At 65.9% G+C, this 56733-nt stretch carries 51 protein-coding genes and 1 pseudogene; 25 read left to right on the top strand and 27 right to left on the bottom strand.

Annotated elements, in window-relative coordinates:
• Positions 1 to 828: 828 nt before the first annotated feature.
• On the bottom strand, positions 829 to 2040 hold the full coding sequence (locus EXE51_RS09755; protein WP_137692599.1) for an orc1/cdc6 family replication initiation protein: 1212 nt from the start codon (positions 2038 to 2040) through the stop codon (positions 829 to 831).
• Positions 2041 to 2397: 357 nt separating this feature from the next.
• Between EXE51_RS09755 and EXE51_RS17945 the strand changes: the two genes are divergently transcribed.
• Entirely contained in the window at positions 2398 to 2811 is a 414-nt protein-coding gene (locus EXE51_RS17945) for a hypothetical protein (RefSeq protein ID WP_241990616.1), read from the top strand.
• A gap of 46 nt (positions 2812 to 2857) precedes the next feature.
• On the opposite strand, the gene EXE51_RS09765 is transcribed toward EXE51_RS17945, so the two are convergent.
• From EXE51_RS09765 to EXE51_RS09780, 4 genes are read right to left on the bottom strand one after another with little or no spacing between them, the layout of a single operon-like run.
• Positions 2858 to 3577, bottom strand: a complete 720-nt coding sequence (locus EXE51_RS09765; protein WP_137692600.1) for a sugar phosphate nucleotidyltransferase — start codon at positions 3575 to 3577, stop codon at positions 2858 to 2860.
• Positions 3578 to 3620: 43 nt separating this feature from the next.
• The gene (locus EXE51_RS09770) at positions 3621 to 4067 is read right to left on the bottom strand and encodes a hypothetical protein (RefSeq protein WP_080508697.1); all 447 of its coding nucleotides are present in this window, start codon (positions 4065 to 4067) and stop codon (positions 3621 to 3623) included.
• Positions 4064 to 4633, bottom strand: coding sequence for a hypothetical protein (locus tag EXE51_RS09775; RefSeq protein ID WP_049933255.1), 570 nt, complete (start codon positions 4631 to 4633; stop codon positions 4064 to 4066). The genes EXE51_RS09770 and EXE51_RS09775 overlap by 4 nt, the downstream gene beginning before the upstream one ends.
• Positions 4634 to 4678: 45 nt before the next feature.
• Entirely contained in the window at positions 4679 to 4852 is a 174-nt protein-coding gene (locus tag EXE51_RS09780) for a 2-C-methyl-D-erythritol 4-phosphate cytidylyltransferase (protein WP_137692601.1), read from the bottom strand.
• Positions 4853 to 5021: 169 nt separating this feature from the next.
• Here EXE51_RS09780 and EXE51_RS09785 point away from each other — a divergent pair, with 169 nt between their 5' ends.
• Positions 5022 to 6428 (top strand): ATP-binding protein, encoded by a 1407-nt coding sequence (locus EXE51_RS09785; protein WP_137692602.1) that lies wholly within the window; start codon positions 5022 to 5024, stop codon positions 6426 to 6428.
• A 391-nt stretch (positions 6429 to 6819) separates the two neighbouring features.
• Positions 6820 to 7557, top strand: coding sequence for an MBL fold metallo-hydrolase (locus tag EXE51_RS09795; protein ID WP_137692603.1), 738 nt, complete (start codon positions 6820 to 6822; stop codon positions 7555 to 7557).
• Here EXE51_RS09795 and EXE51_RS18235 read toward each other — a convergent pair.
• Positions 7558 to 7895, bottom strand: a pseudogene (locus EXE51_RS18235) (UDP-glucose 4-epimerase); the annotation flags it as partial.
• 89 nt (positions 7896 to 7984) lie between these two features.
• Positions 7985 to 9364: an ATP-binding protein gene (locus tag EXE51_RS09805; protein ID WP_137692604.1), complete on the bottom strand. Its 1380-nt coding sequence runs from the start codon at positions 9362 to 9364 to the stop codon at positions 7985 to 7987.
• A gap of 308 nt (positions 9365 to 9672) precedes the next feature.
• On the opposite strand from EXE51_RS09805, the gene EXE51_RS09810 reads away from it, so the two are divergent.
• Entirely contained in the window at positions 9673 to 10197 is a 525-nt protein-coding gene (locus EXE51_RS09810; protein ID WP_137692605.1) for a hypothetical protein, read from the top strand.
• Positions 10198 to 10222: 25 nt separating this feature from the next.
• Here EXE51_RS09810 and EXE51_RS09815 read toward each other — a convergent pair whose 3' ends face one another.
• Entirely contained in the window at positions 10223 to 11209 is a 987-nt protein-coding gene (locus tag EXE51_RS09815; RefSeq protein WP_137692606.1) for a GDP-mannose 4,6-dehydratase, read from the bottom strand.
• Positions 11210 to 11503: 294 nt separating this feature from the next.
• Here EXE51_RS09815 and EXE51_RS09820 point away from each other — a divergent pair, with 294 nt between their 5' ends.
• The 4 genes from EXE51_RS09820 (at position 11504) to EXE51_RS09835 (ending at position 19432) form a co-directional block, all read left to right on the top strand.
• Complete coding sequence (locus EXE51_RS09820) at positions 11504 to 14653, top strand: tubulin-like doman-containing protein (protein ID WP_094494385.1); 3150 nt, start codon at positions 11504 to 11506, stop codon at positions 14651 to 14653.
• A gap of 5 nt (positions 14654 to 14658) precedes the next feature.
• On the top strand, positions 14659 to 16101 hold the full coding sequence (locus tag EXE51_RS09825; RefSeq protein ID WP_094494386.1) for a hypothetical protein: 1443 nt from the start codon (positions 14659 to 14661) through the stop codon (positions 16099 to 16101).
• 6 nt (positions 16102 to 16107) lie between these two features.
• Entirely contained in the window at positions 16108 to 17841 is a 1734-nt protein-coding gene (locus EXE51_RS09830; RefSeq protein ID WP_137692607.1) for a collagen binding domain-containing protein, read from the top strand.
• 331 nt (positions 17842 to 18172) lie between these two features.
• A complete protein-coding gene (locus tag EXE51_RS09835; RefSeq protein ID WP_137692608.1) occupies positions 18173 to 19432 on the top strand; it encodes an RNA-guided endonuclease TnpB family protein in 1260 nt (419 codons plus the stop codon).
• 255 nt (positions 19433 to 19687) lie between these two features.
• Here EXE51_RS09835 and EXE51_RS09840 read toward each other — a convergent pair whose 3' ends face one another.
• Positions 19688 to 21118 carry a sugar transferase gene (locus EXE51_RS09840; RefSeq protein WP_137692609.1) on the bottom strand — a complete coding sequence of 477 codons (1431 nt, stop codon included), beginning with the start codon at positions 21116 to 21118 and terminating at the stop codon, positions 19688 to 19690.
• 208 nt (positions 21119 to 21326) lie between these two features.
• On the opposite strand from EXE51_RS09840, the gene EXE51_RS09845 reads away from it, so the two are divergent.
• A complete protein-coding gene (locus EXE51_RS09845; protein WP_137692610.1) occupies positions 21327 to 23885 on the top strand; it encodes a hypothetical protein in 2559 nt (852 codons plus the stop codon).
• A 295-nt stretch (positions 23886 to 24180) separates the two neighbouring features.
• Positions 24181 to 27027, top strand: coding sequence for a BGTF surface domain-containing protein (locus EXE51_RS09850; protein WP_137692611.1), 2847 nt, complete (start codon positions 24181 to 24183; stop codon positions 27025 to 27027).
• A 450-nt stretch (positions 27028 to 27477) separates the two neighbouring features.
• On the opposite strand, the gene EXE51_RS09855 is transcribed toward EXE51_RS09850, so the two are convergent.
• From EXE51_RS09855 to EXE51_RS09860, 3 genes are all read right to left on the bottom strand, one after another.
• Positions 27478 to 27933 carry a pyridoxamine 5'-phosphate oxidase family protein gene (locus tag EXE51_RS09855; protein ID WP_137692612.1) on the bottom strand — a complete coding sequence of 152 codons (456 nt, stop codon included), beginning with the start codon at positions 27931 to 27933 and terminating at the stop codon, positions 27478 to 27480.
• Positions 27934 to 28058: 125 nt separating this feature from the next.
• Positions 28059 to 28217, bottom strand: coding sequence for a hypothetical protein (locus EXE51_RS17755; RefSeq protein WP_007345024.1), 159 nt, complete (start codon positions 28215 to 28217; stop codon positions 28059 to 28061).
• A gap of 74 nt (positions 28218 to 28291) precedes the next feature.
• Positions 28292 to 28927 carry a helix-turn-helix domain-containing protein gene (locus tag EXE51_RS09860; protein WP_094583579.1) on the bottom strand — a complete coding sequence of 212 codons (636 nt, stop codon included), beginning with the start codon at positions 28925 to 28927 and terminating at the stop codon, positions 28292 to 28294.
• A 114-nt stretch (positions 28928 to 29041) separates the two neighbouring features.
• Between EXE51_RS09860 and EXE51_RS09865 the strand changes: the two genes are divergently transcribed.
• From EXE51_RS09865 to EXE51_RS09880, 4 genes are all read left to right on the top strand, one after another.
• On the top strand, positions 29042 to 29428 hold the full coding sequence (locus EXE51_RS09865; protein ID WP_137692613.1) for a helix-turn-helix domain-containing protein: 387 nt from the start codon (positions 29042 to 29044) through the stop codon (positions 29426 to 29428).
• A 134-nt stretch (positions 29429 to 29562) separates the two neighbouring features.
• A complete protein-coding gene (locus EXE51_RS09870) occupies positions 29563 to 31344 on the top strand; it encodes a PAS domain-containing sensor histidine kinase (protein WP_094583578.1) in 1782 nt (593 codons plus the stop codon).
• A gap of 89 nt (positions 31345 to 31433) precedes the next feature.
• A complete protein-coding gene (locus tag EXE51_RS09875) occupies positions 31434 to 33596 on the top strand; it encodes an acetate--CoA ligase family protein (RefSeq protein WP_094520104.1) in 2163 nt (720 codons plus the stop codon).
• Positions 33589 to 34650 carry a phosphotransacetylase family protein gene (locus tag EXE51_RS09880; protein ID WP_089308071.1) on the top strand — a complete coding sequence of 354 codons (1062 nt, stop codon included), beginning with the start codon at positions 33589 to 33591 and terminating at the stop codon, positions 34648 to 34650. Before EXE51_RS09875 ends, EXE51_RS09880 begins: the two co-directional genes overlap by 8 nt.
• 108 nt (positions 34651 to 34758) lie before the next feature.
• On the opposite strand, the gene EXE51_RS09885 is transcribed toward EXE51_RS09880, so the two are convergent.
• Entirely contained in the window at positions 34759 to 36567 is a 1809-nt protein-coding gene (locus EXE51_RS09885; RefSeq protein ID WP_158413894.1) for a response regulator, read from the bottom strand.
• 256 nt (positions 36568 to 36823) lie between these two features.
• On the opposite strand from EXE51_RS09885, the gene EXE51_RS09890 reads away from it, so the two are divergent.
• On the top strand, positions 36824 to 37927 hold the full coding sequence (locus tag EXE51_RS09890; RefSeq protein ID WP_137692615.1) for a hypothetical protein: 1104 nt from the start codon (positions 36824 to 36826) through the stop codon (positions 37925 to 37927).
• A 101-nt stretch (positions 37928 to 38028) separates the two neighbouring features.
• The gene (locus EXE51_RS09895) at positions 38029 to 38211 is read left to right on the top strand and encodes a hypothetical protein (protein ID WP_094580392.1); all 183 of its coding nucleotides are present in this window, start codon (positions 38029 to 38031) and stop codon (positions 38209 to 38211) included.
• Positions 38212 to 38262: 51 nt separating this feature from the next.
• Here EXE51_RS09895 and EXE51_RS09900 read toward each other — a convergent pair whose 3' ends face one another.
• Positions 38263 to 39372 (bottom strand): DUF373 family protein, encoded by a 1110-nt coding sequence (locus EXE51_RS09900; protein ID WP_094494399.1) that lies wholly within the window; start codon positions 39370 to 39372, stop codon positions 38263 to 38265.
• Positions 39373 to 39463: 91 nt separating this feature from the next.
• Positions 39464 to 40186: a DUF6517 family protein gene (locus EXE51_RS09905; protein WP_094552646.1), complete on the bottom strand. Its 723-nt coding sequence runs from the start codon at positions 40184 to 40186 to the stop codon at positions 39464 to 39466.
• A gap of 125 nt (positions 40187 to 40311) precedes the next feature.
• Here EXE51_RS09905 and EXE51_RS09910 point away from each other — a divergent pair, with 125 nt between their 5' ends.
• Positions 40312 to 41310: a radical SAM protein gene (locus tag EXE51_RS09910; RefSeq protein WP_086220720.1), complete on the top strand. Its 999-nt coding sequence runs from the start codon at positions 40312 to 40314 to the stop codon at positions 41308 to 41310.
• A gap of 170 nt (positions 41311 to 41480) precedes the next feature.
• Entirely contained in the window at positions 41481 to 41777 is a 297-nt protein-coding gene (locus EXE51_RS09915; RefSeq protein ID WP_089308066.1) for a rubredoxin-like domain-containing protein, read from the top strand.
• 37 nt (positions 41778 to 41814) lie between these two features.
• Here EXE51_RS09915 and EXE51_RS18240 read toward each other — a convergent pair whose 3' ends face one another.
• The 7 genes from EXE51_RS18240 to EXE51_RS09945 all read right to left on the bottom strand — a co-directional run bounded on the left by EXE51_RS18240 (position 41815) and on the right by EXE51_RS09945 (position 46350).
• Positions 41815 to 41976 (bottom strand): hypothetical protein, encoded by a 162-nt coding sequence (locus tag EXE51_RS18240; protein WP_394348086.1) that lies wholly within the window; start codon positions 41974 to 41976, stop codon positions 41815 to 41817.
• A complete protein-coding gene (locus EXE51_RS18245) occupies positions 41951 to 42088 on the bottom strand; it encodes a hypothetical protein (protein ID WP_394348087.1) in 138 nt (45 codons plus the stop codon). Before EXE51_RS18245 ends, EXE51_RS18240 begins: the two co-directional genes overlap by 26 nt.
• Before the next feature lie 62 nt (positions 42089 to 42150).
• On the bottom strand, positions 42151 to 43476 hold the full coding sequence (gene nreA / locus EXE51_RS09925) for a DNA repair protein NreA (RefSeq protein WP_137692616.1): 1326 nt from the start codon (positions 43474 to 43476) through the stop codon (positions 42151 to 42153).
• A gap of 65 nt (positions 43477 to 43541) precedes the next feature.
• Positions 43542 to 44468, bottom strand: coding sequence for a hypothetical protein (locus tag EXE51_RS09930; RefSeq protein ID WP_137692617.1), 927 nt, complete (start codon positions 44466 to 44468; stop codon positions 43542 to 43544).
• A 51-nt stretch (positions 44469 to 44519) separates the two neighbouring features.
• Positions 44520 to 45515 carry a transcription initiation factor IIB family protein gene (locus tag EXE51_RS09935; RefSeq protein WP_137692618.1) on the bottom strand — a complete coding sequence of 332 codons (996 nt, stop codon included), beginning with the start codon at positions 45513 to 45515 and terminating at the stop codon, positions 44520 to 44522.
• A 30-nt stretch (positions 45516 to 45545) separates the two neighbouring features.
• Positions 45546 to 45884 carry a hypothetical protein gene (locus EXE51_RS09940; RefSeq protein WP_137692619.1) on the bottom strand — a complete coding sequence of 113 codons (339 nt, stop codon included), beginning with the start codon at positions 45882 to 45884 and terminating at the stop codon, positions 45546 to 45548.
• A gap of 40 nt (positions 45885 to 45924) precedes the next feature.
• Positions 45925 to 46350, bottom strand: coding sequence for a pterin operon protein (locus tag EXE51_RS09945; RefSeq protein WP_094494403.1), 426 nt, complete (start codon positions 46348 to 46350; stop codon positions 45925 to 45927).
• 112 nt (positions 46351 to 46462) lie between these two features.
• On the opposite strand from EXE51_RS09945, the gene rnhA reads away from it, so the two are divergent.
• Together rnhA and EXE51_RS09955 are read left to right on the top strand one after the other, a co-directional pair.
• Positions 46463 to 47059 carry a ribonuclease HI gene (gene rnhA, locus EXE51_RS09950; RefSeq protein ID WP_049931370.1) on the top strand — a complete coding sequence of 199 codons (597 nt, stop codon included), beginning with the start codon at positions 46463 to 46465 and terminating at the stop codon, positions 47057 to 47059.
• Positions 47046 to 47822 carry a hypothetical protein gene (locus EXE51_RS09955; protein WP_241990618.1) on the top strand — a complete coding sequence of 259 codons (777 nt, stop codon included), beginning with the start codon at positions 47046 to 47048 and terminating at the stop codon, positions 47820 to 47822. Before rnhA ends, EXE51_RS09955 begins: the two co-directional genes overlap by 14 nt.
• Before the next feature lie 105 nt (positions 47823 to 47927).
• Here EXE51_RS09955 and EXE51_RS09960 read toward each other — a convergent pair whose 3' ends face one another.
• Positions 47928 to 48278, bottom strand: coding sequence for a PadR family transcriptional regulator (locus EXE51_RS09960; protein ID WP_049931372.1), 351 nt, complete (start codon positions 48276 to 48278; stop codon positions 47928 to 47930).
• Positions 48279 to 48631: 353 nt separating this feature from the next.
• Between EXE51_RS09960 and EXE51_RS09965 the strand changes: the two genes are divergently transcribed.
• Positions 48632 to 49165 (top strand): inorganic diphosphatase, encoded by a 534-nt coding sequence (locus tag EXE51_RS09965; RefSeq protein ID WP_049931373.1) that lies wholly within the window; start codon positions 48632 to 48634, stop codon positions 49163 to 49165.
• A gap of 225 nt (positions 49166 to 49390) precedes the next feature.
• Here EXE51_RS09965 and EXE51_RS09970 read toward each other — a convergent pair whose 3' ends face one another.
• Entirely contained in the window at positions 49391 to 50188 is a 798-nt protein-coding gene (locus tag EXE51_RS09970) for a winged helix-turn-helix domain-containing protein (RefSeq protein WP_089308061.1), read from the bottom strand.
• Between the two features lie 107 nt (positions 50189 to 50295).
• Positions 50296 to 50544, bottom strand: a complete 249-nt coding sequence (locus EXE51_RS09975; protein WP_086216063.1) for a hypothetical protein — start codon at positions 50542 to 50544, stop codon at positions 50296 to 50298.
• Positions 50545 to 50761: 217 nt separating this feature from the next.
• On the opposite strand from EXE51_RS09975, the gene EXE51_RS18130 reads away from it, so the two are divergent.
• On the top strand, positions 50762 to 50893 hold the full coding sequence (locus tag EXE51_RS18130) for a hypothetical protein (protein WP_255376745.1): 132 nt from the start codon (positions 50762 to 50764) through the stop codon (positions 50891 to 50893).
• A 1-nt stretch (position 50894) separates the two neighbouring features.
• Here EXE51_RS18130 and EXE51_RS09980 read toward each other — a convergent pair whose 3' ends face one another.
• On the bottom strand, positions 50895 to 53087 hold the full coding sequence (locus EXE51_RS09980) for a caspase family protein (protein ID WP_137692620.1): 2193 nt from the start codon (positions 53085 to 53087) through the stop codon (positions 50895 to 50897).
• 152 nt (positions 53088 to 53239) lie between these two features.
• Between EXE51_RS09980 and EXE51_RS09985 the strand changes: the two genes are divergently transcribed.
• The 3 genes from EXE51_RS09985 to EXE51_RS09995 all read left to right on the top strand — a co-directional run bounded on the left by EXE51_RS09985 (position 53240) and on the right by EXE51_RS09995 (position 56359).
• On the top strand, positions 53240 to 54196 hold the full coding sequence (locus EXE51_RS09985; protein ID WP_049931377.1) for a succinylglutamate desuccinylase/aspartoacylase family protein: 957 nt from the start codon (positions 53240 to 53242) through the stop codon (positions 54194 to 54196).
• Positions 54196 to 55380 carry a pyridoxal-phosphate dependent enzyme gene (locus tag EXE51_RS09990; RefSeq protein WP_137692621.1) on the top strand — a complete coding sequence of 395 codons (1185 nt, stop codon included), beginning with the start codon at positions 54196 to 54198 and terminating at the stop codon, positions 55378 to 55380. The genes EXE51_RS09985 and EXE51_RS09990 overlap by 1 nt, the downstream gene beginning before the upstream one ends.
• A gap of 82 nt (positions 55381 to 55462) precedes the next feature.
• Positions 55463 to 56359, top strand: a complete 897-nt coding sequence (locus EXE51_RS09995) for a ketopantoate reductase family protein (RefSeq protein WP_137692622.1) — start codon at positions 55463 to 55465, stop codon at positions 56357 to 56359.
• A gap of 56 nt (positions 56360 to 56415) precedes the next feature.
• Here EXE51_RS09995 and EXE51_RS10000 read toward each other — a convergent pair whose 3' ends face one another.
• Positions 56416 to 56637, bottom strand: coding sequence for a hypothetical protein (locus EXE51_RS10000; protein ID WP_086216502.1), 222 nt, complete (start codon positions 56635 to 56637; stop codon positions 56416 to 56418).
• Positions 56638 to 56733 lie beyond the last annotated feature (96 nt).

Raw genomic sequence — 56733 nt, forward strand, 5'->3', positions numbered from 1 at the left:
GACTCATCGCCACCCCCACCCCACCATGTCAAGTGTTCTTCCCAAGACAGGGTGAGACGCTTTTCCTTGAGACCCCACCGTGTCGAGTGTTCGAGCAGAATCACCCGGGATCGTCCGAACGAACGCCAACCGAACTCACCGGGTCACGTGATCCGTGTCGCCACCCGTCGGGAGCGCGATGGAGTCGAAATCCCGAACCACGTCGCTGACGATACCGAGGTCGACGTCGAACTCGTACTGGCAGCGTCGGGCTCTTCAGGTGGGCAGTAGGAGGGACACACCGTACACCGAGTGAAACCGAGAGATGAAACCCCGATAAAATCGTCGTCACACACGTCGTGCCGAGTGACACCTGCCGAAACAGTAAAACGCAGTCAACATGACCCGCTCCGGTTAGAACCAGCCCCCAACCAGAATTCAGGCTCGCAGACACACCCCCTACCGAGTGAGTTCCCACGAAACTGAGCAGACCGCAGACGGCCATCGTCTCACCACCAAGGCCCAAATTACTCGGCTTATTTATTCTGCCAGCAGAACAACGGTTGCCAATTTCACTCGGTGCCTGCTGTGTGATAGTAGGCTGTGTAGTATTTATATTCTGTCCAAACCCGGTCTAGAAGAGATAGAATTCGTCTGTTGTGTACCTCACTCGGTACAGGGTCGGTGGCATTTCATGAGCTGAAGTATTTACCGCACCCCCCGCGTTCATCGCCACCCCCACCCCACCATGTCAAGTGTTCTTCCTGAGACGGAACGGAACCGCTGAGACCCTCACATCCAGTGTTCGTACGACTCCAGCCAGAGCCACCCGAACGAAACCGATCGAACTCACCCGATCCGCGTTGTCACGCCCTTTGGGAGCGCGATAGAGTCAAAATCCCGAACAACATCGCCGACAATATCGAGGTCGACATCGAACTCGTACTGGTAGTAGTGCCCACCTGCCCGCCCCTCGTTTTTCATTTGCCGGTCGAGGATGCCGAGCATCGCCAGATCCGCGAGGTGGTCGTGCATACGACGACGGACAAGCGGGTCGACGTTGGAGCCCTCCGCGATACGTCGATACAGCGGGTACACGTCGCGGATCCGCGCCGGAGTCTCCTGCTCGAACGCGAGCTGTAACATGGCCACGAGCGCGAGATGCCCGTGTTTCGTCAGCTCGCGCATCCCGTGTTCGACCTGACTCTGCTCGAGTTTCTCGCGAGCCTGATGGACATGCTCCTCTGTTAGTCGCTTCTCGCTGTTCGTCCGCGCAATCTCACCGGATTTATACAAGATATCCAACGCCTGCCGGGCACTTCCCGTGTCCTGCGCCGCGATAGCGGCACACAGCGCGATCACGGCGTCGTCTACCGCGTCGTCGTACATCGCACCGGCCACTCGCTCTTCGAGGATGGCGCGCAGTTCCGGGGCGTTGTACGGCGAGAAGTGAATCTCCTCCTCACAGAGGGTGTCTTTCACCTTCGGAGAGAGGTCGTCGCGGAAGCCGAAATCGTTGCTGATGCCGATCACGCCCGGTTTCGCCTCGGAGAGGTAGCCATTTGAGCGGGCTCGCGGGATCTCATACAGGATTTCGTCGTCGCTGCCGATGTGATCAATTTCGTCGAGGACGAGGAGGACTGTCTCGCCAATCTGATCGAGTTCCTCATACAGGATATCAAACACACGCTGTTGGGGATACCCGGTCGTACTGATCCGGTCGTCTGCGGGTCGCAGTTGGTTCACGAGATTAACTGCGACTTGGTAGGACGACGAGAGGTTCGTACAGTTGAGCCAGCAGACCGAGAGTTCGACGTCGTCGTACTGCTCTGTATCTCGTTGTAGCTGCTTCAATAGATAGCGGGACACCGCGGTCTTCCCGACGCCCGTTTTACCGTACAGGAAGATATTCCGGGGTTGTGCGCCGTTAACGATCGGCTGAAGCGCGGCCGTGTACGTCGAAATCTCGTCCTCGCGAGCGGTAATCGAATCCGGTTGGTAATCCTCGCGGAGCATGTCCTCGTTGCGGAAGATCTCTGTGTCCCGTGTGAACGTCGCCATCCTCTGTCACGTTTGACTCAGTCTGTACGAATAAATCCACCGTGTCAAGTGTGTCGTGTGTACGTACAGATAATCCAAGTCTATCGGTTTGCACTTGACGTAGTGGAGTGTCACTCGGTCAGCCCTCATAGATAACAACCGAACGGAACACTCGACACAGTGGGGTGGGACACGGAGATGCTCAGTTACCCACGTCGAACACTCGACGCAGTGGGGTGTGTTCTGAGACATACCCTCAATTCTCATCGAGAACACTCGACACGGTGGGGTGGGGGATCTGACTGGCTACTCCAACGAGGAAAGCACTCGACACGGTGGGATGTCGAGCGCTCGGCCCACCGACTCGCTGCTTGCTTCATGTTCAGAGTCGGCGGCGAGGTGGTGAAGGAGCGCAGCGACGACGGCGTTGACGACTCGAACATCGTCGAGGCCCAGGACCTCGTCCAGCACGGTCGGTTACGCAACCGGATTTGCGACCAGACCCAGCACGCCCAACTGCTGCTCGAAACGTTCGCGTACCTCGAAGAACGAGGCGCGACGCCGGCCCGTTCGAAGACGATCAAGACGCGGTACGAGCGCGTGACGGGCTCACACACCGTGGAACTCGGAAGCTTCCGGCATACCCCGATGCGGCGACTACGCTCGCAGATACGCGTCGTAACCTCCTGCTCGAACGCGAGCGCCACCCGTCTCGAACAGTTGACGCAGTGGGGTGTGATGAGAGACCTGTGGTTGGTCGTCTCCGAGAACACTCGACACGGTGGGGTGTAGGGGTCGACTACTGCCCAGTGAAAAAAGCACTCGACATGGTGGAGTATCAGGAACCCGTCCCGCTCTCCTCACGCACCAACTCACTCGCCCGCTCCACGTCCTCCGATGTGTTCACATTCACGCGCTCCCCTAGCCGCACGGTCTCGACCTCGTACCCAGCCCGCAACAACAACCCCACGGCCTCGCTCAACTGGTACTCACCCTCGGCTGACGGCCGAAGGAGCGCACACGCATGGAACACATCCTCCGGAAGCACGTAACACCCAGTCGTCACGAGCGTCGACGGCGGGTCGTCCGGCTTTTCGACGATCTCCGTCACGCGCCCCCGCTCGTCCGTCTCGATCACGCCGGTCGTCGCCGCGACCTCCGCCGACACCTCCTCGACCGCGAGCACCGCGTTAGCCTCCCCAACAGCCTCGACTGCGGGCTCGACGCTCCCCGCGAAGACGTTGTCGCCGTTCACGAGCAGGAACGTCCCGTCGACGTGTGGCTCGGCCTGAAGCACGGCGTGCCCGAGCCCCAGTCGCTCGCGCTGGTGGACGTAGGTGATCGGAACCCCCTCGAAGGTGTCACCGAACCGGTCGACGATCTGGGCCGCCTCGTAGCCGACGATCACGACCAACTCGTCGGCCCCAGCCTCGACTGCCGTCTCGAACACGTGTGCGAGCAGCGGTCGCCCCGCGACATCGACGAGGCCTTTCGGCTGGTCGTCGGTGAGCTTGCCGAGCCGACTGCCGCGCCCGGCAGCGGGGATGACTGCGTCCATACGCGAGACCCCACACGCCGGTCACCTAACCCCATCGACGGGACTACCGGGTCCAGAAGCCGCGCTGGCGGGCTTCGATCTCCGAAAGTGCCGTCGAGAGGACGTCACGCCAGTCATTCGGGTGTGTCGTATCGTCACCCGGTGTCGGTGCGTCCGGCCCCGGATGGATGTGATCACGAGTGTTGTGCCCAGACGGATGTCTATCCCATCGGTGATCGAACGCCCCCGTGTTGTGTGTTTCGTGATAATGGAGCGAGAAATCCCCGGTTTCGAACCAGACGATCTCCAGACGAGCGCTTCGAACGCGGTCAGGGTAGAGTTGCCGATCGTACTGACAGACCAGTCGTTCGGGCGCGAAGCTAGGCTGGTCACCGACCTCGCTGAACCGATCGTCCGTCGTGAGACGCTCGCGGATGACCGCCAGCCGGTCGAAATCGACCGGCCCGCCAGAAATTGAATCCCCCGTCTCGTCATCGGGGTCGGCAGTCATACTGCGGATTCGCGATCTGTAGCCTCGCCGGACGTGGGAGTGAGTGCTCGTTCGAGGAGAGACACACGACGCAGCGCGGTTTCCCACGCCGAGAGTTGCTCCCAGACCGCCTCGATAGACTGGTCGCTTGCTGCGGCATACCGTGTGATCGAGACGCTCGCCGGGGACTCGGCGGCAAATTCAGCTGCGAGTGCATCCGCCCGCTCTGATTCCGACTGGAGCAGGTCGAGCAACTCCTCAGTTGTGTATTGGCGTCGAAGCGTTTGGACGCGTCGCCAGTTCAGGTACTCTTGATTCCGTTCGTAGGTGGCTGGCGAATCCGTGACCTTCGTGACGATGCCCATTCGTTCGAACCAGTCCAGGTATTCACGTGCGGCGTCGACCCCGTGTCCCGCACGCTCGGCAACGTCACCTGCTGTCGCCGGGTCGGCGAGTCCGAGCACGGCATCGAAAAAGTCGTCCCGTGTTCGATCACCACGAACGACCTCCTCCGGCGGGGTCAGCGCGTCGAAGTTCGGCGCCCGTTCGTCGGTGTCGGCTTGAATATCCGAACCCGGATCCTCCATATCCCACGATGCGGCTCAACACGTTATAAAACTTTCTTAGACGGATTATCCCGATTTGAATGCGGGAAACGACGACCACTCGTCGCCCCCGGCGACCGCCGTCTCGAAGGCGTGCGCGAGGAGGGGCCACCCCGCCACATCGACGAGTCCTTTCGGTCGGCCGTTGGTGAGTTCGCCGAGCCGACTCCCCCGGCCAGCGGCGGGTATCACGGGGTCCATACCGACACTAGCACACACCAGCAATCTCAATCCGTTGGCGGACCCTAATCGTATACTTTCAGATATAGTAGTCCCGACTACAGTAGTCTAGACTACGATAGTCTAAGCTACGATAGTCCAAACTACGTTGACCGCGCGCTTTATCTACCGGGGAGCCGACGGTGAGCACATGCCCACGTTCGTCAACCGAGAACGGGAACTCGACAGGCTTCACGAGCTGTACGAAAGTGATTCCGCGGAGTTGAGCGTCGTCTATGGACGTCGGCGAATGGGGAAGACGGCACTCGTCGTCAAATCCATCGAGGATCGCGATGACGCGGTGTACCATCAAGCAGCACACGGGACGACGGAGCAGCAACTCGACGCCTTCATCGCTGATGCTGCGACGGTGTTTCCTGGGATCAACCGGATTCGGAAAGACTGGGAGAACGTTCTCACGCATCTTGCCGAACAGGATGCGATCGTGATCCTCGACGAGTTCCCGTATCTCGTCGACGAAAACGAAGCGCTCCCCTCTCTCATTCAGCGGCTCTGGGATCACAACGTCGCCGATACGGGAACGACCTTCGTGTTGACTGGCTCGGCGATCGGGATGATACACGAGATCGCGATCGACGGGAGCTCACCACTGTATGGCCGGATCTCGAAACGACCGAACGGGAAACTCGAGATCGGCCCGTTACCGTTCGACGCCGCGATGACGTTCTTCCCGAACTACGCGCCGGCTGAGCAAGTGATCGCGTACGGTGTCTTCGGAGGAACGCCGGAATACCTCCGGGCTGTAGACGACACGCAGTCACTCCAGGGAAACATTACGGACACCATGCTGCTCCGTGATGGCGGCCTCCACGAGGAGCCCGAGGATGTCCTGTACCGGGAACTGGACGAGGTGGATCGGTATTTCGCCGTTCTGAAAGCGATGGCGGAGGGGAATCACAAGCGAAACGAGATCATTCAGGCTGCCGGCATCAACGCTAACAGCGCGAGTTACTACCTCTCCCGCCTGCGAGAGCTCCAGATAATCGAGCAGGAGTACCCAGTCACCGTTGACCCCTCCCGGAGTCGGAACAGCCGATATCGGATCCGGGACCAACTGTTCGCGTTCTGGTTCCGGTTCGTCCACGGTCGTTCGTCCCGGTACGAAGTGTTCGGGGCGGATGCGTACGACGAACTCGTCGAACCACACCTCCCGGACTTCGTCAGTTCGTCGTTCGAACGTCTCTGTCAGCGGGCAGTCCTGTACGAGTACGGGGATGTATACACGTTCACGGAATCTCCGGGTCACTGGTGGGACACCGACGGACGCGAGATCGATATCGTGGCCCCGACGAACGGCGATACGTTACTGGTCGGGGAAGCGAAGTTCCAACAGCAACCGATGGGGTACGATGTTCTCGCACAGCTCGAACAGGAGGCACCCGAGATTGAGTGGTCGCCGACCGACGGCGACGTGAACTACGAGTACGTACTGTTTAGCCGAAGCGGGTTCGCGTCGTCACTGGAGGAAGCGGCCAAAGAGCGGGACGACCTCGGTTTGTTTACTGTTGATGACGTCGTTGAGACACTGTCCGAATAGACGTTCCCAGCCGTAAGAACCCCCTCGAAGGCGTCGTCGAACCGGTCGATTGTCTGGGCCGCCTCGTACCCGGCGATCACGACCAGCGCGTTGGCCCCGGCCTCCACCGCCGTCTCAAAGACGTGCGCGAGGAGGGGTCGTCCTGTCACGTCGACGAGCCCCCTTCGGTCGGTCCGCCGTCAGCTCACCGAACCGACTGCTCTGCCCGGTAGCGGGGAGACCGTATCCATAGGAGGATTGGTACCCACGAGCCACCTCAAGCCGTCGGTCTCCGAACCTTCAGCTGTCGAGCGCCCCACCGCCTCAAGTCGAGATCGTTTCTTAACAACACCCTCTCGAACCGGCCTAACTGCCCCACACTCTCTTGCCGGTCGATCAAATACGAACGCCTATGCGCCTGACTCTGCTTGGAACCCGAAGCGCCCTCCCGTCACCGACGCGGCTCCAGACGGGCGCTGTCTTGCAACACGCCGAGTCAACTCTCCTTGTCGACTGCGGCAGCGGCATCACCCACCGGCTCGCACAGTCGGCTATCGACTACCGCACTGTCGACACCGTCCTCCTCACGCACACACATCTCGATCACGTTGCGGACCTTCCGACCCTCGCGAAGGCCCGGCTGCTCGACGGCCATGACACGTTCACAGTCGTCGGGCCACCAGGAACACAAGACGTCTGCGACGCGTTGTTCGCCATCGACGATCTCGCAGGGCGACTCTCCCTCTCTGTTCGTGAACTCACGGCTGGGACGGACCCGTTCACGATTGACGACTTGGATATCGAACGCGCGTCGACCGACCATTCGAAGCCCGGGTACGCGCATCGGTTCAACGAACGCCTGACGATCGCCGGCGACACGGCACCAACCGAACCGGTCTGTTCGCTCGCCGACGGATCAGAGGTGCTTGTCCACGAGTGTGCGTATCCGGACGGGACGGAGTCACCAGGACATTCAACACCCACGGCACTCGGGAAGTTGCTCGCGGATATCGACGTCAACCACATCCTGCTCACACATCTGTTTCCAGAGACGGAACCGCACGCCGATGAACTTGCCAACACCGTCAGCGAGTACACGGACGCGACCGTCAGCATGGCGACAGACCACACGAGTGTGACGCTCGACTGATTACGAGGACCGTACTAACGGCTCGTACCACTCGCGGTTCGTCTGGTACCACTCGATGAACTCGCAGACGCCCTCCGTGATCGTCCGCGAGGGCTCGTAGCCGATCGCCTCACCAGCTTTCGTAACGGACGCGTGCGTATGCTCGGCGTCGGCCTCCCGCGCGGACTCGTACTCAATCCCCAACTCAGGCGCTAATTGATCCCGCACCGTCTCAGCTAACTCTTGAATCGAGATGTTGTCCGACTTCCGATGTTCACCATGTCGCCGTCAGCAGCATCCGACTCCAACAGCGTCCGATTCACCCCCACCACGCCAGCCACGTACGTGAAGTCGCGCGTCTACTAGCAGTCCCCGTAGATCACCGGTAGATCGTCGACACAGCCACGCTCGGTCCTCGATGTGACCCCGTGGTAGCACCGCTCGCTCACTACTCGGAGTCGAACAGCGTCGCAAGCTCTGAGATTCCGTACAGCGACGCGTCGGACCGCTCATCGACGATAGCCCGTAACTCGTCCGTGAAGCCGGCCCGTGAAAAGACCACGTACTGTACCTCCCGGTCGGTTCCCTGCCACCGAACCTCCGATTCGAGCGCCTCCAGATCGTCGAACACCGCTCGCCCGACGGGTTCCGTGGTCCACTTACACTCGCCGAGCAGTAGGGTCCCAGTCTCCCGATTGACTCCGGCGACGTCGATCTCCTCGCCACCGTACCACCAGCGGCCGACCCGCGAGCAGGAGACGGGAAACGCCGGCCTCCGGACCGCCTGCTGGCACACCGTTTCGAAGGTCCGACTCGTGTGCGTTGGGAGCGTCTCGGCGATCGCCGATCGAACCGGTGCCGTCCGCCCCTGTTCGAGCGTTCCCCGATTAGGTGCCACGTACCGAAACCAGAACCGGAGAAAATCGTCCGTCAGCCGATACAGTCCCCGGCCGTCAGGGTCCGTCACCGGATGCTCCTGCTCGAGGATCGCCAACTGCGTGAGGTTCTGGAGATATCGGGAGAGGCTGCTCGCGTCGCGGCCGATCTCGTTGGCGATCTCGGTAACGCGTGTCGCGCCACCGGCGATGGCTTCGAGGATCGCCATATACGTCGCGGGCTCACGGAGCTCTTGGCGTAACAGAAACTCCGGCTCCTCGTACAGGAACTCACCTTTCGAGAGGATGGATTGCTCGATGTTCTCGAGGAGGCTCAGTCCTGGATCGAACTGTTCGAGATACGCGGGAACGCCTCCAAGCACACTATACAGCTGGATCTGCGTCTCCAGATCGTCGTCCGGGAAGAACGCGCGAACGTCCGCGAACGAGAGCGGGGCGAGTTTCCACTGTCCGGTTCGGCGCCCGTACAGCGGGCTCTCGTAGCTCAACACGCCCTCCTCCATCATCGAAATCGATGACCCCAACAACACGAGCGAGACGTCCGTTCCTGCGAGTACGTCGTCGACAACGGTCTGAAACACCGACGGGATCGTGTCGTCCTCGTCGACGAGATACGAGAACTCGTCTAACGCTACCACGCACGGCCCGTCGACGCGCGCCGTGAGATACTGAAACGCCTCGACGAACCCGTCGACATCCGGAGTGATATCGTCCAACGCAGCAGCGCACTGTGCCGCGAATCGCCGAGCGTTGTGCGTTGCGCCCCGCTCGTCACAGAGATAGTAGACTGACGTGTCTTCGAGTGCGTCGAGCGCCGTCGTCACCAGCGTCGTCTTCCCTACCCGCCGTCGCCCATATACGACGAGGAGCTGTCGCTCGGCTCGTGAGAGATGCGACGTGAGCCATTCGAGTTCAGTTTCTCTGTTTATCATTATGTGTGCGATAATATTATCGTGTTCATAATAGTTGTTCGGGTCCGTTGTGGCGATCGTTCTCCGGGTTTCAGTACAAGAAGGCCACCCACAGTTTCAGCGCCGGCGTTGTTCGAACTCCTGACGTTCTCCACGTTGCTGTTGGCCGCGTCCGACGTTAGCAGCGTCCGGTTCGTATCCGCCATATTGGCTACATACGTGACGTCACGTGTCTGCTGGTCGTCCCTGTCGATCACCGGCGGACCGTCGAGACAGCCGTATCGAGTTGGGAGAGTGTTTTGTCTGTCGGCGTTCAATAACACCCTAGCATGGGCCTGTACGATGAGGTGCTGGTCGCAGACGGCGTCAGGCTGCCGAAATTCCCGGCCGACGCCAGTCCGTCCGATATCGGGTGGCAGACGAAAGAGATCGGTCGGCCAGCCATACAAGCGTACAAGCTGACCGCAGACGGACGACTCCTGCGACGCGAGCGGGAGTTCCGTGAGAAAACGTCTGCGGAAAAGCAGGCGGTGGCCGCCGATCACCGCTTTGAATCATGGGACGAGTACGTCTCATTTTGTGATGACGCCGACCCGGATGACCGCATCCAACGTGGAATCGGTCTTGGAGCGCCGGACTCTCGGACCGTCGACGAGGAGTTCTGGCTCGATCACAATATGCACGGCAGTTTCGAGTTCCACGGGCGGAGCGACGACATCGAAGACGGATCTCACTGGTCGTACGAAGCACGGTTCACACGCGGGGAACTCGACGCTATCGTCTTTCTCGGCGAACGAGGCGGCGGTTCCCCCGACGAATACAGGCCCGAGGCGCCCGTCTGCGTCGAGTTTTAACGGCCCGGACGAAAGCGGAATTCAACTACGACTCCCGCACTAACGGTTCGTACCACTCGCGGTTCGCCTGATACCACTCGATGAACTCCCCAACCCCCTCCGCGATCGTCCGCGAGGGCTCGTAGCCGATCACCTCACCAGCCTTCTCGACGGAGGCGTGCGTGTGCTCGGCGTCGGCCTCACGGGCGGACTCGTACTCGATCTCCAACTCAGGCGCTAACTGATCCCGCACCGTCTCGGCCAACTCCTGAATCGAGATATTGTCTGAACTCCCGATGTTCAACACGTCGCCGTCAGCGGCATCGGACTCCAGCAGCGTCCGGTTCGCATCCACCACGTCGGCCACATAAGTGAAGTCGCGCGTCTGCTGGCCGTCGCCGTAGATCACCGGCGGCTCGCCGTTCACACACCGCGAGACGAAGTTCGAGATGGCCATGTTCGGCCGCATCCGCGGGCCGTACACCGTGAAGTAGCGCAGACACACCGTCGGCAGCCCGTGGAGCTCCGTGTACACCCGCGCCATATGCTCCTGCGTGAGTTTCGTCACGCCGTAGGGACTCACGGGCTCGGTCGGGTGGTCCTCCGTGTAGGGGAGCGACTTCGGCTTCCCGTACACCGACGACGAGCTGGCGAGGATCACCCGGTTCACCTCCCCCTCCTTCGACGCCTCCAAGAGGTTCACCGTGCCGTCGACGTTGATGTCGGTCACCTTCCGAGGATTGTCAACGCTCTCGCGAACCCCGGCCTGCGCCGCTTGGTGAACGACGACATCGACATCCTCGACGAGCTCCCGAACGGTCTCGGTGTCCCGGACGTCGCCCTCGACGAACCGGTAGTCGATGGCTCGGCCGTCGGCCACGTCGCGGTGTACGTCGAGCGTGTGCCGTTTGATCCCCACCGCATAGAACGGTTCGAGGTTGTCGAGGACCGTCACGTCGTGGCCGCCTTCGAGGAACGACTCGGCGAGGTGGCCGCCGATGAATCCGGCCCCTCCCGTCACGAGGACTCGCATACGTGCCGTTCAGCGGGCCGACACAAAACTCGCGCGGTTCCGTCGCTGCCCGCGCTACAGGCGCTCCGACATCCCCAGTACAGATACGGGCGGGACCCCGGCGGCTTCGGGTTTGAGAAGAAACCACACAGTACGCTCGGTGGCGTTCGTCCTCCACACTAATATCTGAAGATTGACGGTGTATATGTAATATAACCCGCAGTAGAAGGAAGGCTCAGACGATTCAAAGTGTAAGTTAGTATGGACAGTACCGAATAGTTTATAGAAAGACATTTCATGTGTGTGAGTGTCCAGATGAATTTACCAAGTCGGATTTTCGCGGTGGGTGGTGCTGGCAAAGCAATCACCTACGAACTACTGGAGGCAGACTGGGTTCAGGAGTCTGTGCTTCAGCCGCGACGAAATCCGCGGACTCTGACGGTGAGCGTGGTCGACACCGCTGAAGAAGAAGAAAACAGAGATCTCGAGCGCATTCAGCAGATTCGGGACTCAATCCAGGACACGAGAGAACGCCTCCGTGAAGAGGCGAACCAAGAGGGCCGGCTCGGGGAAATAAACATCAATTATCTGCCGCTAACCCAGAACATCCAACTCCACGATCAAAACGACCTGATCGGGGCGGAGGCGGTGCCACGGATCGCGGCGGGTGTCGGAATCGACGAGGAAAACTGGTGGCTCAAACCGGAATTCATCAACGAGAACCTCGACTTCGCCACCGGTGTCGTCAGGAAACGCGGACTCGGAAAGGGGCTGTACTACAAGTCCTACGCTGAAGACGACAACGTTCGCACGTCGATTGACCTCCCGAACCGCGGAAAGGTCGCCGTCATCGCCGGGCTCGGCGGCGGCTCCGGTTCGGGTATCTTCATCGACTTAGTCAAACATCTCAAACGGACGAAACGGACCGCCGAAATCACGCTGTTCGGTGTGCTCCCCAACGACGAGGAAGGCGACGCGGAAAGCGCGAACGCCCACGCTGTTCTCTCGGAGTTGGAGTACATGAGCCTCCAAGGAGAAGACTTGTTCAAAGATCGGGTCCTCATCCCTATCGACCCGACAGGCTTCGGCGGCAAGAAAGGGAACCTCATTCAGAGTTCTGACGCGCTCATCGAGTTCGACAGGGCCGCGATATACCTCATCACCTCGTACTACAACATGATGGACATGGAGGACCCCTTCGCGGACACGCCCTCGTACGCGCCGTTCATCATGGGTGTCCCGCAGGTCCTCCGATACAACGTCGACGCTATCCAAGACGCGAAGACCGTCACCAAAGAGATTCTCAACGCGAAGCAGGACGCGCTGGAAGCGGAAGCGGACGTGTACACGGGCGTCGACCGCTTCCTCTCGCGAGAGTGGACTCCCGACGAGATGGAGGGAGAGCTCCACGACTCCGACCGGACCGATCTCGAGACGCGGCTCGACAACGTCTGGTCGCTCACCGAGCTCGATATCTTCACCGAGCTCGAGTACGAGTCCGTCTCCGCCTACCGCGAGATCATGTCGGAGGCCGAGGCCGAAACCGACGACATCCTTGATCGGATCGACGTCATCGCCGGGTCGATCCGAGCTGGTACCGCACGGATCGGCGATAACGAGCAGTACGTAGATAGCATCGACAAGCAGCTGGCGGATATCATCGACACGGAACTCAACCGGATCGCGCACCGCAAGGACCTCCTCGTTCGGCTCCGCTCGATCGACAACAACCGCGTCGAGGGCACGATCAGCTACTTGCTCGCGGTCGAGGATGAGGGGATCAACCCCGGCGTTCGCATCAACCGGCTGGAAGCGAAGCGGGACGAGGTCGTCGACCGCCGCGATCGGCTCCAGTCGGAGCTAGAAGAGGTCGAAGCCGAACTCGATACCCGCAAGCGGGAACAGCAAGACGAGGTCGACCGTCGCGTCGCAACGTGGAAGAACGCGGTCGAGCCGCTGTACCGCGAGTATACGGAGTGCCAGTCGATGGCCGTCGACGAACTGATCGGCGACCTCCGAAACGGACTGGAATCGTTCGCTCGCGCCGTCGAAAACGCCGAAGACCCCGACCAAGTCGAGGCCGTCAACGACAGTACCGTTCGGACGGCACTCGACGATATCAGCAACGAGTTCGACACGGTCGGCGTCGATACGACCGACATCGAACGCCGGATCAACTCCTCGCTCGCGGACCTCGCAGACGCGAAGAAGTCGTTCCTCACGATGAACCAAGAGGAGGGAACGATTGAGTCTATTCTTCCGTGGGACTCCTCAAGCGAGGAGGAACGGAAAAAGGCTGAAAAGAACTACCGGCGCAAGCGCAGTCAGCTTGACGAAGCGGAGGTGTTCAAGATGTCGCGAGCGGGCAGCAACCTGTCGATCGAGGTCCAGTTCTCGGTCACCGAACTCAAACACCTCATCGAACGGGAACTCGACGAACGTCAACAGGAGATCCTCTCGCGAACGCGCTCCGAACTCGATGAGGAACATCGGACGGCGATCGACGAGCTAGAGCGCGATCTCGAGTCGGGCGTCGGGTTCGATCAGCTCACTCGCCAGTACGAAGAACTCGTTCGCGATGAGATCGTCGAAACGGCGGACGTAGAACGCCGACGCGACGACCTCGAGTCGGACTTGGAAACTGCGACGGACGAATCGGACCTCTACGACGCGACTGTCACGCTGTTCGAAGAGCTGAACGGTCCTCGGGACACGTTCCTGAACGCACAGGAGTCGTACAAACAGCTTCGCGAGGAGTACAACGCCGAGAAGAACTCCTCCGTGGCGACCGAAACTGAAGAGTACAGCTACGTCAAGACGGTCCAGCCGAACGATATCCTCCAGCTCCGAGACGACACCGACATCGCCGAAAGCAAGATTTTCGACGACGAGACCGAGCGGCAGCGGTTACGCGGCTCGCTTGAGGAACTTGCCCGGAACGCACACAATCCGCGCTACACCGGGATCCGTCGGCGCCGGATCAGCGGCGACCGCGCGCGGTACAACGAGATGAACATCGTCGTCGGCGTCATGAGCCGAGCGATCGAGCAGATTAGCGATGTCGCCGATCTGAAGTCCGAGTTCCAGGGTGCGTACAATCTCGGCGCGGGCGGGGAAAACTACGCTTCCTTCCCGGTCGAGGCGGGTGGCAGTTGGGATGTCGGCCTCGGGATTTTCATCGACGGTATCTTCCTCGATAACCTCCGCGCGGAGATCGAAGCGGACGGGTACCGGAACGGGTACGAATCCCGGAAACAGTCTGACGAGACGGACATCCTCGTCCACCATGCGTACGGCCTCGACGAGGGATACTTCGTGAAGCGTGACTCGGTGTTGAACCTCGAGCACCCCGACGACGTCGAGTTCTTCCTCAGAGACGAGGGAGAGATCAAAGCGGACCTCCTCGACGATCACATCAGCCGAACCGATTTCACCGCACCCGCTGACAGCGGGGGGGAAGAGTAGTACTCATGGACTCGCCAGTCGCGTTCCTCGAGGAATACGGCGAGAAGTTCTTCCTCGGGGTGTACTTCATCATCATGGTCGTCGTCGCCGGGCCGCTGTTCTTGACGCTCGGTGAGGCGTGGATCGCATCTGACGTGTTCCGGCCGCTGATACTCTCGTTACAACCACTGCTGTCGGTATCGCTCGAACAGTTCTCAGCCGCGGTGTTCGGACTCTACCTCGGTCTGTTGGTGCTCATAACCCTCGACCCCAAAAAGCGGGTCCAGGGTGCGCTGCTCTGGCTCGGGACCGGGTCCGCGCTCATCGGACTCCTCTCGATCGGTCTGTTCATTCCCAACATCGATTTCACCGCCAACGTGGCGTGGCTCGGCGCCGGGCTTGTTGGCGGGACCATAGTTGGCGGCGGCAAACAACTCATGGAAGTTCGAACGACCTCCGCGCTCGAGTTCCGCCGGTCCGCAAGTATCCTGTTCTACTTGATCACTGCCATCATCGTGGTCGGACTTGTTGAGTTCCACGTGAACTTCCCGCAGTTCATCGATCCATCCGGCGGCGCCGTCGAAATCGTCGCACCGGAGCCGACCGTCTCGGTCGCGTGGGAGGGACTCACTACGAACGTCCTGATGGCGGGGGTGTTCGTCGTTACCCTTCGTCGGTTCGTTAAGTACGACTCCTCGGAGAACTTCTTCGTACTTGGGCCGCCGGGATCGGGCAAGTCGCTGTTTCTCGTCGGGAAGTACCTCGCCGCGCTCGACGACGCCGTCGATCGGAAAAGCGACACGCCGCTGAATCCGAGCGGCGACCTGATGGAACTCGTCGGCAGGCTCGACGCCGCGACCAAAGACGCCGGCTGGGAACTCGACTCGACGGGTGCGACGGAAGTCGAAGATCTTCAGTTCCGGTTCGTCAACGGACGCGTCTTCCCAAAGAACATCGAGTTGTCGAGCCTCGATTACGCCGGGGAGTATCTCGAGGAACTCCCCGGGGCCCTCATGAGTCCCGACTCGGAGATAGACAACTCCACGGTCCAACTGCTCTCGGACCGTGTCCGAGCGGCGAACACGCTCATTCTGGTGATCGATGTCGAGCGCTATCACAACAACGAGCCGCTGGGGATCGAACCGTACTTCGACATCCTCGATACGGCCGACGACAAAGACGTGCTCCTCGTCGCGACGAAGTCGGATATCTTGGCACAGCAGTTCGAAGACGAGCAGGCGCTGGATCCCCACCAGTACTTCGAGGACTTCCGTCAGTACGTGAACGATACGCTAGTCGAGAATAATCAGGCCGTCCGGACGCTCGTTCAGGACACTTCCGGCTCGGAGATCCACCCGGTGTACTACGAGACGACGGTGAACGACGACGGCGAACGCGTGCCGATGCGCGACCGGAACGGGAACGTGATGACAGTCGGATTCGAGGAGCTGTTAGAGAAACTGGGGTGATAACGCATGTCAACACTACGCATTTACGACAGCAAAGGGAACGCGTACTCTCCCGACGGCACCGCGACGGGATCAGACGAACAGATCGAACAGTTGTTTTACGGCGGGGTTCGGCTGACAATTCGGTCGGATCACAAACAACAGATACGGCTGTTCTTCCGTGCCCGCGAGACTCGGAACGCTCGCACCGAGCAGTTCTACGCCGTTTACTCTGTCGATAGCTCCTCTTCACCGCTTCAGGACCTCATCAGGGATCTCACAACGCGGGTCGAGTCCGAGTGGGGATACACGATCGACGAGTCTTCGAACGGAATGGCGGTGTACCGCGAAGTGAAGCGCGGGAACCTGGCCGTCCCCGGAGATAGCACCGAACAGAGCATCCTCTCCGAACTCATCACCTCTCGTAACCCGGTGACGGTGGGGGTTTCGGACGAACGCAACGCCATCGGCCTACTCGACGAGTACTTCGGCGAGTACGACCAGGCAGCGATCGCCGACTCCACGGGCGAGGACGTCCTCTCGGCGTTCGACCTCGTCGTCACGCCCGGTGGCCATCGAGGTATCACGCCCCTCGGCGAGACGGAAGCGCGGTGGGAGTCTACGTCTCGATCGCTCCGTGACCAGCATATCAAAGAGGAGATCGCATCCATACGCGAGTCGGTGGAAACGCTCTCACGCGAGCACGGCCTCTCGAACGGAGAGATACGGGAGCGTGTCCAGAGTAGCGTTCCGGCGCTCAAGTCGCCGACGACGGGCTCCGACCTCAGGTCGACGTCGAGCGGGTCGGACGACGACTATCTCATCCCTCCGAAGGTCGGTCTGTACGTCGCCGTCGGCGCCGTCGTCCTGATCGTCCTGTTCGCGGCGGTCACTTTCGGCCCCAACCTGTTGGGAGCGGTCGGCTTGATGGATAACGGGGGTGACGGGAGCGGACAACAGGCGAACGTGGCCGTTACGCTCATCAACAGCACGACGGACGAACAGATCAGTTCTTCGACCGGGAACATCTCTATCAAACTCCGCAACGAGACCGACGTTACACTGAACGAGACGACCCAACCGAGGTATAACTTCACCGTCAACGAGGCGAGACTACCGAACTTGACGCTCGCCGCCACAGCGGACGGCTATCAGAGCCGGACCGTAGACCTCTCAAGCAACTCCAGTGAAGTTGCTATCCCACTTGATCCCTCCCCTACAACCACCGAGGACGACAGCCCCACGCGCTCTCTCGTTGAGGGTGAAGTACGCGACGCGACGGATGATGCGTACGTCTCGGTTAGCGTCTCGCTTATCGGTGACGAGAGTTTTGAAACGCGTACCGGCGATTTTGGGAGCTACGCCTTTGATGACGTACCGGCCGGTGAGTACACGCTCTCCGTGGATCCCGACGGATACGTTCCAGTAAACCGCACAATTACCGTGAACGGCACGAGGCTGCAGGTTGACACCGTCGAGTTACAGCAGACGGCGTCTCTGTCCGTCTTCTTCAACGCTTCGGACACCGGTACGGGAGTTTCTGGCGCCGACATCTATTTGAGAAATAATGCCACTGGCGATACTGTCGACATCAACACCACCGACGAAGACGGCTGGTATAACAATAGCAACCTCGAGGCCGGGACCTACGATTTAGAATTCAGAGGTGGCGAGTACAAAAACACTGAACGAACTGGAATCACGCTGGAGCCGGGGGACGCCCGCGTCATCGATGAGATTACCGTTACGAGCGAAGGATAACTTCTGATACGTTACGCTGCCGACGCGGAACCGACCCCGCTGAACGCGTCGCAGGTATCTGTGCGCTCAGGAGTACGCGTCCTCGGCTGCCGAATTCCTATTTCCCGTCGGACGGTATTCCTAGCGACACTCTACCTCGGACCCTTCGAACTGTTTGGGAGACGCTCCGCACGAAGGGCCCGACTCTTCGCGCATCACTGCGCTGGTTACCAGAATTGAGGCGAGAATGCCCCTTCCTCAAGGAGCGACTATCGGGAGCGAGTAGGGAGGGGATGAATCGCCGCACGCAGTACAACCATTAAATAAACATATCCCAAACTGAGGGACAGCGATGGAATACAGTCACCGCTACCACGCCTATCCGACACAAAAGGTGGCGGAGACTGTCGAACAGCACATCGACGTTCATCGCCAAGCGTACAACTTCACGCGGTACGAGTACACGAATCACAACGACGCCGACAACGTTGGGTCGGCGTACAAGCATCACGACCGTCTCACCGACTGGAAAGACGAGTTTTCCGTGTTCACAGAGGTTCACTCGAAAGCACTCCAGCGAACCGTCACGCGGTTCTATCAGAACCTCTCGAATCTCTCTGAGAAGAAACGGAATGGTCAGAAGGTCGGGATGCTCAAGTGGAAATCGCCAGCGGAGTTTCAGAGTATGACGTATTCGCAGTCCGGTTTCGAACTCAAAAACACGAGTGGCCGCAACGCGACACTCTGGCTCTCCAAAATCGGTGACATCCCGATCCGCTACCACCGCGAACTCCCAGATACAGCGGAGATCAAAGAAGTCACGATTAAAAAAGAGACAACCGGTGAGTGGTTCGTCTCTTTCGGTCTCGAAACCGATGAGGCCGATCTACCCGAGAAACCCAGCGTAGATGTACTCAACACGAACAACAGCGTTGGAATCGATCTCGGTATCCGTAACTACATCCACACCTCGGACGGGAAAACTGTAGATTGGCTCGATCTCGGAGACGAGTACGAACAACTCCGTCGCAAGCAACGCAAACTCTCTCGCAAAGAGGAAGGGTCAAACAACTACGAGAAACAACGACTGAAGGTTGCGAAGATCAAGCGTCACATCCGGCGGAAGGTGCTGGACTACCAGCACAAACTCACGACGTGGCTCGTCCGCGAGTACGACGCGGTGTTCGTCGAGAACTTGGATGTGAAGGGGATGCTGGAACAGTCGTACAACGCCCAGAACAAGCAGGATGCGGCGTGGCGACAGTTCATCACTCTGCTCGAATATAAAGCCGAGCTGTACGGGACGCACGTGGTTCAAGTCGAAGCGCGGGGCACGACGAAAGAGTGTGCGTCGTGTGGCGTGGAGACAGCGAAACCTATCTGGGTTAGAGAGCATTCGTGTCCCTCGTGTGGGTTTGAATGTAACCGTGACGCGAATGCGGCGATGAACGTCTTGCAGAGAGGCTTTGCTGAATTAGGGCTGGGATGGCCCGAAGATACGCCTGTGGAGACTGCGCTCCCTGCGGACACCCATTCGGTGTCTGCAAAGCGCGTCGTAGAAGCAGGAAGCCCTACCCTCAAGGAGCGAGCGGCGTCAGCCGTGAGCGAGTAGGGTAGGGTAGTTCACAACGGCCCTATGGTTGTGCTCTGTTGGATTCGATAGCAGTACCGGGGTCGCAATCTCTGAAGAGGTGACCATTTCGGTTTTTATCGCCGAAGAGCTAGACTGAACTATAACGATCTCTATTTGTGCGGATCAACGGGACTCGTAATTGAGTACCCACGAGCATATCTAACGTGTCGGGCTCCTCTATCTGGAAGTGCTCCGGGGCTGCGCGCACCCCCCTGAATGGCGAATCGAACGCCTTCACCACAGCGTCGACACCACGTCCGCGGCGACCTTCCACAACTGCCGGGCCACGATCTTCAGGTCGTACGCGAACGACTGCTCGCGCACGTACTGGAGGTCATATCGGAGCTTCGCTCGGGGGTCGACGCTGCTCGCCTCGTTAATCTGCGCGAGTCCGGTCAGCCCGGGCTTGACGAACCACCGCTTCCGCCACGTCTCGGCCTCGTCCTCTAGGAGGTGTTCCTCTTCGGTCCACACCGCGCGCGGCCCGACGACGCTCATGTCGCCCCGGAGGATCGACCACAGCTGCGGAATCTCGTCAAGGTGTGTTTTCCGAAGGATTCTCCCCACCCTCGTGATGCGGTCGTTCTCCTCGTCATCGATCGGCGTCGCCGACTCGCCCTCGGGCGTCATCGAGCGGAACTTGAATATCGGGAACGTCTCTCCGAACACGGCCGTGCGTTCCTGACGGTACAACACCGGGCCGCGGTCTTCAAACTTGATCGCGGCCGCGATGGCCGCGATGACGGGCGCCAGCATGAGGAGCCCGGTCAGCGAGAAGGCGATGTCGAAGCCGCGCTTGAACAGGTAGTCCTGGATGTCCCACGGCTCAATCTCGACGTCGACGAGCGCCGCGTTCGGGTCCGGTGCGTCCGTCAATACTGTGTCCGCGTGCGCCGGGTGGACCTTCGCTGCCACACCGTGCTCATAGCAGGCATCGAGTGCGCCGAAGAATTCCGCGCGGTCCGGCTCGTCGAACGCGAGCACGACCGTGTCGACATCTCGCTCGACGAGGATATCTTCGAGCCGAGAGAGCCCGCCGAGCCGCGAGAGTCCGATCGACTGCCGGCCGCCGTCGACAGCGTGGGCGGCGCCGGGCGTCTCGATCTCCCGGTCGTCTCGACCGGATTCCGAACCCCGCAGCGAGTGGACCACCGTCGGACAGAGGTACCCGAGCAGCGGGAGGTCCGCTCCCCTCGCGATTGTCGCGATCTGGGTCGGGTCATCCCCGACGACGATCGCCCGCTCGCTGCGCGCCTCGGGGCGGCGCAGCCAGACGAACCACGCCGGAAGGACGAGCAGTAGCAGCGGGGTGATCAACACCAGCGTCAGCCGCGGCACCTTGTAGGTGTAATCGAAGTAGCCGATTGTCGCCAGCGCGAACACGGCCACGAAAGTGCGTTTGTGCGCGAGCGCCACGATGTCGAGGATCCGTCGCGGCCGCGGCTTGTACAGCGGGACGAACGCGCCCGCCACCACCGCCGCGGTCAGCGCGACCTCGATGACGAACTCCGCGCCCGCCGGCGGGTCGACCGGCAGCCGACCGAGGACGGGGACCGCCGACGCGGCCGCCTGGACGGTCCCGTTGTTGGCGAGCATCACGGCCAGCCCGACGAGGGCGGCGACGCCCCCCACGCTCGCGAGGCGGTACCGCCATCCCGTATCCATTACCGCATATTGGCAAACATATCAAGTTAAACACTATGTTTCCGGCGGCGGCGCGGCCTGGCCGTCTCGTTCGCCGCGGCGTCGTCGATTCGAGCTCGCGACACTGCCGCGGATTCGCACTCGGGGGCTCTCCCTGACGGCCTCGTCCGGTCCGAGACCCCGACCGCGACCGAAACCGCTAATCGGTGCCCGCGACAGGTGACAGGCAATGCCCTCGCCTGAGGAGACGACCGCGGCCGCGCGCGAGTTCCTCGCCGACCACCCCGAGGTCGAGGACGCCCTCGCGGCCCTCGTCGAGCGCGACGCCCGCGACGAGCCGTGGACGTTCGACGACATCGACCTCGACTCCGGCCGGTTCGGCGAGCTGGTCGCCCGCGACCTCGCCCGCGAGGTCGACGACGGGTACCGACTCCGGAACCCGGACGCGATCCGCGCCGCGATCGATGCGGGGCCGGCCGACGCGGGCGACGCGACTGACGCCGGCTCGACCGCGACCGCCTCGACCGACGCCGGCTCGGCTGCTTCCACCGGTGAGAGCGCCCACGACGCGGCGCCCTCACGGTTCTCAACAACCGTCGACCTCGACGGTCTCACGCTCCTCGGCCTCGTCGGAGCGCTGCTCGCGGTCGCCGGCGCGCGCCTCGTCGCCGCGCCCGCTGTGTTCCGCGAAGGGTTCGTCGTCTCCCCGAGTAACGACACGTACTTCTTCCGTTACTGGCAGGAGCGGCTCGTCGCCCGCGCCGACGGTGCCCTCGATCTGGGGCTGTTCGCGGACATGGGCGGGGCCGCGAGCACGCGCCCGCTCGCCCACGCAACGAACTGGTGGGTGACGGCGCTGCTCGGCGGCGCCGACGCCGCGCCCGCGGTCGCCGCGTGGCTCCCGGTCGTCGCGTCCGTCTGTCTGGGGTACCTCGTCTACCGGACCGCGCGCCTGCTCACCGGCGACGTCCGCGTCGCCCTCGCCGCGGTGCTGTTCTACGGGCTCGCGCCCGTCAACGTCGTGTACACCTCGGTCGGCTTCCTCGACCACCAAGCGCACCAGTACCTGTGGCTCGGGCTGCTCGTCGCGACGCTGACCGCGCTCGGGACCGACATCGCGCGGCGGACGACCTCGACCGACGCCCGGACCGCCGCACGGGCACACGCACGCGACGCGAGAATGTGGGCCATCGCGCTCGCGCTCGCCGTCGCCGTGGTCGCGTCCGCGCACGCGTGGGGCGGGTCGCCGCTCACGTTCGTCCCGGTCGCGGCCGTCGTCGGGTTCCGCGTCGCGCTCGACGTGCGGCACGACCGCTCGCCGACCTTCGCCAATGCGCCGCTGCTCGGCGGGCTCGCCGTCGGTGCCGGGCTCGCGCTCGCCGCGCACCTCGCGCTGGGCTGGCACGAGTCGATCGCCGCGGTCACGCCCGCCCTCGTCGCGGGCGGCGCGCTCGTCGTCGTCGGGCTGGGCGAGCTGTGGCGCCGCGTCTCGCTGCCGCCGCTCGCGCTCGTCGCGGCCGAGGCGGTCGTCGCGGTCGGCGGGCTCGTTGCCTACGCGCGCCTGCGTCCAGACGACATCGACCGCCTTCAGACGCGCGCCGACGACCTGTTCTTCCGCGAGGGGATCTCCGAGACGGCATCGCTGTTCTCGCCGGACTTCGCGGTGGTGTTCGGACCGCTGCTCCAGCTCGGGCTCGGCTTCTACTTCGCGATCGCGGTCCTCGCGGTCGCGACGTGGGCGGTCGCGCGCCGCGACGAGCCCGGCTGGCTCGTTCTCGTCTGCTTCGCGTGGTACTACACGCTGCTCGCGACGATTCAGGTGCGCTTCGCCGGACAGCTGGCGATCGTCATCGCGCCGTTCGCGGGGATCGGCCTCGTTTACCTGCTGTCGGCGATCGACATCGCGCGTCCCGTGGCGGCCCTCGGTCGGGGCGAGGAAGCCGACGCCCCGTCGGGCCGCGGTCGACCGAGTCGCGACCGGCCAACCCGCTCGCGACCGGACGGCGGCCCGAGCGACGAGCGAGCGATCACGTCGCTCGCGCTGCCGGCGGGGACTCGCCTGCGCGGCTACCTCGCGGCGACGGTCGCGCTCGTGCTCCTGTTCAATCTCCTCCTCGTCCCCTCGCTGGTCGGCCAGACGACGCACGACCGCGCGCAGTTCGAGGCGGCGCTCACGGTCGATGCCCACGCCGGGGAGCTCGACCGCGAGTACCCGCGGAACTTCGTGTTGAGCCGGTGGGACGATAACCGGATGTACAACTACTTCGTGAGCGGCGAGTCACAGAGCTACGGCTACGCGCGGTCGAACCACGATCAGTTCCTCGCGTCCGCGAACCCCGACGACTGGTACGACCGGTTCCAGGGCCGGGTCGGGTACGTCGTCGTCACCGATCGCGAGGGCGCGCCCGCGACAAACACCACGTACGCCGCGCTCCACGAGGGGCTCGGCCTCGGCGTCAACGACACCGCCGCGACCGGCCGGTATCAACTGCTCGCGAGCGACGACGGCGTGCGGACGTTTGCGGTCGTCCCAGGCGCGACGATCCGCGTCACCGACCCCGCCGCTGTCGGCGCGACCGACGGAACGGTATCCGCGACGACGAGCGTGACGGTCGGGGCTGCGGCGGAGGGTACCACGCACGAGTACGTGCGCACCACGACGATTGCCAACGGCACCGCGACGATCCGCGTCGCGCATCCGGGCGAGTACCGGGTTGGAAACACCACGGTCACGGTGACGGACGACGACGTGGTCGCGGGCAATCGCACGACGGTCCCGGCGGCGTAGGTGACTCGATTCGCCGTCGACTCCGCTATCGGATCGAGACCGATACCGGACTCTCACGGTGTACAACGGAGCCGAACGGGCCCAGACGACCGGGCGTCCCCTACCGCCGGCGTGACTGCCCGGTCGCGTGGGCCCGTGGGGCCCGGTCGGACAAAGGCGATCTCGGCTTGTACCCCTTTCGGTCGGCGCGACCGCGACGGAATCCCGAATTCATACTCTCCGATTCATATACCTGCCAGCACCCGCCGCGAACGCCACGGAATAGAAAACGACCGCCTCAGCGCCTGAAACGCCTGTGAGAAGCATTCACACACGACGACGATCGACACAAAGTACTTATACTGACCGCTTTAACAATCGGTCGCAGCCCCTACCCCACAATGCGACACGACCGCGAGTAATCCGCGTCGAGTCCGGCCGTATCACGTCGAGATGTTGGCTGACGACGAACGGGCGACGCAGGCGAGGACAAAGCAGACTGTCGCGACGCAGAACACTACAACACACAATGACAAACGACAATACCACACGCAAGAAGGCTAACGCGGTCTTCTTTGCGGCGGTCATGGTTATTTCCATGGTCGCGGTTGGCTTTGCGGCTGCTCCCGCAGCTGCGAGCAATCATGAAGGCTATAGCCCAGCCAACCCGTACCAGGGCCAGGACGTAACGTTTACTAATGACACGCTTGACTCCGCCAACGAATACGAGCTCCGTCGCGTAACTGACACCAGCAGTGGTGCCGTCTCCGACAGTGAGTTCGAGACCGAGCTCTCGGTTAACGACTCCACTAATACTATCACCATCGATACCGGTAGTCTCGATGCCGGTGACTACTTCGTTGACGATGTTGGTGGCACTGACCTCCCGAGCCAGCCGGATAATGAAGACACCTTCGAAGTTCGGGTTCAGTCTCTGAGCACCGAGTTCGTTGACGACTCTGTCGACAACGCCGGTGGCACAGAGGTTGATCTCGACCTTGACTCCAACCGCGCTGGCTTCAACGTGACTGTCACGTCGGACGACTTCGCGTACGATGACGAGGAACTCGCGCAGATCTTCGAGAATTACAACACGGAAACGTCCGACGCGGACGAGGAATTCACGCTTACGGGCGTTTCGGAGAGCGAAATTGCGACGAACTTCTCGGACATCGACGCGGGCGATTACCAGTTCGAGTTCAACGTCACTGACACGGAAGCGTCCGACGCGGCCACCATCACGGTTAACGATGTTGGCGACGGCGAACTCGATATCGATCCCTCGTCAATCACGGAACAGCAGGGAGACATCGTCCCAATCACTGTGAGTGCCACTGAAGCCGCCTCTAGTGGGACGCTCGTCATCGGTAACGAGGACGACGTTGGCTACCAGGCTAACGTCTCGATTACCGACTTCGGCGACCAAGACGAGATCACGATCTACTTCAACAGCTACGCCGCGGGTAACACCACGGCGGCCGCAGACGACATCGTCTGGCTCGATGAGGAGGACCGTGACGAAGACGCGAACATCGACTTCGATGAGGTCGACGACCAGACGACGGGCATCAACATGCTCGACGCTGGTGACTACGAGCTTGCCGTCTCCACGGCGTCCGACGACGCCGCGGAGACGCTGAACTCGCCGGACAACGTCGGTACGCTCTTCCTCGAAGAGCGGTCGACGGCTGAAACGATCAACACGTGGACCGTCTCTGACAACGTCGCTGGCGACATCGTTAGCGCTGACGACCCCGTGGACGCGCTCAACAACCGTGTTGGTCAGAACGTCACGCAGGCCGGCACCATCGCTGAGGGCGACCGCGTCGTCCACCAGATTGAGGCGTCCGGTCTGACCGGTCTCCTCGAGGCAACCGACTCGGACAGCTCGACCAATCAGCTGGTCAGCGCACTGGGGAACGACGTCCTCGACAGTAACACCGAGGCTGGAGTTACCGGCGACAATTCGAGTCTCGACCTGCGTCTCCGCGAAACGCGTGAGAGCGCCGGTCCGAACTCGGATCTCCGTACGGTCAACATCGGCAACTCCACGGTCGATGTCGTGGTTGACGACGAGGCTGACACGCTCTATGTCATCGTCGACACGGACTCGATCGAGTTCGACAACGGTGACACGCTCGACGCGAGCGACGATGATGTCGGCATTGACGCGCGCCTCCGCGTTCAGGACGCGCGCCTGCTCGAATACAACCGCATCTCACAGACCGACGAAGACGTTGACGCGGTTTCTGACCTTCACCAGTCGTCCACGGGCAGCTTCACGGTGACCGCGGCTGACGGTGAATTCGATCAGGATCCGTACAACGTGACGAACACTGAGGGTCAGGCCCTCACCGGCACGACGAATCTCGCGCCCGGTACGGAACTGACGCTCCGCGTCCGTTCCAACGGTGACACCCGTCCGGCGTTCTCAAAATCCGACACCGTGACCGTCGCGGCTGACGGCACGTGGTCTTCTGAGTTCGACTTCAGTGAGCAGAACGTCGGCGACACGTACGACGTCAACCTCCGCAACTCGGCGTTCGAGACGAACCCGTCTGTTGAGGGTACCGTTGTCGAGCAGACCCAGGAGCCCGCGAACTTCGCGGTCTCTGAACTCAGCCCGCAGGACGTGACCGCGACGGTCGGCGACACGCTGACCGTCTCGGCCACGGTCGAGAACACCGGCGGCCAGGAGGCCACGCAGACTGTCGAGTTCCGCGTCGGCGGTGACGCGGTCGCCAGTCAGGACGTGACTCTCGGTGCCGGTAACAGCACCACCGTCGAGTTCGCGGACATCGACACGTCCGGCCTCGACGCTGGTGACTACGAGCACGGCGTCTTCACGGACGACGACGAGCAGACCGCCACGCTCACCCTCGAAGCCGCTGATACCGGCGACGACGGTGGCGACGACACTGGTGGCGACGACACCGGCGGTGACGACACTGGTGGCGACGACACCGGCGGTGACGACACTGGTGGCGACGACACTGGTGGCGACGACACTGGTGGCGACGACACTGGCGGCGACGACACCGGTAGCGACAACGGCACGGACGACGGCGGCTCCACTGACGGCAGCACGCCTGGCTTCGGTGCGGTCGTCGCGCTCGTTGCCCTCATCGCCGCTGCGCTGCTCGCGACCCGCCGCAACGACTAACGTCGTTGCCTAACGGTCGCAGTTCGTAGCTCGCAACCATCGGCCCTCACGGGCCGACTCACACGCGGTTTTTCTTTATCGCGCTCACGTCGCCTAGCGACGGTGTTCGCCTCGGTGGCGTGTCTCGTCTTAGTGCGCAGGCGCGCTCGACCGGGTCGGTAAGACCGGTGAGAAGCCCTCGTCCTGGCGCGATACCTTCTCGGTGACTTCAACTCTGAGGTGGCGACTGACTGCGTCGGCAGAGTGATGTCGTCTACGTGACCAAGAGCGATCGGCAGTCAAGCAAGCTGTCAACGGGGTCTGAACGCGTAATGCTCGTGACTGTTCCGGACGTGGGGCCGCTTAGTCATCGCCCGAACTAAATTCGCTGGGACTGCTCGCGACGTTCGGCACGCTCCTCGTTCTAGAAATCGTCTATGAGGAAGCCGACTCAGACGGAGCCTTGACTCGCTACGTCTCGTCGCGTTCGACGACGACGGTTCGCCCGGTGAGCTTCTCGGGCGCGAAGCGGTAGAGTTCGATGTCGAGGTCCGGCTTGTCGTCGGCCCAGATCTCGAAGAGTGGACGCTGCGTCTCGCCGTACTGTGAGATCGTCTCGGGGGTGAGCTCGTCGAGGTCGACGCGTTCGAGAGTACCGACGCCGACGACGCTGGCATATTCGTCGTCTTCGTCCTCGTAGACGACCACGCGGGCCCGCGGCGTCGACGCGAGGAACTCGCGCTTCTCGCTGTCGGGCGTCGACACCAGCCGGAGGTACAACGCGCGCTCGTCCGCGTCGTACCCGTAGGAGATCGGGATCGCGTACGGCGCGTCGTCGCGCGCGAGCGCGAGAACGCCCGTCTCGTGGCGAGACAGGTGTGCGTCCACCTCGGTCGACGACATCTCGACCTCGCTGTTCGTCGGCATATCGAACCTTCTTCCCACGAGTTGATAAAGGGAACGAGACGGCGCGCAGCGCGGGGACAGCGGGGAGGCGTCTCGGTGGTGCGGACGACTGCGGAGGCTCTGCGGCGGTCGCCGGCCGACTCCGTTCAGCTGATCGTCGGCGCCTCGCCGATGTCCTCCTCGGTGACCGGCGCCCCGCAGACGACACAGCCCGTCTCGAGCAGCGTCGCCCGCATCGCGTCGTCCACCTCGATCGAGCGCCGACACTCCGGGCAGACGAAGGTGTGGGTGGATCGCCCCGTCATACCCGTGCGTATGCTCCCCATGCCCATCAAACGGACCTCGGATTCTCGCGGCGTCGGAATGTGATAATCGATCCTTAGTCAAGCAGCGACCGGAACAGCTTCCGCTGGGCGGCGGCGACGTGCTCGGTGAACGTCGACCGACCGATGCCCAGCGACTCCGCGACCTCGCCGGCGTTGGCGCCCTTCGGGTGGTCGAAGTACCCCGCCTCGTAGGCGGCTTCGAGCACCTCGCGCTGGCGCTCCGTCAGTTCGCTCCGGTCGACGGTCACCAAGTCCGACTCCGTCGGCGTCGTCGACGACTGGAGCAGGCGCTTCACCTCCATCTCCGGACACGCGTCGCGGAACGCCTCCAACACCGACCGCAGCGTCGGCAAGTCGCTCGCGTGGAAGGTGACGCGCAGCCGCCCGTCGCGGACCACCGCCTCCGAGACGGGTGTCTCGTGGCGGTCGAGGACGGCGAACGGCGAGTCCGGGTCGACAGCCGCCTCGAACCGGTAGGCCGCTCGGCCGCCGTAGTCGAAGACCACTTCGACTCCCTCGGCGACCGAGAGGTCCGCGTCCGCGATGAACTCCACGACCACTCGCTCGCGGTCGTCGGCGGGCGTACACCGCGTGACGCCCGTGACGGGCGTCGTTCCGTCGACGACGCCGTCGAACGGCGAGGCCGCCGCGGTCGGCAGCGAGACCTCCGCCCGGATTCCCGATCCCATCTCGTTCGTCCGTGCCCGCGCCGGGCAAAAACGTTGGCGGGCGCGCGGTCGGGTATAAAACTCCCCGCATATGAGGGGCCACAGTTCGGGAGGCTGTAGCCGTAACGTACAGGTATGAAACGCCCCCCGCGCACGACCGACGCCATGACGACGACCGAGGGAGACGCGGCGCTCGACGCGACGTTCGAGGCGCTCGCCGACGCCGACTGTCGGGCGATCCTCGCCGCCGCGGCGACGCCGAAGACGACAAGCGAACTCGCCGACGACTGCGACATCGCGCTCTCGACCGCCTACCGGAAGGTCGAGCTGCTGAGCGAGACGCCGCTGCTCGCCGAGGGGGTTCGGTTCGACCCGGACGGCGACCACGCCGCCGAGTACGTCCGCGACGCCGCCGAGGCCGCGATCGAGTTCGGCGACGACGGCGTCTCGCTCGCGGTCGACGACGAGGGGGCCGACCCGCTGGCCGCCGCGCTCAACGCCCCCGGCGTCTCGGCCGACTGATCTGCCGCGGCGCGACGGACCGGCCTCCCGGAGGTGCGATCAGGGCGCGCTCGCCCGGCGGTTCGTCGACGATCGTTTTCGAACCTGATAATCACACGGCCACGCTTATACGCCAGTTCTCGAAGGTGTTCCGTATGTCTCGCTCACCGGAACCCGAAACCCTCGTCGACCTTGCGCAGGACAAGGTCGCGGTGATCGACGAGAAGGGCCGGTTCCGGTACCTCAACGCGGCCACCCGCGAGTTGCTCGGGTTCGACCCCGACGCGCTCGTCGGGACCGACGCCTTCGACCTGATTCACCCCGACGACGCCGACCGCGTTCGAACGGCGTTCGAGGCCCTCGTCGCCGACGGAACCGCCCCGGAATCGCCGCTGGAGTACCGCTACGCGACCGCCGACGGCGACTGGGTGTGGTTTCGCACCCGCGTGTTCCCGCCGTCGGAGACCGGCCTCGACGGCTACGCGCTGAGCTCTCGCGACGTCACCCTCGAGGTCGAGTCGCGCCGGCGCTTGGAGACGATCGCGTCGACGTCGCCGGACGTGCTCTGGATGTTCAGCGCCGACTGGGAGGACCTGTTGTTCGTCAACGGCGCGCTCGAATCCGTGTTCGGGATCGAGCCGGACGCGCTCGAACGGCGCCCGCAGATGTTCCTCGCCGCGGTTCACCCCGACGACCGTCCGGCCGTCGAGGACGCGATGGAGCGGCTCTCCGACGGCGAGCCGACGAACCTCGACTACCGGATCGGGCCGGCCGACGGGCGGACCACCTGGGTCAGGGTGCCCTCGCGCCCCGTGTGGGAGGACGGCGAGGTCGTCGCCGTCACCGGTTTTGCCCGCGATGTCACGGACGAGTACCGCCGCGAGCGTCAGCTCACGGTGATGGACAACCTCCTCCGACACACGATCCGCAACGACATGAACATCGTCGACGGCACCGCGGAGCGCATCGCCGACCGCGTCGAAGACGCCGTCAGCGCGACGGCGACCGAGGAACGTGGTATCGTTCCCGATGAGCTCGACCTGGCCGAACTCGCCGCCGACCTGATCGACCACGCGGAGACGGTTCGCCGGGTCGCCGACGACCTGTTGACGACCGCCGAGAAACAGCGCGGCGTGATCGACCTCCTCCGCCACCACGAACACCCGCAACCCCTCCGGGTCGCGCCGCTCGTCGAGAGCGCGGTGGCGGACGCCGTCGACGACCGGTCGAGTCCGACCGCGGAGATATCGGTCTCCTGCCCCGGCGACGTGCGGGCGTTCACGCACCCCGAGCTCGACTACGCGATCGCCGAACTGATCGAGAACGCGATCGAACACGCCGAGGCGGCGCCGAGCGTCGAGATCGAGGTCACCGCGCCCGCCGACCGGGTCAAGATCGCGGTCCGCGACAACGCGCCGCCGATCCCCCCGGCCGAGCGGGACCCGATCACCGACCGGTGGAAGATGGACGACCTCAGACACACCGGCGGGATGGGGCTGTGGCTCGTCTACTGGATCGCCGATCGGTCCGGCGGCGACTTGGCGTTCGACGCCGGCGCCGACGGCAACGAGGTGACGATCTGCGTCCCCGACGCCGACTGTGACCCCGGCGACTCGACGGTGGATCGGACCCATCCGGTCGCGCCGGACGCCCGCCCGACGCCAGCCGGACCGGACGCGGGGGAGATGACGCCGGTCGTCAGCTCGCCACCGTCCGATGTCGAGGTCGCCGAGTCGACCTCGGCTGACGCCGAGACCGCCGAGTCGCCCCCCTCCGACGCCGGGACCACCCAGCCCGAATCCGAAGCCGGCGGCGCGGAGTCGGCCGATCCGGAGCCCACCGGCTCGGAGCCGATCGACTCCGGCCTCTCCGCGTCCGAGACTGCCGCGGATCTCGACGGTCCCCCCGACTCACCGCCGGGATCGACGAACGGTTGACCGAAACCCGATCGATCGTTCACCGTTGACTCCGATTCCGAAGAACGTCCCACCGATCTTAAGCCGTCGCTTCGCGTACTCTCGGGTTGATGGGTACGCTCAACGAGCTGTTCGACCCGGACCGGGTCGCCGTCGTCGGCGCGACCGCCCGCGAAGGGGCCGTCGGCCGCGCCGTCACGTCGAATCTCCTCGACGACTTCGACGGCGACACGGTCCCCGTCAACCCGAACTACGACGCGGTGCTCGACACGCCCTGTGTCGACGACGTCGCCGACGCTGACGCCGATGTCGCGGTCGTCGTCGTCCCCCCCTCGATCGTGTTGGACGCCATCGAGGCGTGCGGGGAGGCGGGGGTCCGCAACGTCGTCGTGATCACCGCCGGGTTCGGGGAGACCGGAGAGGATGGAGCGGCGAGGGAGCGTCGCCTCGCGGAGCTAGCCGACGAGTACGACCTCAACCTCGTCGGCCCAAACAGCCTGGGGATCATGTCGACGCCCTCGGGCATGAACGCCACGTTCGGCCCGGAGAACGCGCTCCCCGGCGGGCTCTCCTTCATGAGCCAGTCCGGCGCGTTCGTCACCGCGGTCCTCGACTGGGCCAACGACAACGGGATCGGATTCAAGGATGTCGTCTCGCTCGGTAACAAGGCCGTCTTAGACGAGACGGACTTCGTCGACCACTGGGGTGACGACGAGGAGACCGACGTGATCATCGGCTACCTCGAGGGGATCGAAGACGGCCGCGAGTTCATCGAGACCGCCCGCGAGACCTCGCAGGACACCCCGATCGTCGCGGTGAAGTCGGGGCGCACGAGCGCCGGCGCGCAGGCCGCCTCCTCGCACACCGGCACGCTCGCCGGCTCCGACAAGGCGTACGAGGCGGGGCTCGATCAGGCGGGCGTGATCCGCGCGGAGTCGGTCGACGAGCTGTTCGACGCCGCGGGGATCTTGGGCAGTCAGCCCCTCCCCGACACCGACAGCGTCGCCATCGTCACGAACGCCGGCGGCCCCGGCGTGATGGCGACTGACGCGGTCGGCGACGCCGACCTCGACATGGCGTCGTTCACGAGCGAGACGAGCGACGCGCTCGCCGAGTCGATGCCCGACGAGGCGAACATCCACAACCCGGTCGACGTGATCGGCGACGCCGACGTCGACCGGTTCCGAGAGGCGTTGGAGATCACGGTCACCGACGACAACGTCGGCGCCGCCCTCGTGTTGGCCGCGCCGACCGCGACGATTGACTTCGACGAGCTCGCGGACGCGATCACCGACGTGAGCGACGAGATGGACGCGCCCGTCGCCGCCTGCCTGATGGGCGGTGACCGCACCCGCGAGCCGAAACAGCAGCTTCAGGCGCGGGGGATCCCCTGCTACTTCGATCCCGCGCGCGCTATCGACAGTCTCGCGACGCTCGCCACCTACCGCGACATCAAGGCGCGCGAGTACGCCGACCCGATGTCGTTCGATGTCGACCGCGAGCGCGCCCGCGAGATCCTCGGAGCGGTGCGCGACCGCGATGACAACCGCTTGGGCGTCGAGGCGATGGAGCTGCTCGACGCGTACGGCATCCCCACGCCCGACGGCGCCATCGTCGACTCGCCCGAGCGCGCCAGCGAGGTCGCCGAGGGCGTCGACGGCGACGTGGTGATGAAGATCGTCTCGCCGGACATCCTCCACAAGTCCGACATCGGCGGCGTCGCCGTCGGCGTCGCGGACGACGACGTGGCCGACACCTACGAGGACCTGATCACCCGCGCCCGCAACTACCAGCCGGACGCGACCGTCCTCGGCGTCCAGGTTCAGGAGATGGTCGACCTCGACGACGGCGTCGAGACCATCGTCGGGATGAACCGCGACCCGCAGTTCGGCCCGCTGCTGATGTTCGGGCTGGGCGGCATCTTCGTGGAGGTGATGGAGGACACCACCTTCCGCGTCGCGCCCGTCTCCGAGCCCGAAGCGCGGGAGATGACCGAGGAGATCCAGTCGGCGCCCCTGCTCCGGGGCGCCCGCGGCCGCGACCCGGTCGACGTCGACGCCGTGATCGAGACGATCGGCCGGCTCTCGCAGCTAGTCACCGACTTCCCGGCCATCCTCGAACTCGATATTAACCCCCTCGTCGCACTGCCCGACGGCGACGGCGGCACGAACGCCGCCGCCGTCGACGTGAGACTCACCGTCGACCCGCAGGAGCTCGATCCGGCGGAGACCGAACAACAGCCGCTCGACGCGGAGGAACCCACCAATGACTGACACACCCACCACACTCGTCACCGCGACCGGAGACAGCGCCGGAAAGACAGCGATCACCGTCGCCTTAGCGCGGCTCGCCGCCGACCAGGACAGCAGCGTCGGCTACATGAAACCGAAGGGGACCCGGCTCCAGTCGAACGTCGGGAAGACGCTCGATCAAGACCCGATGCTCGCCCGCGAGGTGCTCGGCTTGGACGCCGAGATGCACCAGATGGAGCCCGTCGTCTACTCGCCGACGTTCGTCGAGGGCGCCATCCGCGGCACCGAGGACTCCGAGGCCCTGCGCGACCGCATTCGCGAGGAGTACGACGACATCGCGGCCGACCACGACCAGGTGTTCGTCGAGGGCGGCGGCAGCTGGACCACCGGTGGCGTCGTCGACCTCACCGACGTCGACGTGGCGGAGCTGCTCGACGCGAACGTCGTCCTCGTCGCCGAGTACGGCTCGCCGAACGACTTAGACGACGTGCTGGCGGCCGCCGACGCGTTCGGCGACCGCCTCGCCGGCGTCGTGTTCAACAAGGTGTCCGACGACGCCTTCGAGTCGCTCGATCAGGACGGCATCCCGTTCCTCGAATCGAAGGGGGTCACCGTGTTCGGCGCGCTCCCGTACGAGAAGGAGCTCGCGGGCGTCACGGTCGGCGAGCTCGCGGACGAGCTCGGCGCCGAGCTCCTCACCGACGCGTCGACCGACGCCTTCGTCGAGCGCTTCCTCGTCGGCGCGATGGGCGGCGACGAGGCGCTCCGCTACTTCCGGCGCGCCCGCGACGCCGCCGTCATCACCGGCGGCGACCGCGCGGACGTCCAGACCGCGGCGCTCGACGCCTCCGGCGTGGCCTGCCTCGTCCTCACCGGCGGGCACCGCCCCTCCGGCGCGGTGCTGGGCAAGGCCGCCGACGCCGGCACGCCCGTCCTCGCCGTGAACACGGACACGGTCACCGCCATCGACCGCGCCGAGGAGGTCGTCCGCGGCGGCCGCACCCGCGACGTTCGCACGGTCGACCGGATGGCCGAACTGCTCGCCGACAACGTCGACGTCGACGCGCTCGTCTGAGCGGCGCGCGACGGGGCCGGTCGGGCTAGGTCAGCCGTCGACGCACGCTCCGCGCTACGACGCGTCTCCGGCTCTCGGACGCCCGCCCGGGCGCCCGCGACGCCGGGTCTACGTGTCGAACTGGACCTCGGTGATCTCGAACCGCGCGCCGCCGGACGCGCTCTCGGTGACGGTCACGTCCCACCCGTGCGCGTCCGCGATTTCGTCGACGATCGCCAGCCCGAACCCGGTGTTGTCCGGCACCGTCGAATACCCCGACTCGAACACTGTTTCCCGGTCGTTTGCGACGATTCCGGGACCGTCGTCCGCGACGTAGAACCCGTCCGCGAGGCGCCCGACCTCGACCGTCACCTCCGGACCGACGTGGTCGACCGCGTTCCGGATCAGGTTCTCGAGGAGCTGCTTCAGCCGGCTCCGGTCGGCCATCACCGCTTGGTCAGCGTCGACGTTCAGCGTCGCGTCGGCGGTTTCGACGCTCGCCCAGCACTGCTCGACTATCGGCTTCAGGAGAACGGGCTCGGCCTCGGTGACGACCTTTCCCTCGCGCGCCAACGACAACAGGTCGTCGACGAGCGCCTGACCGCGTTCGAGCGCACTCTCGGCCTCGACGAGCTGGTCGCTGTCGCACTCGGCTCGGGCCAGTTCGAGCCGCCCTTCGACCACGTTCAGCGGGTTCCGGAGGTCGTGGCTGACGACCTTCGCAAACTTCTCTAAGCGCTCGTTCTGTCGCTGTAGCTCTTCCTCGCGTTCCCGCCGCTCGGTGATGTCCCGCGCGATGTGTAACCCGGCGACGACGTCGCCGTCCTCGCGCACCGGCGCCGTGCGTATCTCGAAGACCCGATCCTCGTACGGCACCTCGACGCGCTCGGACCGTCCGGCCAGCGTCGCCTCGTGGATCGCCTCGATCGTCTCAACGAGCTCCTCGGAGAACCGTTCGACCTCGGAGACGCTGTGACCCACGATGTCGTCGGGGGCGGTGTCGAGCGGGTCGAAGCCACCTCCGGAGACGATCTCATACCGAAACTCGCCGTCGACGTAGAAGACGGCGCCGTTCGGAAAGTTCTCCGCGAGCGTCCGGTACCGAGACTCGCTCTTCGCGAGTTCCTGTTCACGCTGTTTCCGCTCGGTGATGTCGGTGATGAACCCCTCCAAGGCGTCCAGTTCGCCGTCGTCCGCGTACACGCCCCGTCCGCGCTCCCACATCCACTTCGTCTCGCCGCCCTCGGTGATGATACGGTAGGTGACCTCGAAGGTGTCGCCCGCGGAGAGTTCCGCTTGGACGGTCGCCCACATCTCCTCTCTGTCGTCCGGGTGAAGGATGTCGTCGCCCCAGACGACCCCGCCGTCGCCTTCGATCGCGCCGGCGCTGTACCCGGTGAGGGCCTCGACTTCGCCCCTGACGGTCTCCATCGGCCACTCCGGTTCGTTCCGACATCGGTAGACCATCCCCGGAAGGTTGCCGATGAGCGTCTCTAACCGCCGCGTTCGCTCCGCCGCGATACGCCGCGATCGGTGCGCCTCGACGGCGTTCAGGATCCGGTTGGCGAGGAGCGCGTACTGATCGGCGTTCCCCTTCTTCTGAATGTAATCGGTGACGCCGGCCGAGATCGCGTCGCTGGCGACCTCCTCGCTTCCCTTGCCGGTGTGGAGAATGAACGGGAGGTCGGGGTGATCGTCGCGGACGGCCTGGAGGAACTCGATCCCGTTCCGGCCCGGCATCTCGTAATCGGATATCACACAGTCGAACGCCTCGTCGGCGAGCCTCGCTGATCCCTCGGTCCCGCTCGGTACGATCTCGACGTCGAACCGGTCGTCTTCGCGTTCGAGAAAGGTCGCAGCCATCTCTGCGAACTCCGGCTCGTCGTCGACGTACAGGACGCGGATCGGTTCGGTTATCGGCTCCATCTGTGCTACCAATTGACGAATGATCGCGTCTGGAGGTGATAAATCCGGTGGCAACACTCGCATTTCACACGTTCAGTCGCCGATACCCCGCCTATCCGGCGGTCGCGTATCGACCCACGCTCGACACCCGACCGCGCGCTCTACACAGGGGCCGGATCCGCGAGCGGTCGCCGCCGTCGGTCGCCCGCATGTGCGCCCCGCGCCCTCGCTCGCTTCCGCGGGTGATCGTCTGACGTACTGTTTTCAGGGTGGACGACGTACCCCGCCCATGACCAGTCTCTCGGAGGCGTACGGCGGACGGGGGCGCTCCGGGGTCGACCCGCGACGGCTGTACCTCGGCGTGGGGGCGTTCGCCGCGGGCGCGCTGCTCGTCGTCGCGGGCATCCTCGTGGCGGCGGAGGTGGCGGTGCCGGCGGGCTACAGCTCCGGCGCGGCCCGGCAGCTCGGCGGAATCCTCGGCGGCGTCGGCGTTCCCCTCGTGTTGCTCGGCGTGATGGCGGTCCTCCCGGCCGACCGCAACACCTACGCCGCGGCCGTCGTCGGTGCGGCCGTCATGTGCCTCGGCGTGGCGCTGTTCGCGCACGCGTACCCCCAGCAGTGGGTCGGCGGCCCGCGCCCGGAGCTGACCGACCTCACCCTCCCCACCGCCGGCGTCTACTTCCTCGGCGCCGCGACGACGCTGTGGAGCGTTTTCGTCGGCGTCGCCAACTTCAAGACCCGCAACGACCCCGGCGGCACCGTCACGATGGAGGTGACCCACAAGGGCGAGACGAAGGTCGTCGAGGTCTCCCGCGACCAGCTCGGGAGCCGCGGCGGCGTCGGCCTCCTCGGCGGGACCCCCGACGGCGAGATCGAGACGCAGACGAACCGCCCCGACGACGCCGAGAGTGACTCCGCGGGCGCCGCGCCGTCGCGTTCGAGCCCGCCTTCTGGAGGGAACTCGTCCGGAACGCCGCGCGGCACCGACCGGTCGGGCGGAGCGGGAACGCCGAACAGCGACGGAGCGGGAGCGCCGAGCGGCGCCGAGCGCTCGGACCGTCCGGGACGAACGAGTAGCGGGGGGCGCTCCGGGGCGAGCGGTCGCTCCGTCCCCGGGTCGCCGGGCGTGAGCGACGGCGGCAGCGCCGACAGCGACATCACCTCGCCGCTGGACGACGCGGGGCCGGCGGACGGGCCGGAGTCCCCGACCACGCCGGAGTCCGCGCCCTCGCCCGGCTCTCCTGCCGCGCGTGAGGGCCCCGGAGACGCCTACTGCGGCAACTGCGCGGAGTTCGACTACGTCCGGACCGACGACGGGATGCGCCCCTACTGCGGCCGCTACGACGAGCTGATGGACGACATGGAAGCCTGCGACGATTGGACGCCGCGATAGTCTGCCACGTCGTCGCGAGCGCGCTGGCGACACCGAGAGACGGTCGGGTCGGGGCGGTTTCCCGACAGAAGAGCTAACCTGCGGAGCGTCGAGCGGACCCCATGGACGACCGCCGCACCCTCCTCGTCGCCGGATTCGTCGGAGCGTCGCTCTCGTACGTCTTTAACGTCCTCGCGTTCACCGGCGCGTTCGACGTGTTTCGCTGGGTCGTGTTCGCCGCGCTGTCCCTCGGGTTCACGTACGGATTCGACCGATTCATCGGCTGGCAGACCGGCCCGGCCTGACCCGTCCGACGGCGGGCGCCGCGGCTCGCCCTCGGCGCCGCCGTGGCGGCGTCACACCGGTTCGGCCGACGGGAGCTGTGACTCGGCGACCGCGAACGCGAGCGTGCTCAACACGCCGATGAGCGTCCCCGCCGCGAGCGCCATCGCCAGCTCCGAGAGCCCGAGCGCCGTCACGCCCGGCGCGTCCGGGAGGAAGAACCCCGACACCGCGAACAGCACGACGGCGATGGAGACCACGTAGAAGGGGGCGTTGAGGTAGCGCCACCGGAACCGGCCGGCGAGGTACTCGTCGGTGATCTGCCCGAGGCTGGAGGTGACGCCCGCGACGCCGAGCCACTGGACGAAGCCGTGGACGAACGCGGCGAGGGTGGTGCCGGCGGCGAGCGAGCTCCCCTGAACCCCGCCGACGGCGTCGACGGTCTCGACTCCCTGTACGCCGCCGACGACGACCAGCGCGAGCGCGACGACGTAGGTGACGAGGGTCACGCGGCCGGTGTAGAGGACGTTCCGGACGCTCTCCGCGGCGCCGTCGACGCTGTCTTCGAGCCCCAGCCCGCGGAACAGCGAGTAGAGCCCCACCGCGCCGGAGAGGATCCCCAGCACGGCCGCCCCCGCCACGTCGAAGAGGTTCGCGACCACGACGAGCGGGTAGATCAACAGCAGGACGCCGAGTGGAATGAGGATCGTGCCGCGGGTCTCCGGGTCGGCGAGGACCTGCTTGATCGTGTAGTACAGCGACTCGAGGTCCTGCGCCTGTCTGACGACGACGCGCCGCATCCCGTCGATCGGCATCCGCGACCGGATCACGGGGAGAACCGACTCGTCTTGGGCGCCGTCGGTGATCACGACCGCGGAGACCTCCTCGCCGGTCGACAGCTCGGCGAGCACGCGGTCGACCTCCTGGCCGACCGCGCGGTTCGCCTTCACGTCGGGACCGTCGACGCCGGTGACGGCGGCGACCTCGACGGCCTCGCCGTCGGCGGCCAGCTCGTCGTGGACGTTGACGCCCTGGAAGAGGACGTTGACGTCGGAGTCCTCGGGGTCGGCGGTCGCGAGCGCGACCGCGGCCTCGGTGACGTCCTCGTCGCCGATGACGGGCGTGGGGATCCCCGTCTTGCGGCCGAGGTCGTCGTCGAGGTCGACGCAGAGGACGAGCAGCATCGAACGGGGCTACGCGAGGGGACGACATATGTTTTCGGCTCGCGTCGCCCCTCCGCGTCGCACGCGATCCGCCGACTGCGTCGCCTCGCCGTCAGCTCTCGTCGGTCGGCTCGTGTTCGACCCCGTTCATCATCCGGCGGACGTTCTCGCCGTCGCTGAACGCGGCCGGGTACGCCGCCAGCGGGAGGACGAAGTCGTCCTCGACGCCGACCGGTTCGCCGATGTGGAGCTCCAGCTCGGTGGTCACGCCCGTCCCCTCGATCTCCGCGTCGACCGTGTACACGACGACCGCCGCGTCGGTGTCGAGGACGCTCGTCGAGTACTCCGAGCCGCGCTCCAAGCCGCCGACGTTCTCGAAGCGGCTCAGGATGAGCTCGGCGCGCTCGCGGGTTCCCATCTCCGCGATCGGGTTGAGCGCCCGGCCGAGGACCTCTATCTGCGGCGTCGTCACCGCGGCGAACACGGCGGCCTGGTAGCGCTCGCCGAGCAGTTCGACCGCCTTGTCGTACTCCGCGACGGTGTTCGTCACCCGGACCTCTCGGGTCTGTCCGGCCGCCTCGACCTCTCGGGAGATCGTCTCGTCGGACACCTCGTTGAGCTCGTACCCGCTCTCCGAGAGCGTCGCGTCGGCCACCGTCGCGGTGCCGGCGGCGAACTCCGCGGGCCCGTCGCCGGTCGCGACGTCGAGCGCGGTACAGCCGGCGAGGCTCGCGAGGCCGACCGCACCGCCGGCCGCGAGCGCCCGGCGACGGGTGACCGCGTCGCTCGCGTTACTGTTCTCCGCGGCGTTCTCGGCGTTCGGGTTCCGATTCATGGCCGCTACTGACACCATGCGGGGGTACATACTTTGTGTTCGGTGCCGCTCCGCCGTGCCAACGGCTCTCTCGGGAGCGCGCGGTTCGGACGCTTTTTGAGGCCGCGGCCGGTAGGAGGGGGTAGATGATCTCCAAGGGCTGCGAACAGTGCGCCAAGGGCGGGAAGATGGTGCTTTTCGTCTACGGCTACTGCGACCAGCGGGACTGCTTCTACTGCCCCCTCGGAGAGAACCGGAAGAACGTCACCGACGTGTACGCCAACGAGCGGAAGGTCGAGTCCGACTCCGACGTGATCGAGGAGGCCAAGCGCATGAGCGCGCTCGGCACCTCGATCACCGGCGGCGAACCGCAGGAGGCGATGGCGAAGACGACCCGGTACCTCGAACTGCTGAAAGACGAGTTCGGTGAGGACCACCACACCCACCTCTACACGGGCATCACGGGCGGCCGCGAGAACATGCGCCGCCTCTCGGAGGCCGGCCTCGACGAGATCCGCTTCCACCCGCCGCTGGAGATGTGGGGCGACATGCACGGCACCGAGTGGGAGGAGATCCTCCACATCGCCCGCGAGGAGGGGCTCACCCCCGCCTTCGAGATCCCCGGCATCCGCGCGGAGCCGGAGTTCTTGGAGTTCTTAGACGAGGGCGCCGCCGAGTTCTGTAACATCAACGAGTTCGAGATGTCCGACGGGAACTACCGCCGGATGCAAGAGGAGGGCTTCGAACTACAGGAGGGCCACATGTCCGCCGTCGAGGGGTCGAAGGACGACGCCATCCTCGAAGAGATGGCGAGCCACGAGAAGGTGTACTTCTGTACGTCGGTGTTCAAAGACGCCGCCCAACACCGCAACCGCCTCAAGCGGATGGCGAAGAACATCCGCCGCGAGTTCGACGAGGTGACCGACGACGGGACGCTCGTCTACGGGAAGGCGTTCGCCGACCCCGAGCGGTTCGAGGCGCTCGGCGTGCCCGAGGAGTTCTACACTGTCAAGTCGAACCACGTCGAGGTCGCGTGGTGGCTCCTCGAGGAGATGATCGAGGACGGCGACCTCGACGAAGGCGAGATCGTCGAACAGTACCCGACCGTCGACGGGACCGTCGTCGAGCGCACGCCGGTCGCCTGACCGGTTCCGCCGACTCCCCACCCCCGTCGCACCTCCTGTTCCGGTCGAATCGCTTGTCCCGCCGGTCCCGACTCCGAGGCCGCGCTCCGGCCCCCTCGCCGCCACTCTCCTCGCTACGCTTCGTGACATTTGGTACCACACTTATGTACTACCGGCACTTATTGCCGCGTATGGCCTCGGACGAACCCGTATTCGCCGACGTGAGCATCGGACAGGCGGTGTACAACGAGGACGGCGAGCGGCTCGGGTCGATCCGCGGCGTCGACGACGACGGCTTCTACGTCGCGTCGCCGTCGAGCACCGACACGCTGGCGCTCACCGACGCCAGGGACGTGTTCGGCACCGCGTACGTGATGTGGCGCTGTTGGGAGTGCGGCGAGATGGGTGAGATCGGCGACCAGCTCCCGGCGAACTGCCCGAACTGTGACGCGCCGCGCGAGCAACTGTACTACTGGGCAGAGGACTGATCGACGCGCCGCGAGTGCGTCGACGCGGCGGCGCCGCTCAGGCCCGCTCGCCCTCCTCCTCGTGCGCCCCGTCATCCACCTTCTCTCGGAGCCGCTCGACCTCCGCTTCCAGCTCCGCGATCCGCTCGGCGTCGGGCCCTCCCGCTCCGGACGCACCGTCCTCGGACCCGTCGTCAGACCGAGTCGTGAGGTAGAGCACCGCACCCCCGACGAGAACGAGGGGGACCGAACAGGAGGACGGCGATTATCAGGACGATCACCAGCTCCGGACCGCCGGGGACGCCGCCGAACGCGAGGGCGAGAGGGACCATACGCCGCCCACTCGGGCCCGCGACTAAAACGGATCGGCGGCGAGGACCCTTCGCCCGCCGGTTCACTCCGCGTCGACGAAGTCCGCGAGGTTCGCCTGTAGCCCCGCCGCCAGCGTCGACTTCCGGCGGAGCCGGCCGAGCGAGACGGGCAGGTGGTCGGCGACGCCGCGGACCGCCTCGCCGAACGTCTCCGCCGTCCCCCGCTCCCCCTCGAAGGCGTCGCGGACGGCCTCGCGCACCTGCCACACGCCGACCGGACCCCAGTAGTCGTCGGAGACGTGGCGCACGACGAGCGCCTTCGCCTGCTGGCCGCGGTCGTCGAGGTGTTCCAAGACGCCCAGCCGCGCCGCGTAGTATGCGCCCGCCGTCTCCTCGACGTAGCCGGTCCGTCCCTCGCGGCCCTCGCTCGCGGCCGCGAGGTACACCCCCGCTTCGGGGTCCGGGTTCCAGATCGACCCGGGCGACTTCATCTCGACGAGCTCGTACTCCCACCGCCCCGGCACCAAGATCACCCAGAAGGCGTTGCCGAGGTACTCGTTGCGGTGGACCTCGATCCGGTCGACCGTCGGGTTGTCGCGGATCGACCCGCGGAGGAACTGGCCGACCGTGTCGTCGACGGCCGTGATCGACCAGCGCGTCGGCACGAGCCGACGGTTCTCGCCGCGCCCGAGCGCCCCCGCCGAGAGGATCGTGTTAATCTCGTACACGTCGAACCCGCGGCGGTAGAGGTACGTCATCGCCCCCTCCGCGCGCCAGTCGTCGTCTTCGAGCGTCTTCTTCACCGGCCGCGGGACGTGCGGGTTCTCGCCGAGGTCGGCCGTGCGCGCCGCCGCGCGCGGCCCGGTCGGCGTCTTGATGTCTTCCGTGCCGACCTCGAAGTCGAGGTCCGGCCGGCCGTCGAGCCCGATTTCCACGTCGACCGGCCGGTCCGCGATGGCGATCTCGCGCTGGACGCCCAGCCAACCGTCCCACGCGTCGTGAACGCTCTCGGCCGGTCCGCCCTCGCCGACCGACTTCACCCCGCCGCTCGCCCCCGCGTCCGCCACGTCGACCCCCCGCGTCGAGTTGAGCAGGCTCGTCCGACGGTCGAACACGTCAGAGATGGAGACGCCCTCCTCGTACCACGCGGCGGAGGTCTCGAACGCCTCGGCCCGCTCCTCGCGGCCGACCGGCGAGAGCAGGCCGGTCGAGACGTTCGGGTAGTCGGCGCGGCCGACGAAGATTGACGGCGAGACGCTCCCGACGACGGCGTCGTCGGAGACGTGCTCGTCGAAGCGCCGCTCGAAGGAGTCGAGGTGATCGAGGATGCCGTAGTCCTTCTCGCTCGCGAGGCGCCGCCGCTCGGCCCGCTCGTTCGCCTCGTACTCGATGAACTCGTCGAGCCGCATTCGCCGACCGTAGGGGCGAGTCGGACTTGACGGTGTCGCCGCCGCGGCCCCGCGGCGCGGGACGGTCAGGTCGAGAGCGACGTGACGCCGGCCGGGAGTTCGGCTCCGAGGATCCACTCGTCGCCCTCGCGGCGGATCAGCGGGGCCGACGCCTCGGGCGCGAACCCGTCCTCGTCGACCCGCATCGTCCCGCCGACGAGCGCCCCGTCGACGACCGCCCAGGAGATCGCGAACGCCGGATCGGCGGCGGGCAACGGATCGGCGACGGCGTCGAACGCGGGGTCGCCCGCGGCCGCCGAGAGGGTCACGCCCGCGGGCGCCTCCGGTCCCCAGCGGTTCGCACTGGCGTAGAGGCGGCCGTCGTGGACGACCGACTCCCGGAAGTAGTTCGCCCAGAAGTCGCGGAAGTCGGTATCGAGCCGGTACCACCGGTCGCCGCCGTCCGTCCGATAGAGCCCGTTCCCGGTGGCGGCGACCACGCTCCCGTCACCGAGCACGCGCAGGTCGTGGACGTCGTCGTGGACGCCCTCCCCGTACCGCCGCCAGAAGTCGCCGCCGAACGCGTAGACGCCGCCGGGCTCTAACCCCGCGAGGACGCCGTCGTCCGGGTGGACGGCCAGCGTCCTGACGCTCGGCGCCCCGCTCGGCGCGCGGTCCCGCCAGCGGTCGCCGTGCGGGTGCGCGCCGAGGTCGCCGACCGGGTCGAAGCGCCACCCGTCGGTCGCCGGTCGCGCGCGCAGCACGTCGGCGTCGCCGGTCCCGACCAACACGGTCTCGGGGCCGGCGAGCACGGAGACGGGGTCGTCCGGGCCGTCGAGCGGTCGCCAGTCCTCGCCGTCCGGCGACCGGAACAGCCCGTCCGCGGTCGCGGCGAGCCGCGCGTCGCCGCTCGGTGCGACCTCGTGGACGCGGCCGCACTCGGCCGTCCGCGTCGGGTCGTCGTGCGGTCCGTCGAGCCGATACAGTCCGCGGTGGGTTCCGCAGACCAGCATGTCTCGCGATTGAACGTCGAGGAGAAAAACCGTGCCGCTTCCGCGGGGCCGTTAGCTGTGGATCCCCATCGCCTCGATCTGCTCTTGGTACCGATTCCGGATGGTGACCTCGGTGACCTGCGCCACGTCGGCGACCTCGCGCTGGGTCTTCTTCTCGTTACAGAGCAGCGACGCGGCGTAGATGGCGGCGGCGGCGTAGCCGGTGGGGGACTTTCCGGAGAGCAGCCCCTGCTCGGCGGTCGTCTCGATGATCTCGTTCGCCTTCGACTGGACCTCCTCGCTCAGCTCCAGCTCCGAGGAGAACCGCGGGACGTACTTCTTCGGGTCGACCGGCCGCATCTCCAGCCCGAGCTCCTGGGAGATGTAGCGGTACGTCCGGCCGATCTCCTTTCGGTCGACACGAGACACCTCAGAAATCTCCTCCAAGCTCCGGGGGATGCCCTCCTTGCGGCAGGCGGCGTAGAGGGCGGCGGTGGAGACGCCCTCGATGGAGCGGCCGCGGATGAGGTCCTCGTTGAGCGCGCGTCGATAGATGACCGAGGCGACCTCCCGCACCGAGCGCGGGACGCCGAGCGCGCTCGCCATGCGGTCGATCTCCGAGAGCGCGAACTGGAGGTTGCGCTCGCCCGCGTCCTTGGTTCGAATTCGCTCCTGCCACTTTCGCAGTCGGTGCATCTGCGAGCGCTTCTTCGACGAGATAGAGCGCCCGTACGCGTCCTTGTCCTTCCAGTCGATCGTCGTCGTCAGCCCCTTGTCGTGCATCGTCTTCGTCGTCGGGGCGCCGACGCGCGACTTCTCCTGCCGCTCCGAGTGGTTGAACGCGCGCCACTCCGGGCCGGGATCGATCTGCTCGTCTTCGATGATCATCCCCGTCTCCTCGTGTATCAGCTCCCCGTCGGCCGTCCGGGTGAGATCCTCCGGATCGAAGTCCTCGGGGTCCAGTTCGTCGACGTCTTTGATCGCCTCGACGTCGATCTCGTCTTCCTCGGCGTCCTCGTCCCCCACGCGCTGCCGGTCGTGATCCCGTTGCCGGGTGGGCCGTGTCATCGCATTTATATGCTATCCAATCCGTTTAACTTAAAAGTTCGTTACCGTGCGAGTCGTTACCACACCTTCGTGCGACGTCCAGTCGGACGCGGATTCGTCGGAACGCCCCCCGGACGCCGCGGGTTCGCCCCCCGGCCCGTCCAGTCGGTCAAGCGACTCCGGCGGATCGACCGCGTCGACCGCCTCGCGGACCGCGGCGAACGCGTCGACGAGTCGCTCGATCAGCGACGTCTTCCCCGACCCGCGCGGGCCCGCGACGCCGACGACGGTCGGGAGGGTGCGGTCGGTTCCCCGCGCGTCGTCGGCCGCCCGCGACTCTCCGGCCGCGGACCCGTCCGTCGCGCCAGCGTCTCGCGTCGCGGGACTCATGCGTCGGTACCCGGTCTCTCCCGGTTTATGCCCTCGCGTCTCACTCGCCGCCCGGCTCCGACCCGTCTCCGCCCACGGTCCCCGGCACGGGGTCGGCGTCGGGCGGGAGCGCGACCGGCGCGAGCGCCGCGAGGTCCCTGACGGCCTGCGAACTGTCGAATCCCGGGCCGACGAGCCGCGGGAGGCCGTCCGCCGGGCCGTCGAGGCGCTCCGTCGCGACGACGGCGTCGAGCGCCTCTCGCACCGCGACGTGCGCGCGGTACCCGTCCGCGGACTCGACGCGGAGGTGGGTCGTGTCCGGCGGCGCCCCGTCGAGGAGCGGCCCGACCGGCACGCCGCGCCACTCGCCGCCGAACTCGGACCCGGTCGCGCACCGGTAGCGACAGGTGACGACGACCGTGCCGGACCGCTCTCGGACGGCGTCGAGCGACGCCAGCAGGTTCGACTCGACGTTCGACGCGGTCATCGCGTCGTGATCGAGGGACGCACCGCCCGTGTCGGCTGCGCCTCATCCGTTCGGGCTTTTTTCCGGCGGCGGACGGACAGCCCTTTGTCCGGCGAGCGCGGAGTCCGGCCGAATGCCGACGATCGACTGCGACCCGGCCGCCGCGCGCGAGCGCCTCGCCGACGCGGGCGTTCGGATCGACGAGGGCAACACGCCACACGAGCGGTGGCGCGCCGACCGCGACGGGGCCGTCGCGGTCGCGTACGACGACAAGGTCGTCGTCCAGGGGAGCGACCCCACCCGCCTGACCGCCCTGCTGCGCGACGGCGGCGGGCGCGCGCACGTCTACTTCGACGGCGCCTCCCGCGGCAACCCCGGTCCGGCCGCGGTCGGCTGGTGTCTGGTCACGTCCGACGGGGTCGTCGCCGAGGGCGGCGAGCCGATCGGCCGCGCGACGAACAACCAGGCCGAGTACGCCGCGCTGGTCCGTGCGCTGGAGGCGGCCGACGAGTACGGCTTCGACGCGATCGACGTCCGCGGCGACTCGGAGCTGATCGTCAGGCAGGTCCGCGGCGAGTGGAACACCAACGACCCGGAACTCCGCGAGCGTCGCGTCCGGGCCCGGGAGCTGCTGGAGCGGTTCGACCGGTGGTCGATCGCGCACGTACCGCGGGAGATAAACGAACGCGCCGACGATCTGGCGAACGAGGCACTCGATGACGCGAACTGACGACGAACCGCCGGAGTGGGCGAAGGAGCGCGCGCGGGAGATGATGGACGCGGCGGCGGGCGAGGGGGCGGACGACTCCGCGACCGCGGAAACGCCCGAACCCGACGACGAGCGCGTCCCGGACGTCCCGGTCGAGGCGGTCGACGAGGCGGAGCGGCTCACGCGGCTCGCCCGCGAGGCCGAGTCCGCGGAGCCGACGCCGGAGATCGAGCAGGCGGCCGACCAGTACCGGGAGCGGCGCGACGCCCTCGCTGCCGAGTACGGCTACACCGCGCGCGTCCGCGACGAGGACGACGCGCTCGTGTTGTACCCCGACGAGTGGATGGACGACGGGACCGTCCAGCTCGACCGCGTCGAGGACACCGAGCGCGCCGTCGAAGTGTCGCTGTCCGGCCCCAGCGACGCCGACCGCTACCGCGAGGTGGCCGCGTACAACGAGGCGGTCGCCGAGGCCGTCGCCGAGCGGGAGGCGGACGTCCACGCCCGGACCGCCGAGACGTTCGCGGCGTTCATGAGCAACCACTACGTCCGCCCCGTCGACGACGCCACGCCGGCGATGCGTACCGAGTTCCAAGAGGAGTATCTGGTCCGCAACGGCTGGCCGACCGACGAGCAGCTCGCCGCGGTCGACGAGTCGCTGTCGGTGATCGAGTCGGTCGCGGCCGGGGTCGACGGTCCCGCCGCGGACGCGGGCGCCGCCGATCCCGACGGCGCTGACGGCGGCGACGAGGCCGGCGGTCGCGGAGACGACCATTCGACGTAGCGGCGACTCAGCGGAAAGAGAACGCGGCTTTCGCCGCGCCGTGTGCCAAAATGTTCGTTCGGTGTTCGGTGCCACTCATCGCGCCGGCGTCGCGTCCGGATCTCGTTACTCGAGCAGCGCCCGGACCTCGTCTGCGCGTTCCTCGTCGGTGACGAAGCGGTCAAGGACCCACTCGATCTGGTCGAGGACGACGTCGTGGCCCGCGTCGGTGAGCTCGTACTGGTTCGTCCGCTTGTCGAGTTCGCTCTTCTCGACGAGCCCGTGGTCGACGAGGTCGTCGAGGTTGGGGTACAGGCGACCGTGGTTCACTTCGGAGCCGTAGTACGCCTCGAGCTCCCGCTTGATGGCGAGACCGTACATGGGCTCCTCAGCCAGGATACTGAGGATGTTCTGCTGGAACGCGGTGAGATCGCTCGCGGCTGTCGACTCATCAGGGACTGATTGTGCCTCTGACATGGTAGTAGGGAGGGCGCTCGAACTTATAATCCTTCTCAACAGTCACTATCATTGCGATGCGTCACTTCCCGGATTTATCCGAGTGCGTCGGTAGGCGCGCTCTCTCGGCGGATGCGCGTTCGATCCGGCGGCTCGGGGCGTTCGACCGATCGATTCCGCGTCCGCTGGTACGCCGACGATCCGTCAGCCAGAATTGGTGTTCGGCGTCCGATCGAAACCCCGAAATCCGGCGCTCGGCCCGCTCCGGGCCGGTGATGCCCGATCCGCCGATGACGACTCCGGACGGCTTCGGACGGCGTGCGCCCGTGCGATCCCGAAAGGACTTTGCCCGACATCCACCCATCATCGGGCACATGGCCAACCTCTGGGAAGATCTCGAGACGGGACCGAACGCGCCGGACGAGATCTACGCCGTCGTCGAGTGCCTCAAAGGCGAGCGGAACAAGTACGAGTACGACAAGGACATTCCCGGCGTCGTCTTAGACCGGGTGCTCCACTCGAACGTCCACTACCCGTACGACTACGGCTTCATCCCGCAGTCGTACTACGACGACGAGGACCCCTTCGACGTGATGGTGCTCGTCGAGGACCAGACGTTCCCCGGCTGCGTCGTTGAGGCCCGCCCCGTCGCGCTAATGAAGATGGACGACGACGGCGAGCAGGACGACAAGGTGATCGCGGTGCCGACCGAGGACCCCCGATTCGACCACATCGAGGACCTCGACGACATCCCCCAGCAGACCCTCGACGAGATAGACGAGTTCTTCGCGACCTACAAGAACCTCGAGGCCGGCAAGGAGGTCGAAACGCTCGGCTGGGAGGACAAACAGGCCGCGAAGGACGCCATCGAACACGCGCAGGACCTGTACGACGAACAGATCGCGTAACGCTGTATAACCGTAGCGCATCCGACGTCCGTACACGGATACGTTATGCCTATGGGTAATTTTTAGGGTGTCGTTCGCCTAGCATCTGATAGAGTCATGAGCGCCACCACGCCCTCCGTCGGCATCGACCACCCGACGGTTGTTCCCGCGAACTTCGACCCGGACGACGACGCCGACGACGCGGCCGAGGACGGCGACGACGCGTAGCGACCTCCGCGTCTCTTCTCAGGCGCGCTCGACGACCGTCGAGAGCCGCGTCGCGTCGGCTCGCAGCGACGCGAACGCGTCGTCGACCCAGTCCACGACTGCGTCGTCGGTCGACTCGATGACGCATCGCGGGTTGTTCTGCTCGTCGTACGCGGCCACGCAGGCCACGTCACCGCAGCGGAAGAGCCCGTACTCGATCGGCTCGGCGCTGACGTACACCTCCGCGGCGTCGTCGTCCAGCGCGCGGTCGGTCGCGGGTTCGAACTCCGCGACCGACGTGTCGGCCGCGTCGCGGTCGATGATCAGCTCCACGTTCGCGCCGTCGTCGAGCGCCGCGGCCGCCGCGTCGTTGAACTGCCGGATGACGACCGGGGAGACGGCCCGGATCTCGCCGCCGTGGTTCTCGTGGAGGAGCTCCGTCAGCCGGTCGACGACCGCGAGGGGGTTCTTCTCGGACGCGACGGTGATGTCGCTGTCGGGGATCCCTTCCGGCGGGAAGTCGACGCCGGCCCGTTCGAGGGTCTCGGCGAACCCGCCGTACCGCTCGCCGCGTTCGACCTCCGTCAGGAGCGTCTCGTAGGCGTCGTGGACGCGCTCGCCGGTCGGCGTCACCCGGTAGGCGGCGTCGCGTTTCACCACCCAGTCCCGCTCGCGGAACCCGCCGAGGATCCGTTGGACCGTCGTTCGGGTCGCGTCGACCGCGTCGGTCAACTCCGCCGGGCGCCGCGGGTCGTCGCGCAGCGCCCGGAGTATTGCGACCCGAACGGGCGAGCCGGCGAGGTACTGTGCGCCGTCGTGTCCGTCCTCGGCCCTCATCGTGTGATCCGTGTGTACGGGTACCGCCCTGTTAACCGTACCGCGTCGCGGTCGGAAGTGTCCGAGCCGAATCCCCCGTTTGGCCCTTGAATCGCCCCTCAGTCGGCTCAGTCCCGATGGCGGAACGAGACGACGGTGCCGACGGTGTCCTCGCCGGCGATGCGCTCCGTCGTGACGGTCACGGTCGCGAGCGCGTCCGCCCCGAGCGCCTCCTCGATCACCGCCCGGAGCGCGTCGGGATCGGCGCCCTCCTGAATCACCGGTACGCGGACCTGTCGGCGGTTGACCGCGACGTTTCCGAGGTTGTACTCCGTGTGCTCGAACGCCTCCCGGATCGCCGCTTCGATGTCGGTCATGGCACCGTCCCTTCCGCGCCGCGCGGTGAAAAAACGCGGTCCTCGGTGGATCCCGCGACCGCGCCGGTTCTCAGCCGTTGTCGATCGGAGCAGAACGAGCGATTTCTCGGCGTTCAGCGGCCATGTCAATTTAATACAAACTATTCTCACTTCAAATATCTCTATAATACAACCGCAGAACAATCTTAATATTTATTTATCCTGATACTTTTCGAATATGCACGAAAGTGTGGCGGAATACGTGGCAGAGCACCCGAAAATGGCCGGCGTCCTGTTCACCGCGCTGCTGCTGCTGACGCAGGCGGCGCCCGCTGCGGCGAACGCGATGGCCTCCAACCCCGGTCCGTGATTTAAAGTTCCACTCGGTCGCTCCAAGTCAGCTTTTCCTCAAGAAATATCGGTAGAGTCTCTAGCTCAACAAACTGATTAATCGATTCTTTGCTGGCCGAGTCCATGTGAATATGACTTGGAACATAATATGAACTGTTGATTGTATCCACATTGGGCGTGGTCATTGTTCCGACTCCATACGGGCCATTCGGGTACGAATCGATTTCCATGCTATACAATCCATCATCTGACTTTGCCAATTGTACGACAGGAGCAATTCCGCTCCGACTCTGACAGATCGTCGTCCCGCCGTCGCCGACCACAATATACTGGTGACCCGTGATCAACTCCCGCTTCGCGACGTGAAGTGCGGTCCGGAGGTTGAACCCGCTGTTCATCAGGCGGGCGATGATCCGACCGAGCGTCGTTGCGGGGGAGTTCGCCACGTCTGAGAGGGTGACGATGCCGCCGCGCGAGCCGCGGTGGACCAAGGCCTCGCCCTGCTGGTAGGACTGGCAGGCGTTCAGCAGGAAGGCGCTGACGCCGATTTCGAGGTCTTCGTCCGTCAGGTCGAGGTAGCTGTCGGCGCACTGCATTCCGCGGTCGTCGACGTGGCCGATGTAGTGGAGGAAGTCCACGTCGGATTCGAGGGTCTCGCGCAGCTCCGCGCGCGTGAGGTCGTGGCGCACCTCGATGTCGAACTGGACCATGTCGCGGAGCCCGTAGAGGTCGGCGACGTTGCCCTCCTCTCGCATCTGCTCGTCGTTACAGACGACGAGGACGGAGATGCGCGACTGCTCGACCCGGCCCGCTTCGAGCCGGCGGTGGTACGCGTCGAGCGTCGCTTTGTTCGCGTCGAGCGGGACGCCGTCACCGACCCACGCGTGCTCGACGGTGTCGACAGGCTCCGGTCGGACGAACTCTGTCTGGGCCGAGACGGCGCCGCGTTCGGCGGAGGCGTCGGCGCCGCGGGTAGTCCCCGCGCTCGTGTCGGCCGTGCTCTCGGCGCCAGCGCTCGCGCCGCCGCGCACGAACTCGGCGTCGCCGAGGGCGCCGCCGTCGGGCGCGACGCCGCCGACCGGGACCTCTCGCCTCGTGGCCGCCGACGGGCTTCGGTCCGCGCCGCCGAAGAAGCCGACGCCGACGCCGCCGTCGTCGTCAACCGGTGTGACGGTCTCCGGCGAGCGGACGATCGACAGCTCGCCGGCGACGAACGGGAGCATCTCCACGTTCTCCGGGTCGGGACGGACGTCCGTCGTCAGCGTCCACTGCGGCAGTTCGGGCTTGATATCTTCGAAGGGGACTTCGAGGTACTCGCCGAGTCGCTCCGCGAGCGGCAGGTTGTACAGCCGCTTCCAGTCGAGGTCGAGGTCCGTCGTCTCGCGCTCGTGGAGGTCGACCGGGTAAAATCCCTCCGTGCGGGCGAGACAGTCCATGTGGAACGACTGTCGGAGCACCCGCGCGGTCCGTTCCTCGAACCCCGGTTCGAGCGGGTAGGTCCAGCCGTCGCCCTCGATCCGCGGGGCGTCGCCGGGAACCACGTCGGCCGCGAAGTAGTACGCCAGCGAGACGACCGGGTAGAGGTACCGGTACTCGGGCGGGACGACGATCCGAACGCCGCTTTCGACGGGTTCGACACGTTCCGGGACGCGGAACTCCTCGGCGGGCTCGATCAGCGGTGGGTGACCCCGCAGAGTGGGGAACGACCGCTCCGGGCTCGTCGTCTGAAGCGCGGAGCCGAGCAGGGAGACGGCGTCCATCAGCGACTCCGGGTCCGTGGGGGTGGTGATCGTCCCCGCCGGCGTCTGGTGGAGCGACCGGAAGCCGAGCCCGACGGTGCCCGGCGTGTCGAGGTCGATCCGGGTCGTCCGGTCGGTCGTCGAGACGGAGAACCCGGATTCGAAGGTGAGGTACAGCTTCGTCGGCGCGGGATTTATTCCGACATGGTAGATCCCGTCGGGCATCTCGTAGCAGTCCCCGTGGGTCAGGAGCGCCCCGTCGCCGCCGCGCGTTTCGACGACCGCGACCCGCGGGATCTCGATCGCCCCGGTCTCGACTGCGACGCTGGCGTCGACCGGGAAGTAGTGGTCCGACTCCGGACGCCGGCGCGGGTCGACCGGCCGGTCGGTGTACACCTCGAACTGGGTGTTCTCGATGTGGTCGGTGACGGTTATCCCGTCGGCCTCGCGCAGCGGGTCGATGTCGATACTCATTAGCGGGCTCACCGCGGCCGTCGGTCGGGGAGACGGCGACCGACGCCGCGGGGGTGGTACCAGTCCGTTGAGCGAAAGCGGCGATAAAGGTTGTGTCGGTCGGATCGCCGCGGACCGAACGGATAAAGTCCCGGCCGCCCCACCTTCGCGTAATGATAACGCTGGGAACGGCCCGCGCCTCTCCGGGCGAGACGGACACGGGCCGTCTCGAGGTGGGGGAGATGCGAGACGGGAGCCCCGTCCGGCTGCCGGTCGCCGCGATCAACGGCGCGGCCGACGGGCCGACGCTGTACGTCCAGGCGGTGAGCGACGGCGACGAGCTGAACGGGTTGGGCGTCGTCAACCGCGTCGTTCCGCGGCTCGACCCGGCGGAGCTGTCCGGCTCGGTCCTCGTCGTCGGCATCGTGAACCACTTCGCGTTCCAGGCCGCCGAACATCGGAACCCGGTCGACGACCGCAAGATGAACCGCGGGTACCCGGGCGACGCCGACGGGACGACGAGCGAGCGGATCGCCCACGAGACGTTCCAGATCGCCAAGCGCGCGGACTACATCCTCGACCTCCACCAGGGGTCGACGAGCCGGATGATAAACGAGACGCGCGTGCGCTGCGGCGTCCGTCACCGGCTCCACGGCGACTGCCTGGAGCTCGCGAAGGCGTTCGGCTGCGGGCACGTCCTCGACATCAAGGGCCCGGACGGCCAGCTCGCGCGGGCCGGCCCGGAGCACGGCATCCCGACCGTCGACCCGGAGCTCGGCGGCTGCGTCGGCTGGGACGAGGAGTCGATCCGATACGGCGTCGAGGGCGTGTTCAACGTGCTCCGCCACTACGGCTTCCTCGACAGCGACGCCGCGCTCGAATTGCAGACTCGGGCGCGCGGCTTCGATCAGTACGGCTCGCCCGCCGGCGGCCTGGTCCGTTTCGAGTGCGAGCTCGGCGAGCGCGTCTCCGCGGGCGACGTCCTCTTCGAGGTGACCGACACCTTCGGCGCGCTGGAGGGGCGCGTGACGGCCGACACCGACGGGATCTTCTGGCGGACGCGCCGGCTCCCGCAGGTGGCCGCGGGGGAGTACGTCTGCTCGATCGGGACGAACGTCGACACGTACTGATGGGCGCTCCCGACGCTCCGTCGCCGAGGGGGCGAGACCCACGGCGACTCCGCTGTTCCGCGTGCGGCGAGACGTACCGCGACCGCTGGCGCTGTCGGTGCGGCGAACCCCTCGATTTCGCCGATCCCCCGGTTCCGGACGGTCCCGCGCCCGACCCCCAATCGTTCGACGCGCGCGACGGCCTGTGGGCGTTCGACGACCTGCTCGCCGCCGGGGACGACCCCCGCGACCGGGTGACGCTCGGCGAGGGGATGACCCCGCTTGTCGACGCGGACGCGGGCCGCGAGCTCTCGGGAGACGCGGGGAGCGAAGCCGCACCGTGGAACGCGTCGTTCAAGCTGGAGTACGTCTTCCCGACCGGCTCGTTCAAGGACCGCGGCGCGACCGCGACGCTGACGCGGGCCCGCGAGCTGGGCGTCGAGCGCGTCGTCGAGGACTCCTCCGGCAACGCGGGCGCCGCGATCGCGACATACGCCGCCCGGGCCGGAATGGCGGCCGAGATCTACGTCCCGGCCGACGCCAAGGAGTCGAAGCTCCGCGCGATCCGCCGCGCCGGCGCCGAGCCGGTCCGGGTCGAGGGGAGCCGAGGCGACGTGACGGACGCGTGCGTCGCGACGCTCGACGACCGCGAACGCGCCTGGTACGCCAGCCACGCCTGGAACCCGGCGTTCTTCGAGGGCACCGCCACGGTCGCGTACGAGATCGCGCTCCGTCGCGACTGGAACGCCCCGGACGCCGTCGTGACGCCGCTCGGCCACGGGACGCTCTTCCTCGGCGCCTATCGCGGATTCCGTCGGCTCGAACGGGCCGGCTGGATCGACGAGGTCCCCCGCCTCTACGGCGCGCAGGCGGCCGGCGTCGCGCCGATCGTCAGAGCGCTCCGCGGCCCCGACGCCGCCGACCCGGACGGGACGGTCAACGCCGCGGCCGACGGGATCCAGATCGCCGAGCCGGTCCGCGACCGCCAGATCCGGGCGGCGATCGACGCCACCGGCGGCGACGCGCTCGCGGTCACCGAGGCAGCCGCGACGCGCGAACTCGACCGCCTCCACGCCGCCGGCTTCTACACGGAGCCGACCTGCGCGGTCGCGCCCGCGGCGCTGCGGACCCTCCGCGAGCGCGGCGAGATCCGCCCGGACGAGGACGTGGTCGTCCCGCTGACCGGGAGCGGGCTGAAGAGCTGAGGCGAGCGGGGTCGGCGGCTCTCGGGCGAGGCGGACCGACCTCACCGTTACCACTATTCTACCGGCGCCCCTCCCTTTGCGCATGGAGGTGCTCGTCTACGGCGCCGGCGCGCTCGGAAGCCTCGTGGGCGGGCTGCTGGCGCGTACACACGACGTGACGCTCGTCGGGCGCGACCCGCACATGCGGGAGATTCGGGAGGACGGGCTCCGGATCGACGGCGAGGTCGACGCCCGGGTCGCGCCGCGCGCGCTCACTGACGCGACGCACCGGCGAGCCGACCTCGCCTTGGTCACGACGAAGGCGTACGACACTGACGCGGCCGCTCGCGCGCTCGCGACCGGCGAGTACGACGCCGTCTGCTCGCTCCAGAACGGCCTCACCGAGGAGCGCCTGGTCGCCGCGCTCGACGCGACGGTCCTCGCGGGCACCGCGAGCTACGGTGCCCGGTTCGCCGAGCCGGGCCGCGTCACCTGTACCGGCGTCGGCGAGGTCGTCGTCGGGGCGCTCTCCGGCGGCGCGAGCCCCGAGGCCGCGCGGGTCGGCGCCGCCTTCGACGCGGCGGGCGTCGAGGCGGTCGTGGCCGAGGACATGCCGGCCCGGCGCTTCGAGAAGCTCGCCGTCAACGCCGGGATCAACGGACCGTCGGCGCTCGCGCGGACGGCGAACGGCCCGACGCTCGACGGCCCCGCCGGCGAGGTCGCCCGCGAGGCCGCCCGCGAGACGGCCCGCGTCGCCCGTGCGGTCGGGGTAGACCTGTCCGACGAACGGGCGGCCGACGCCGTCGAGCGCGTCGCCACCGACACCGCGGCGAACCGGTCGTCCATGTACGAGGACGTGGCGAACGGACGCCGCACAGAGGTCGACGCTATCTACGGCGCGATCGTCGACCGGGGCGACCGGCGCGGCGTGTCGGCGCCGACCTGCCGGACGGTCGGGTCACTGATCCGCGGCTGGGAAGCGGCCCGCGGGCTCCGGTAATGCGGGACCGATTCGGGAAAACGAGACGGCGGCTCTGCTCGGCGACGGCTACGCGCTCAACACCACTCCTCGAGGACGGTCGCGTCGGTCTCGTCGACCGACACCCACGCGTCCTCTCGCGAGACGTCCGCGATGACGAACTCCGGCCGCGACGCCGACGAGTCGACGGACGCCATCACGTCCGGCGCGTCGGCGGCGTCGAGCGCCGGGTCCGTCGGGAGCGCAGTCCGGCGGCGGTCGGGGTCCGGGTCGTCCCATGGAGTGGAACTCCGTGACATGGTTGTGAATAGTTCACAGTACGTATAAGAGTTGCGAACGCGATCGAATTCGGCCGTCGGATCGGAGATTCCGGGGACGCTCTGCCGACGGTTCTT

The sequence above is a fragment of the Halorubrum sp. CGM5_25_10-8B genome (assembly GCF_005435095.1).
GTDB classification, from domain to species: domain Archaea; phylum Halobacteriota; class Halobacteria; order Halobacteriales; family Haloferacaceae; genus Halorubrum; species Halorubrum ezzemoulense.

Excerpts from the sequence above, each read along its gene's own strand:
- EXE51_RS09960 (WP_049931372.1), bottom strand. The coding sequence starts at position 48,278 with ATGTCAGAGGCACAATCAGTCCCTGATGAGTCGACAGCCGCGAGCGAT.
- EXE51_RS09860 (WP_094583579.1), bottom strand. The coding sequence starts at position 28,927 with ATGGGATCGGGAATCCGGGCGGAGGTCTCGCTGCCGACCGCGGCGGCC.
- EXE51_RS09775 (WP_049933255.1), bottom strand. The coding sequence starts at position 4,633 with ATGGAGGATCCGGGTTCGGATATTCAAGCCGACACCGACGAACGGGCG.
- EXE51_RS09955 (WP_241990618.1), top strand. The coding sequence starts at position 47,046 with ATGACGCGAACTGACGACGAACCGCCGGAGTGGGCGAAGGAGCGCGCG.
- EXE51_RS09830 (WP_137692607.1), top strand. The coding sequence starts at position 16,108 with ATGTCAACACTACGCATTTACGACAGCAAAGGGAACGCGTACTCTCCC.
- EXE51_RS09975 (WP_086216063.1), bottom strand. The coding sequence starts at position 50,544 with ATGACCGACATCGAAGCGGCGATCCGGGAGGCGTTCGAGCACACGGAG.
- EXE51_RS17945 (WP_241990616.1), top strand. The coding sequence starts at position 2,398 with ATGTTCAGAGTCGGCGGCGAGGTGGTGAAGGAGCGCAGCGACGACGGC.
- EXE51_RS09985 (WP_049931377.1), top strand. The coding sequence starts at position 53,240 with ATGATAACGCTGGGAACGGCCCGCGCCTCTCCGGGCGAGACGGACACG.
- EXE51_RS09945 (WP_094494403.1), bottom strand. The coding sequence starts at position 46,350 with ATGACCGCGTCGAACGTCGAGTCGAACCTGCTGGCGTCGCTCGACGCC.
- EXE51_RS09855 (WP_137692612.1), bottom strand. The coding sequence starts at position 27,933 with ATGCCGACGAACAGCGAGGTCGAGATGTCGTCGACCGAGGTGGACGCA.
- EXE51_RS09780 (WP_137692601.1), bottom strand. The coding sequence starts at position 4,852 with ATGGACCCCGTGATACCCGCCGCTGGCCGGGGGAGTCGGCTCGGCGAA.
- EXE51_RS09835 (WP_137692608.1), top strand. The coding sequence starts at position 18,173 with ATGGAATACAGTCACCGCTACCACGCCTATCCGACACAAAAGGTGGCG.
- EXE51_RS09900 (WP_094494399.1), bottom strand. The coding sequence starts at position 39,372 with ATGCTGCTCGTCCTCTGCGTCGACCTCGACGACGACCTCGGCCGCAAG.
- EXE51_RS09905 (WP_094552646.1), bottom strand. The coding sequence starts at position 40,186 with ATGAATCGGAACCCGAACGCCGAGAACGCCGCGGAGAACAGTAACGCG.
- EXE51_RS09875 (WP_094520104.1), top strand. The coding sequence starts at position 31,434 with ATGGGTACGCTCAACGAGCTGTTCGACCCGGACCGGGTCGCCGTCGTC.
- EXE51_RS09795 (WP_137692603.1), top strand. The coding sequence starts at position 6,820 with ATGCGCCTGACTCTGCTTGGAACCCGAAGCGCCCTCCCGTCACCGACG.
- EXE51_RS09965 (WP_049931373.1), top strand. The coding sequence starts at position 48,632 with ATGGCCAACCTCTGGGAAGATCTCGAGACGGGACCGAACGCGCCGGAC.
- EXE51_RS09880 (WP_089308071.1), top strand. The coding sequence starts at position 33,589 with ATGACTGACACACCCACCACACTCGTCACCGCGACCGGAGACAGCGCC.
- EXE51_RS09805 (WP_137692604.1), bottom strand. The coding sequence starts at position 9,364 with ATGATAAACAGAGAAACTGAACTCGAATGGCTCACGTCGCATCTCTCA.
- EXE51_RS09890 (WP_137692615.1), top strand. The coding sequence starts at position 36,824 with ATGACCAGTCTCTCGGAGGCGTACGGCGGACGGGGGCGCTCCGGGGTC.
- EXE51_RS09785 (WP_137692602.1), top strand. The coding sequence starts at position 5,022 with ATGCCCACGTTCGTCAACCGAGAACGGGAACTCGACAGGCTTCACGAG.
- EXE51_RS09980 (WP_137692620.1), bottom strand. The coding sequence starts at position 53,087 with ATGAGTATCGACATCGACCCGCTGCGCGAGGCCGACGGGATAACCGTC.
- nreA (WP_137692616.1), bottom strand. The coding sequence starts at position 43,476 with ATGCGGCTCGACGAGTTCATCGAGTACGAGGCGAACGAGCGGGCCGAG.
- EXE51_RS09935 (WP_137692618.1), bottom strand. The coding sequence starts at position 45,515 with ATGACACGGCCCACCCGGCAACGGGATCACGACCGGCAGCGCGTGGGG.
- EXE51_RS09995 (WP_137692622.1), top strand. The coding sequence starts at position 55,463 with ATGGAGGTGCTCGTCTACGGCGCCGGCGCGCTCGGAAGCCTCGTGGGC.
- EXE51_RS09845 (WP_137692610.1), top strand. The coding sequence starts at position 21,327 with ATGCCCTCGCCTGAGGAGACGACCGCGGCCGCGCGCGAGTTCCTCGCC.
- EXE51_RS09990 (WP_137692621.1), top strand. The coding sequence starts at position 54,196 with ATGGGCGCTCCCGACGCTCCGTCGCCGAGGGGGCGAGACCCACGGCGA.
- EXE51_RS18245 (WP_394348087.1), bottom strand. The coding sequence starts at position 42,088 with ATGGTCCCTCTCGCCCTCGCGTTCGGCGGCGTCCCCGGCGGTCCGGAG.
- EXE51_RS09840 (WP_137692609.1), bottom strand. The coding sequence starts at position 21,118 with ATGGATACGGGATGGCGGTACCGCCTCGCGAGCGTGGGGGGCGTCGCC.
- rnhA (WP_049931370.1), top strand. The coding sequence starts at position 46,463 with ATGCCGACGATCGACTGCGACCCGGCCGCCGCGCGCGAGCGCCTCGCC.
- EXE51_RS09910 (WP_086220720.1), top strand. The coding sequence starts at position 40,312 with ATGATCTCCAAGGGCTGCGAACAGTGCGCCAAGGGCGGGAAGATGGTG.
- EXE51_RS09765 (WP_137692600.1), bottom strand. The coding sequence starts at position 3,577 with ATGGACGCAGTCATCCCCGCTGCCGGGCGCGGCAGTCGGCTCGGCAAG.
- EXE51_RS17755 (WP_007345024.1), bottom strand. The coding sequence starts at position 28,217 with ATGACGGGGCGATCCACCCACACCTTCGTCTGCCCGGAGTGTCGGCGC.
- EXE51_RS09895 (WP_094580392.1), top strand. The coding sequence starts at position 38,029 with ATGGACGACCGCCGCACCCTCCTCGTCGCCGGATTCGTCGGAGCGTCG.
- EXE51_RS09940 (WP_137692619.1), bottom strand. The coding sequence starts at position 45,884 with ATGAGTCCCGCGACGCGAGACGCTGGCGCGACGGACGGGTCCGCGGCC.
- EXE51_RS10000 (WP_086216502.1), bottom strand. The coding sequence starts at position 56,637 with ATGTCACGGAGTTCCACTCCATGGGACGACCCGGACCCCGACCGCCGC.
- EXE51_RS09915 (WP_089308066.1), top strand. The coding sequence starts at position 41,481 with ATGGCCTCGGACGAACCCGTATTCGCCGACGTGAGCATCGGACAGGCG.
- EXE51_RS09825 (WP_094494386.1), top strand. The coding sequence starts at position 14,659 with ATGGACTCGCCAGTCGCGTTCCTCGAGGAATACGGCGAGAAGTTCTTC.
- EXE51_RS09770 (WP_080508697.1), bottom strand. The coding sequence starts at position 4,067 with ATGACTGCCGACCCCGATGACGAGACGGGGGATTCAATTTCTGGCGGG.
- EXE51_RS09865 (WP_137692613.1), top strand. The coding sequence starts at position 29,042 with ATGAAACGCCCCCCGCGCACGACCGACGCCATGACGACGACCGAGGGA.
- EXE51_RS09870 (WP_094583578.1), top strand. The coding sequence starts at position 29,563 with ATGTCTCGCTCACCGGAACCCGAAACCCTCGTCGACCTTGCGCAGGAC.
- EXE51_RS09815 (WP_137692606.1), bottom strand. The coding sequence starts at position 11,209 with ATGCGAGTCCTCGTGACGGGAGGGGCCGGATTCATCGGCGGCCACCTC.
- EXE51_RS09820 (WP_094494385.1), top strand. The coding sequence starts at position 11,504 with ATGAATTTACCAAGTCGGATTTTCGCGGTGGGTGGTGCTGGCAAAGCA.
- EXE51_RS09930 (WP_137692617.1), bottom strand. The coding sequence starts at position 44,468 with ATGCTGGTCTGCGGAACCCACCGCGGACTGTATCGGCTCGACGGACCG.
- EXE51_RS09810 (WP_137692605.1), top strand. The coding sequence starts at position 9,673 with ATGGGCCTGTACGATGAGGTGCTGGTCGCAGACGGCGTCAGGCTGCCG.
- EXE51_RS09755 (WP_137692599.1), bottom strand. The coding sequence starts at position 2,040 with ATGGCGACGTTCACACGGGACACAGAGATCTTCCGCAACGAGGACATG.
- EXE51_RS09970 (WP_089308061.1), bottom strand. The coding sequence starts at position 50,188 with ATGAGGGCCGAGGACGGACACGACGGCGCACAGTACCTCGCCGGCTCG.
- EXE51_RS18130 (WP_255376745.1), top strand. The coding sequence starts at position 50,762 with ATGCACGAAAGTGTGGCGGAATACGTGGCAGAGCACCCGAAAATGGCC.